This window comes from Brachybacterium sp. AOP43-C2-M15, assembly GCF_052446295.1.
Lineage (GTDB): Bacteria > Actinomycetota > Actinomycetes > Actinomycetales > Dermabacteraceae > Brachybacterium.
On the sequence record NZ_JBQSWB010000008.1, the window covers coordinates 114,219 to 171,889 of the forward strand.

The window sequence follows — 57,671 nt, forward strand, 5'->3', positions numbered from 1 at the left end:
GTTCAGGAACAGTGCGAGCAGGATCGGGGCGGGGAACGCGAAGGCGATCTGGAGGAACGAGATGATCAGCGTGTTGACCAGCGCCTGGATGACCTCGGGATCCTGGAAGATCGACGCGAAGTTGTCGAACCCGACGAACCTCGAACCGGTGACGCCCAGATAGGGCGAGTAGTCCTGGAACGCCACGATGTTCCCGAGCAGCGGGAGATAGGCGAAGATCAGGAAGAAGAGCAGGCCGGGGAGGATGAAGACATAGATCGAGCGCTCGCGATAGATCCTCCTCCACAGTGAGGCGCGGCGCCTCGTGGCGGTCGGCCGCAGCGCGGAGTCGCTCGCGGGAGCAGCAGATGCGCTGCTGCGCTCCTCGGTGTCGACGGAGCTGGTCATCACTCGGCGTCCTCGAGGAGGCGGCTGTACTCGTCGAGGATCTCCTGTCCGCCGTTGCTGAGGAGCGAGGAGCGGAGGTCCGCGATGTCGGAGACGGGGCGTCGACCCGACACGATTCCGTTGAAGTAGTCCTGTTGGATCTCGGTGAGCTTGGTCTGGTGCCGGGCGCGCGCCTCGCTGGGCAGCGTGATGAGCTCGTCCTTCACTCCCGCCGATGCCATTCCCTCGAGCGTCTGCCGGACATTGTCCGCGAGGTCCTCGTTCTTCGCGGGCAGCGAGTTGACCGGGTTCTGCAGGAGGCCGGAGTACGTCACGTGGCCCTCGTTGGGCGCGTCCTCGATCGGCTCGATCGCGTTGCCGTCGCCGACGGTGAAGTTCCGGCCCTCGATGCCGTACTGGAGGAACTTCGCCTCGTTCGATCCGAACGGCGCGCGGTAGTAGTTGCAGATGCGCAGCAGCTCCTCGACGCGCTCGGGAGAGTCTGCCTTGTCGCGGCTGAATCCGACGATCGCGCCGTATGCCTTGGACAGCACGAACTGTCCCGGGCCGCCCTCCATGGCGGGGACCACGAAGTGGGTGACCTCCGCGGTGGGCACTGCGCGCTTGACGAGGTTCACGCGTCCCAGGTCCGGGATCCAGTAGTAGCCCGCGAAGGACGCCGAGTAGTACAGCGTCTGTCCCTGTGCGAACAGCTCCGGATCGACCTGGCCGAGGGCGTCGGGATGGAAGACTCCCTCGGACCAGAGGTCGGCCATGTACTCCAGGAACTGCTCGTACTCGGGCAGGTGGTACTTGGTGGTGACCTCCCCGTCTCGGACCTGGTACTCGGGACCGAGCGCGAAGATCGGCTCGAAGATCGCCGCGTCCAGGGCGCCGACGCCCCAGACCTTGCGCCCCCCGAGTGTGCCGATCTTCCCGAACTCGACGAGCATCTCGCGGAGCTCGGATCCGTCCTGCGGAACGTCCGTGAGCCCGATCTGCTCCATCGCGTCCTTGCGGATCGCCGGGAACCAGTTGATCGCCGCTGCCGGCTGCGGGATGCCGTACAGGGTGCCGTTCTTGTGCGAGTCCTCCCAGGCCGACTGCGGTGTGGTGGCGAGGTTCGGATACTGCTCGATGAGATCGCCCTCGAGGTACTCGTTCAGCGCCACGAAGGCACCGTCCTGGATGGCGCGGGCCGCATTGGGGTTGTTGTCGTCGAGATGGACGAGGTCCGGCAGATCGCCGGAGGCCAGCGTGGTGGCGAGCTTGTCGCTGAACGAGGAGTCGGGGACCATCGTCGCGTTCAGCGTGTCGATCCCGAGCTCTTCCTCGAGCTTCTGCCACACCTGGTTGTCCTCGCGCTCGAGCACGGGGGCACCCCACAGGATCTGGAAGGTCGAGAGCGTCCCGCCGGCGGCGGGCTTCTCCTCGACGGAGGCGAAGTACTCCTTGGGGGAGCCGATCATCATGGGCGGGACGCCCTCGACGTCGCTGGAGATCAGGCCGTCCACGGCGGGGGCCTCGACGGTGTTCGGGGGGATGAACTCGGAGGCGTCGGACTTGGGCCGGGAGACCTCGTCGCCCGATGAGCAGGCGGCGAGGCCGAGCGCCCCGGCGCCGGCACCGGCGAGGGCAAGGGCCGAGCGGCGACTGACCGAAGGGGTCGGAAGGGAGCGGGGACGGGAGGGCATGGTCCACCTTCTGTCGGGAGAGACGTGCGGATGACTCAAAGCGCACATCGCTGTGCGGACCATGAGTCGCTGTAAGGGCCGCTAGCCCCGACGTCTCGGCGGCGGGTCGCGCCGTCCTTGCCGGGGTGAGTGAGTGACCCCGTCGTCGGGATCGTCCACACTGTGACCTATCTGTGCACGAAGTGTCAACAGATCTGACAGAGGTGGTGGCATGGGGTGGTCGCCCAGCGGGATCACGGTTGTTCTCCCGGGCCGCTCACACGTTGTGGACGAGCGGCCCGGCGGGCTCGCGCCACCCGGCGAGGACCTCGAGCATGCGCACCATGCGCACCGTGGCCCGCACGTCGTGCACCCGCAGGATCCGGGCACCGAGGCGCATCGCCCAGGCCGCCGCGGCGAGGGAGCCCTCGAGGCGCTCCTCCTTGGGCAGCCCGAGCGCCTCGCCCACGAAGTCCTTCCGGGACAGGGCCGCCAGCAGCGGCAGATCGAACGCGGTGTACTCGTCCCAGCCGCGCAGGACGTCGAGAGTCTGCTCGGTGCTCTTGTTGAGGTCGGGCCCGGGATCCAGGACGATCCGCTCCCGCGGGACCCCGGCCTCCAGGGCGCGCTCGAGGCGGGCGGCGAGGAAGTCCCGCACCTCCGTGACCACGTCGTCGTAGCGGGGACGGGGGCAGGGCTGTCGGGGTCGTGCCACCGAATGGGTGAGGACCAGCGAGGCGCCGGTCGCGGCGACCGCGGGGGCCATCTCGGGGTCGGAGAGCCCGGTGGTGTCGTTGATCAGGTCCGCACCGACGTCGACGGCCGCGCGCGCCACCGCGGCGTGGAAGGTGTCCACCGAGAGCAGCACGTGCGCCGGCAGCTCGCGGCGCAGGGCGGCGACCACGGGAACCACCCGCGCGATCTCCTCCGCGACGGGCAGCGGCTCCCCGGGCGCGAACTTCACCCCGCCCACGTCGATCAGGTCGGCGCCGTCCTCGGCGGCGGCGAGGCCGGCGGCGACCGCGGCCTCCAGTTCCCAGGTGCGGCCCTCGTCGAAGAAGGAGTCCCGGGTGCGGTTCACGATGCCCATCACGAGCACGCGGCGCGCGAGGTCCGGGAGCGGCCGCGGCGCGATCTCGAGCGCGGCCGCCGCGTCGGGACGGCACGACGCGGCTCCCGGCGCAGGGTCGGAGGGGCGGGATACAGTGGATCCGCTCAGGAGGGGACGGCCCGCAGCGCTCTCGTCGTCGACGTCGTTCATGGTCCGTTCCTCCGCAGTTCAGGCGGGCGTTCCGCACCATCGCGCGGCTCCCGATCCCGACTACGCTATGGGTGCGGGCGGGATCGCACAATCCACCGTGCACGCACCGGCGGCGGGATCCCCCGCGCACCGGCACCAGGACCTATGGAGGACTCACCAGATGAAGATCGTCGTCGCCGGCGGAGATGGCTTCTGCGGATGGCCCACTGCCCTGTACCTCTCGCAGAAGGGCCATGACGTCACGATCGTGGACAACCTGGTGCGCCGCGAGATCGACGTGGAGCTCGGCTCGAACTCCATGACCCCGATCCTCCCGCTCGAGGAGCGGGTGGCGGCGTGGCGAGAGATCTCCGGCAAGGACATCGCGGTGCGGATCGCGGATCTCACCGACTACGAGGACGTCACGGCGATCTTCCAGGAGGTCCGGCCGGAGTCCTTCGTGCACTTCGCCGAGCACCGCTCGGCGCCCTACTCGATGATCGACCGCGAGCACGCGATCGAGAACCATCGCAACAACGTCGAGGGCACCCTGAACGTGCTGTGGGCGATCAAGGACCTCGCCCCCGACTGCCACCTCGTCAAGCTCGGCACCATGGGCGAGTACGGCCAGCCGAACATCGACATCGAGGAGGGCTGGATCGAGATCGAGCACAAGGGCCGCACGGACCGCCTGCCGTTCCCGAAGGCCCCCGGCTCCTTCTACCACCTCACCAAGGTGCACGACAGCGACAACATCATGTTCGCCTGCCGCGTCTGGGGCGTGCGCGCCACCGACCTCAACCAGGGCGTGGTCTACGGTCTCGAGACCGACGAGACCCGCCTGGATCCCCGCCTGGTCAACCGCTTCGACTACGACGCCGTGTTCGGCACCGCCCTGAACCGGTTCCTCATCCAGGCCGCCATCGGCCACGACCTCACGGTCTACGGCAACGGCTCCCAGACCCGCGGCTACCTGGACATCCAGGACACCGTGCGCTGCATCGAGATCGCCTGCGAGAACCCCGCCGAGCGCGGCGAGTTCCGTGTGTACAACCAGTTCACCGAGCAGTTCTCCGTCAAGGAGCTCGCCGAGAAGGTGCAGTCCGTCGCCCGCGACCTCGGTCTCGAGGCGGAGATCGCCACCACCGAGAACCCGCGCGTGGAGAAGTACGACCACTACTACAACGCGGTCAACACCAACCTGCTGGACCTCGGCCTCGAGCCGCACCTGCTGACCGACGAGCACCTCACCGAGGTGCTGAAGGTGGCGCTGAACAACACCGACCGCGTCCGGCGCGAGCTGGTCATGCCCACCGTCACCTGGAAGTGAGCCCGCCCCCGTGAAGATCGCGATCGTCACGGAGACCTTCCTGCCCTCGGTCGACGGCGTGGTGACCCGTCTGCGCCACGCCGTCGAACGGTTCACGGACCTCGGCCACGAGGTGATGGTGATCGCCCCGGAGCTGGGCGTCACCGAGCACCACGGGGCCCGGGTCGTGGGCATCAAGCCGGTCACCCTGCCGTTCTACAAGCACCGACGCTTCACCCTCCCCAACCCCACCGTGGACGGCATCATCCGCGGCTTCCACCCGGACGTGGTCCACGCCGCGCAGCCGCTGCTGCTCGCCTCCTCGGGCGCCTACGCCGCCCATCGCCAGCGGATCCCCCTGGTCGCGAGCTACCACACGCACATCCCGCGCTATCTGGACCTGTACCGGGCCTACCGCTGGGGCAAGCCCGCGGTGTGGTGGCAGATCAAGCGCAACCACGCGCTCGCCGACGTCAACATCGCGACCTCCGAGTCGATGCGCGCCGAGCTCGCCGAGAAGGGCCTGCACAACCTGCACGTGGTCCGGCGCGGCGTGGACACGCGGACCTTCCACCCCCGTTTCGCCGACGACGCGATGCGCGAGCGCCTCACCCAGGGCCACCCGGACAAGACGCTGCTGGTGTTCGTGGGCCGACTGGCGGCGGAGAAGGAGATCCACATCCTGCGGCCGCTGATGGAGCGGCGCGACGACGTGGCCCTCGCGATCGTGGGCGACGGCCCGTACCGGCCCGAGCTCGAGCAGATCTTCGCCGGCACCGCGACCCTGTTCCCGGGCTTCATGGAGGGGGAGGAGCTCGCGAGCGCCTTCGCCAGCTCCGACGCGTTCGTCTTCCCCTCCGTCACCGAGACCCTGGGCCTGGTGATCCTCGAGGGCATGGCCTCCGGTCTCCCGGTGGTCGCCGCCCGCTCGGGGCCGACGCTCGAGCAGGTCACCGACGGGGTCGACGGGCTGCTGTTCGACTCCGGGGACGAGGCGAGCCTGGACGCCGCGCTCACCCGTCTCGGGGACGGCGAGCTGCGCGCACGCCTCCGCGAGGCGGCGCGGGCGGAGGCGGAGAGGTTCTCGTGGGACAGCGCCTCCGACGACCTCCTGCGCTACTACGAGATGGCGATCGAGCAGCACGGGGGTGCCCATGGCTGAGCTCCCGGTGGACGAGGGGAGCGGGTCGAGCACCCGCTCCGTCCCCACGACGCCGCTGCCCTCCCCGGTCCCGGTCGTGCTCCGCGGCCACGGCCTGCGGATGGAGCCGCTCGCCGAGCACCACGTGGCGCCGCTGCAGCAGGTCGTGGCCGACGGCGAGATCTGGCGCCTGCCCTACGCCCCGCACGTGCCCGCCCCCGAGGCCCTGCCCGCCGCGGTGCGTGGATTGCGGGAGGACGTCGCCGCGGGCACACGGATCGCCTGGGTGGTGGTGCGCGAGGCGGACGGGCGGGCGCTGGGGCTGACCACCTTCATGAACCTCGCCCTCGCCGACCGGGGCCTGGAGATCGGGAACACCTACCTCGCGGGCTCCGCCCAGCGCACCGGGGTCAACCCCGCGATGAAGCGCCTGCTGCTCGGGCACGCCTTCGACGAGCTCGGCTGTCTGCGGGTGGAGTTCCGGGTGCATCACCTGAACATCGCCTCGCGGCGGGCCGTCGAGCGCCTCGGCGCCCAGCAGGACGGCATCCTGCGCGCGCACCGGATCCTGCCCGACGGATCCGTGCGGCACACCGTGGTCTACTCGATCCTCGCCCCGGAGTGGCCGGGGATCCGGGCCGCGCTCGACCACCGCCTCGGGATCTGATCCCGGGACGCAGCATCGGAGCCCGGGGCGTGCTCCCGAGTCCGGGGCGTGCCCCCGGGTCCGGGGCGTGCCCCCGGGGCCGGGCCGGGCGCGGCGCCGACCGGCGACGGGAAGCGGCTGGACGACCGTCTCCGCGGGGTGGGTCGCGCGCTCGCGGCCGCGGCATCGGCCGGGCCCTGAAGCTCGCCAACCTCGAGAACCTCGCCGCGGTGCCCGAGTACGCCGCCGCCCGTTGGATCCAGACGTGCACCGCGCTCGACAACGCGCCGATGCTCGCGCTGAACCGGGCGCTCGGCCTCCGGGAGGCGGAGGTGCTGACCGTCCTCGAGGCCCCGCTGCGCTGAGCCCGTCGCTCCGCGGGAGGTCCCCGACGGCACGGACGAGGCCCGGCCCCGCTGCGTGCGGGACCGGGCCTCGGAGAGCCGGCGCGGGGCCGGGCGGGGGGGTCAGCGGAAGGTGACGAACCCGGTCGGGCTGCCCCAGATCCCGCGCTCGCCGACCACCTGCTGGGAGCCGGAGGCGTCGATGATCTGGCCGTCGCCGACGTAGATCGCGACGTGCCCGGGCCACACCACGAGATCGCCCGGCTGCGCCTCGGACTCGGAGATGCTGCGGCCCTGGGCGGCCATCTCGCCGCTGGTGCGCGGCACGTCGATGCCGGCGGCGTCGTAGGCGAAGGTCACCAGGCCCGAGCAGTCCATGCCGCTGAGCGAGGAACCGCCCCAGGAGTACGGGGTGCCGACGGCGGAGCGCGCGGCATCGACGATCGCGTCGCCGCTCGAGGACGAGGCGCTCGCCGGCACTGCGGCCTCTCCCGCGGAGGAGGAGCTGGCCGGGGCGGCCTCGGCGGACCCGCCGCCGAGCGCACCCTGGGTCTCGGGTCCCACGACGCCGTCGACCTGGAGGCCGTTCTCGGTCTGGAACGCGAGGACCGCGTCGGCGGTCATGGAGCCGAAGTAGCCGGTCTCGGGCAGATCGGCGCCCTGCGCGTTCAGCGCGGCCTGCAGGGTCTCGACGGCCTCGCCGGAGTCGCCCTGGCGCAGCGCCTCCTGGGAGGAGGACTGCGAGGCGGTCCCCTCCGAGTCGGACGGGGCCGAGGCGGACTGGGCGGGAGCGGACTGCGAGGTGCTGGTCCCCTCGTCGGCGCCGAGGAGCGCCTCGTCGTTGGCCATCGCGGCGGAGCCGCCCGTGAAGGCGGTGCCGACCAGGATCGTGCCGAGGACGGCGCTGCCGCCGAGGGCGCGGGCCGCGCGGTGGGTGCCGGTGAGCGGGGTGACGGCGCGGCCGGCCGCGCGGTGGGTGTTCTGATGCGTCATGGGTGTGGTCCTTCGTGCGAGCTGCTGGTGGTCCGTCGCATCCCGCGACGCGGATCTCGGCGGAGCGGTGGCGTCCTGTGAGGAGCCGGCCCGCATCCGGGGCGTCCGGGGATGCGACATCCACGCTAGGAGTCGCGCCCGCGCACCTGAAGCGAGTTGAAGGAGCCGCATCGAGGTGTTTGTCAGCCATTGACCCGCGGGCCGCCGAGATGCCCGGGACGTGGCGCGGCTTGACCTCCGGGCATGGCCCGTGCCACACGGAGCGCGCCCTCCCGGTCGTCGGCGGCGCCTCTGCGGGGTCGCCGGCGGTGACTCCGCCACATGCAGCCCGCATGTTGGGACCGCGACTATGACGGCTTATGACACGGCGCTGGCGTCGCGCGTGCATACGCCGTCATGATCGGACGCATGACCAGTACAGTCGCCGCACCCAGCGCCGCCCCGGGACGCCACGCCGCGGGCGGCCACGCCTCGCGCGACGCCGCCCCCGCCGGCACCCGCGCCCGCCCCGACGGGGTGCGCCTGGACGCGGTCGACCGCTCCTTCGCGACCGCGCAGGGACGCCACGACGTGCTGCGCGGACTCGACCTCGAGCTCGGCTCGGGGGAGATCGTCGCCGTGGTGGGCCCCTCGGGCTGCGGGAAGTCGACCCTGCTGCGCCTGATCGCGGGCCTGGACCGGCCCAGCGGCGGGGTGATCCGCATCGGGGGCAGCGCGCTCGCCGGCACCGACGAGCGCACCGCGGTCGCCTTCCAGGAGCCGCGCCTGCTGCCCTGGCGCAGCCTGGCCCAGAACGTCGCCCTCGGCCTGCCCCGCGGCACCGGGCGGCGCGAGGGCCGCGACCGGGTCCGCCACCTGCTGCAGCTGGTGGGCCTCGAGCATGCCGCGGACCTGCGCCCCCGCGAGGTCTCCGGCGGCATGGCCCAGCGCGCCTCCCTCGCCCGCGCCCTCGCCCGCAGCCCCCAGGTGCTGCTGCTCGACGAGCCCTTCGGAGCTCTCGATGCGCTGACTCGCCTGCGCATGCAGGACCTGCTGCTCGAGATCCACGCGGCCGAGCCCACCACCGTCCTCGTGGTCACCCACGACGTCGAGGAGGCGCTCTACCTCGCCGACCGGGTGCTGCTGCTGCGCACCCTGCGCGAGGCCGGGCCCGAGGTCGCCTCCCTCGCCCGCACCGTCGAGGTCCCCGGGCAGCGCCCCCGCGACCGCGCCGACGGCGACCTCGCGGAGCTGCGCGTCGAGCTCCTCGAGGGCCTCGGCGTCCACGCCCACCAGAGCGCCCCCGCGCACCCCGCCGCGCCCGGCACCCCCAGTCCTCCCAGCACCCCCAGCACCCCGGAGAACCTCTCATGACCCACCCCGCCCTCCAGCCCGCCGCCCGTCGGATCAGCCGCCGCGCCGCCACCGCCCTCGGCCTGACCGCCGTGGCCGGGACCGCCCTGTCCGCCTGCGTGGCCGGCGAGGGCTCGGACGCCGCCGCCGGTGGCGAGGGGGAGTGGAGCACCGACTCCCTCACCATCGACTGGGCCACCTACAACCCGCTCAGCCTCGTGGTGCGCGACCAGCGGCTGATCGAGGACGCCCTCGGCGAGTCCGTGACCGTCGAGTGGGTCCAGTCGGCCGGCTCCAACAAGGCCAACGAGTTCCTGCGCTCCGGATCGGCCGACGTCGCCTCCACCGCCGGCTCCGCGGCCCTGCTGGCCCGCGCCAACGGCTCGCCCATCAAGGTCATCGACATCTACTCCCAGCCCGAATGGGCGGCGCTCGTCGTCGGACCCGACAGCGACGTCACGGGCCCCGCGGACCTCGCGGGCCGCGCCGTCGCCGCCACCCCCGGCACCGACCCGTACTTCTTCCTGGTCCAGGCCCTGGCCGAGGCCGACCTCGGGATCGGCGACGTGGAGCTGCAGCCGCTCCAGCACGCCGACGGCCGCTCCGCCCTCGAGGGCGGCAGCGTCGAGGCGTGGTCCGGCCTGGACCCGATCATGGGGGCCGCCGAGGTCGAGTCCGACGCACAGCTGGTCTTCCGCAACGTCGACTTCAACACCTACGGCTTCCTCAACGCCACCGAGGAGTTCATCGACGAGCACGCCGACGTCGCCCAGGTGGTCGTCGACGCCTACGAGCAGGCCCGCGGCTGGGCGCTGGAGAACCTCGAGGAGACCGCGCAGCTGCTGGCCGACGCCGCCGGCATCGACCTCGAGGTCGCCACCACCGTCATCACCGAGCGCTCCAACCTCGACGTGCACGGCGTGCCGGGGGAGGACCAGCTCGCCGTGCTCGAGGCGATCTCCCCGATGCTCGCCGACTCGGGCGACGTCCAGGGCGGGGCCGACGCGGTCGAGAAGGCCCGCTCCGAGATCGTCCACGACGCCTTCGCGCTCGCCGCGGTCGAGTCGCAGTGAGCACCGCGACCGACGTCCCCCTGCCCCGCTCGACGGGCCCGGGGGCCGCGCAGACCACCCCGGGTCCGGAGCAGGCCGCCCCGGCCCCCGAGCAGAGCACCGGGCGCCGCACCCTCTGGGACCGCACCGGGGTGCGCCTGGTCGCGGGAGCGCTGCTGCCGCTGGCCGTCCTCGCCGCCTGGCAGCTCGCGACCGCCGCCGAGCTGGTCCCCGCCCACCGCCTGCCCGGTCCGCTCACCGTGCTGCAGGCCGGCGCCGAGCTCATCGAGCGCGGCGAGCTGGGCCTGCACATCGCGATCTCCGTGCAGCGCGTGCTGCTGGGCTTCGCCATCGGCTCCGTGATCGGCCTCGCCGTCGCCGCGGTGGTGGGCCTCTCCCGCGCCGGCGACGCCCTGCTCAGCCCCACCCTGGCCGCCCTGCGTGCCGTGCCCTCCCTGGCCTGGGTGCCGCTGCTGATCCTGTGGCTGCAGATCGGCGAGGAGTCCAAGGTGACGCTCATCGCGATCGGTGCCTTCTTCCCGGTGTTCACCACCGTCGCCGCCGCGCTGCGCCACATCGACCCGCACCTGGTCGAGGCAGGGCGCTGCTTCGGCCTGCGCGGCTGGTCCCTGTTCCGCACCGTCCAGCTGCCCGCCGTGGTCCCCTCGGTCGTCTCCGGGCTGCGCCTCGCCCTCGCCCAGGCCTGGCTGTTCCTGGTCGCCGCCGAGCTCATCGCCTCCTCGATGGGCCTGGGATTCATCCTCAACGACTCCCAGCAGAACGGTCGCGTGGACCGGATCCTGCTGGCCATCGTGCTGCTCGCGCTGCTGGGCAGCCTCACCAACGCCGTGCTGGGACTGGCCGAGAAGAAGCTGCTGAGGAGGTGGACATGAGCGCGACCACCACCGAGACCCGCCTGGTGGAGACCCGCACCTACCCGCCGGACCCCGCCCTCGCGGGCACCTGGAACGTCGGCCCCGGGATCCATGAGCGCGCCGCCGCCGATCCCCTCGCCTTCTGGGAGGGGGCCGCTCGCCGCCTGGACTGGGCCGAGCCCTGGCACACCGCGCTCGAGTGGGAGCCGCCCGTTCCGGACCCGGCCACCGGGGAGCTGAGCGTGCCGGCGGCCCGCTGGTTCGTCGGCGGCCGCCTCAACGTCGCCGAGAACTGCGTGGACCGCCACGTGCACGCCGGGAACGGCACCAAGGTCGCCCTGCACTTCGAGGGCGAGCCCGGGGACCGCGAGTCCGTCACCTACGAGGACCTCCAGCGCCGCGTGAGCCGGGCGGCGAACGCCCTGACCGACCTCGGCATCACCCCCGGGGACCGCGTGGTCGTCTACCTCCCCGTGCTGGTGGAGACCGTCGTCATCGCGCTGGCCTGCGCCCGCATCGGCGCCGTGCACTCGCTCGTCTTCGGCGGCTTCAGCGCCGAGGCGGTGCGCTTCCGCCTCCAGGACACCGGCGCGAAGCTGCTGGTCACCTCCGACGGGCAGTTCCGCCGGGGCACGGCCGTCGAGGTGAAGTCCGCGGCCGACGAGGCCGCCCGCGACCTGCCGCACCTCGAGCACGTGCTGGTGGTGCGCCGCACCGGCCAGGACATCGCCTGGACGCCGGGCCGCGACGTGTGGTGGCACGAGAACGTGGACGCGGCGAGCGAGCACCACGAGGCACCGAGCTTCGACGCGGAGCATCCGCTGTTCATCATCCACACCTCCGGCACCACCGGGAAGCCCAAGGGCCTGGTCCACACCTCCGGCGGCTACCTCACCCACGCCTCCTGGGCGCACTGGGCGCACTTCGACGCGAAGCCGTCGGACGTCCACTGGTGCACCGCGGATCTCGCCTGGGTCACCGCCCACACCTACGAGATCTACGGCCCGCTCTCCAACGGCCTCACCCAGGTGATCTACGAGGGCACCCCCGGCGAGCCCACCCGCGAGCGCCACCTCGAGATCATCGAGCGCCACGGCGTGACCGTCTATTACACGGCCCCCACCCTGATCCGCACCTTCATGTCCTGGTTCGGCGAGGAGCTGCCCGGCGGGCACGACCTGTCCTCGCTGCGCCTGCTCGGCACCGTCGGCGAGGCGATCAACCCCGAGGCCTGGGTGTGGTTCCGCCGCACCTTCGGCCGCGACGAGCTGCCGATCGTCGACACCTGGTGGCAGTCCGAGACCGGTGCGGCCATGCTCGTCCCGCTGCCCGGCGTGACCACGCTGAAGCCCGGCTCCGCGACCGGTCCGCTGCCCGGCATCGACATGGCCGTCGTCGACGCGGAGGGGAACGAGCAGCCCGCCGGCGTCGCCGGCACGCTGGTGGCCCGTCGGCCCTGGCCCGGCATGGCCCGCACCGTCTGGGGCGACGCCGCGCGCTACCGCGACTCGTACTGGCGGGACCATGCCGGCCGCGGCGAGCACGGCGGCTACTACGTCGCCGGGGACTCCGCGACCGTCGACGCCGACGGCTGCTTCTGGATCCTGGGCCGCCTCGACGACGTCGTGAACGTCTCCGGGCACCGCCTGTCCACCATCGAGGTCGAGTCCGCCCTGGTCGCGGACCCTGCGGTCGCCGAGGCCGGCGCCGCCGGCGTGGACGACGCCCTGACCGGGCAGGCCGTGGCCGTGTTCCTCATGCCCACCGGTGGCGACGCCGAGCTCGACGCGGAGGCGCTGCGCTCCCGGGTGGCCCGCGAGATCGGGCCGATCGCCAAGCCCCGGCACGTGATCGAGGTGCCCGACCTGCCCCGGACCCGCTCCGGCAAGATCATGCGCCGACTGCTCGCGCAGCTGGTGCACGCCGAGCGCGACCGCCGTGCCGGACGGACCCCGGCGCCGCTCGGGGACACCACCTCGCTGCAGAACCCGGAGGCGGTCGGGACCGTCGCCGCGGTGCTCGCATCCCTGCCCGTGGACGATCCTGCCGTCGCCCCGGACAGCTGACAGACTCCCCGCCGCACGGAACCGACCGTCGGCCCCGCCGACCCTGGAGGACCCATGACCACGACTGTTCCCGCCTCGACCTTCGAGACCCCGCTGAAGTTCGCCTACTGGGTGCCGAACGTCTCCGGAGGCCTCGTCGTCTCCACCATCGAGCAGCGCACCGACTGGCAGCTGCCGTACAACAAGAAGCTGGCCCGGATCGCCGAGGACTCCGGCTTCGAGTACGCGCTGACCCAGACCCGCTACGCCGCCAGCTACGGCGCGGACAAGCAGCACGAGGCCTCCGCGTTCTCGCTCGCCCTGCTCGGCGCGACCGAGCGCCTGCGCGTGATCGCGGCCTTCCACCCCGGCATGTGGCATCCGGGCGTGCTCGCCAAGTGGCTGATCACCGCGGACCACCTCTCCGAGGGCCGCGCCGCGGTGAACATCGTCTCCGGCTGGCTCAAGGACGAGTTCGTGAAGTTCGGGCTGCCCTGGCTCGAGCACGACGAGCGCTACGTGCGCACCGGGGAGTTCATCAGCGCCCTGCGCGGGCTGCTCACCGAGAACGGCTACTCCCAGGACGGCCAGTACTACTCGATCGACGACTTCACCCTGAACCCGAAGCCCGTCGACGTGCCCGGCCGCCCCCACCCCGAGATCTTCTTCGGCGGCAACTCCACCGCCGCGCAGGACACCGCCGGCCGCGTCGCCGACTGGTACTTCTCCAACGGCCGGACCCTCGAGGGCTACGAGGAGAACGTCGCCGGCGTGCAGGCCTCCGCCGCGAGGGCCGGGCGCTCGCCGCGCTTCGGCCTGAACGGCTTCGTCATCGCCCGCGACTCCCGCGCCGAGGCCGAGGAGACCCTGCGCGAGATCGTCGCCAAGGCGCACCGCCCCGCCGTCGAGGGCTTCCGCCAGTCCGTGCAGGAGGCCGGCGCCTCCACCAAGGACGGCAAGGGCATGTGGGCCGACTCCTCCTTCGAGGACCTCGTGCAGTACAACGACGGCTTCAAGACCCGCCTGATCGGCACCCCCGAGGAGATCGCCGACCGCATCGTCGAGTACAAGAAGGTGGGCGTGAACCTGCTGCTGACCTGCTACCTCCACTTCAGCGAGGAGGTCGCCGCCTTCGGCCGCGACGTGCTGCCCATCGTGCGCGAGAAGGAGAAGGACCTGGCCCGCGCCCGCGGCACCGAGCTGAACACCGACCTGCTGCCCGTCGTGCCCGGCGTGAGCGCCGAGGACGCCTCCGCCGCGGCCTTCGAGACCCTGCCGGCGGACCACCCGGCGAAGGCGGGGGTGGCCGCGTGAGCCCGCAGTCCCCGCAGAGCGCGGAGCGCACCTTCGGATTCCGCACCCGCGCCCTGCACGCGGGCGGCACGCCCGACGCCCAGCACGGCTCCCGCGCGGTGCCGATCTACCAGACCACGTCGTTCGTCTTCGACGACGCGGCCGACGCCGCGAACCTCTTCGCGCTGCAGAAGTACGGGAACATCTACTCCCGCATCGGCAACCCCACCGTGGCCGCCTTCGAGGAGCGCATCGCCTCGCTCGAGGGCGGGATCGGGGCGGTCGCGACCGCCTCGGGGATGAGCGCCGAGTTCATCACCTTCGCCGCCCTGGTGGGCGCCGGGGACCACGTGGTCTCCTCCGCCCAGCTGTACGGCGGCACCGTCACCCAGCTCGACGTCACCCTGCGCCGCTTCGGCGTGGAGACCACGTTCGTCCCCTCCGCCGACCCGGAGGACTACCGCGCCGCGTTCCGGCCGGAGACGAAGGTGCTCTACGTCGAGATCATCGGCAACCCCTCCGGCGAGATCGCCGACCTCGAGGGGCTCGCCGCCGTGGCGCACGAGCACGGCGTCCCGCTCGTGGTCGACGCGACCCTGGCCACGCCCTACCTGGTGCGTCCGATCGAGCACGGCGCGGACATCGTCCTCCACTCGGCCACCAAGTTCCTCGGCGGGCACGGCACGACGCTCGGCGGCGTGGTCGTCGAGTCCGGCCGCTTCGACTGGGGCAACGGGAACTTCCCGAGCATGACCGAGCCGGTGGACTCCTACGGCGGCATCAAGTGGTGGGACAACTTCGGCGAGTACGGCTTCCTCACCAAGCTGCGCTCCGAGCAGCTGCGAGACATCGGCCCCGCGCTCTCCGCGCAGTCGGCGTTCCAGCTGCTGCAGGGCGTCGAGACCCTCCCGCAGCGGATCGACGCCCACCTCTCCGGCGCCCGCGCGGTCGCCGAGTGGCTCGAGGAGGACCCTCGGGTCTCCTTCGTGACCTGGGCGGGCCTCGAGTCCCATCCGCATCACGAGCGGGCGGCGAAGTACCTGCCCCTCGGCCCCGGCTCGGTCTTCGCCTTCGGCGTGCGGCCGACGGGGACCTTCGACTCCGACGAGGAGCAGGCCACGGCGGCCCGTGCCACGGGCGAGCAGGTCATCGCCCACCTGCAGCTCGCCTCGCACCTCGCGAACATCGGCGATGCCCGCACCCTGGTCATCCACCCGGCCTCGACCACCCACCAGCAGCTCTCCGAGGAGCAGCTGGTCGCCGGCGGCGTGCGGCCGGACCTGATCCGGATCTCGGTGGGGCTCGAGGACGTCGAGGACATCCTGTGGGACCTGGACCAGGCGATCACGGCGGCGACGGGAGAGCAGCGATGAGCGATCAGACCCAGAACCGGCCGCAGCGCACCTGGCAGGGCCCGTCGGCCCCCGAGCGGCTCGCGATCCTGCGCCGTGCGCGCTCCATCGCGATCGTCGGCGCCTCGGCGAACCCGGCGCGGGCCAGCTACTTCGTGGGCACCTACCTGCTCTCGAGCTCGCCCTACGAGGTGTACTTCGTCAATCCGCGGGCGGAGACGATCCTCGGGCACCCGGCCTACGCCTCCCTCGCGGACCTGCCGGTCGCCCCGGACATCGTGGACGTCTTCCGCAAGGACGCCGACCTGCCGGGAGTGGCCCAGGAGGCGGTGGACGCGGGGGCGAAGGCGCTGTGGCTGCAGCTGGGCTCGTGGAACGAGGAGGCCGCCGCGATCGCGGAGGCCGGAGGGCTCGACGTGGTCATGGACCGCTGCGTGAAGATCGAGCACGCCCGCTTCCACGGCGGCCTGCACCTCGCCGGGTTCAACACCGGCGAGATCAGTTCCCGGAAGCAGCGCGTGAGCGGGCGCGGCTGAGCGTACGCTCGGCCTTCAGGCGCGGGCCGGGGATCACCCCGACCCGCGTTCTGCCGTCCGGGTGCTCGCGCCGTGCGCCTCAGCCGAGCGGGTGCTCGCGCCGTGCGCGTCAGCCGAGCGGGCGCGAGAAGTCGATCGTCACCCCGGCAGCGGCGGCGACGCGCACCCATGCGGAGCGCTCGCCGAAGTCCATGTCCGTCGGCTCCCGGACCGCCTCGGCGCCGTGGGAGACGGCGTGCTCGAACGCGGCGTCGACGTCCTCGCAGACCATGTGGAGGACGATCCCACGCGAGGGCTCCTCGCCCTCGGCCGGGGCGTTCAGCCACAGCGGGACGCTGCCCGGGGCGGTCAGGGAGGCGAAGCTGCCGTAGTCGGCCTCGATGCTCCAGCCCGCGGCGTCGCGCAGGGCGGTCGCCGCGGCCGAGGGATCCTCGAGGACGAGGGTGAGAGCGCGGATCCCGGTCATGGGGTGACTCCTTCGTCGGGGGTGGGTGTCGGGGTGCGGTGGTCAGGGCGTGGGGTCCACGGTAGCCGGGCGCTCATCCCTCCACGCGGATGTCGAGGTGGGCAGCGAAGGCGGGGGCCAGCGCAGTGACCTGCTGGGCGTCGAGCGTCGCTCCCGCCAGGCCCTCGAGGTTGCTGAGCGCGCCCATCTCGAGGCCGCGCAGGTCCACGTCCACCAGGCGGGTGTGGGGGAGGGCGAGCCGTCCCGTGCGGCAGCCGACGAAGGCGACCCGGGAGGCGGTGACGCCGCCGAGGTCCAGCTCGTCGATCGTGCAGTCCTCGAACAGGACGTCCTCGAGGGTCGAGGAGCGCAGGTTGATCCAGTCGACCTTGCAGCCGACGATCCGGGTGGAGCGGATCTCGGCGTCGTAGATGTCCAGCGCGCCGAGGCGGGAGCCGAGCAGCTCGACGTCCCGCCAGGTGGAGCGCGTGGCGTCGAGGACCGGGGCGTTCAGGCGCTCGATCCGGGTCTCGATCAGGCGCGCGTGCTGCAGGACCGTGGTGTGCGCGGTGACGCCCACGAGCTCGCACTCGGTGAGGACCGTGCCGGTGAGGTCGCGGCCGGAGAGGTCCTCGCCCTCGAGGCGGAGCCCGTCGGCGGCGCCGTGGGCCTCGAGGGCGTCGGCGTCGGCCGACTCGAGGTCGGGCAGGACGAGAGGCTCGAGGACGGGGCCGCGGGTGGTGGAGGCCCTCCTGGAGGTGGTGGATCGACGCACGGGACTCCTCGGGTCGGGGGCGAGGTGTCCGAGCCTACGGTCCGGGGGAGACGCTCCGGCGGGATTCGAACCTGCGACGGACTCCTTATGGGGGAGCTGCTCTACCGGGCTGAGCTACGGAGCGGGACGCCCGTCGGTCCGACGGGCGGGGGTGCCGGCGCACGAGGCGCCGACGGGCTGACGGGCTGACGGGCTGACGGGCTGACGGGCTGACGGGCTGACGGGCACCAGCCTGCCGGGTGCCCCCGGCGGCTGTCGAGCGTCTCGTCATCTGCTGTCGCACGGGGCCTCACGGGGTCGCGGAGGGTCACGGTTCCTCCCCAGCGGAAATCCGTCCACACTTCTTGTCGGAGCCTTGACGGGTTATCGCTTCCGTGTTTTCGGAGGCGGCCGTCCGCGAGGGGCCCGGCGAGGAGGGAAAGGCTCGTGGCCTGCGGGGAGAGGGGTCGTCGTGGGGTGGCGGCGCCGGGGGTGGTCGTGCCGGGACGGAGTTATCCACATTCTCGCGACGCTCTTTCTTCCGCGGGTCGCTCCCGGAATGATGGGGGTATGTCCTCCTCCGCGCAGAGCGTCACCCCGGCCGCTGGTGATCCCCACCAGCAGCTGCTCGACGCCGTGCACGCCGGGGGACCGCCCGCGCTCGCCGCCGCCCTCGGGGACCAGACCTTCCTGCTGGCGGAGCTCGCCCTGCGGCCCCTCGACCTGTTCACCCCGAAGGACGATGCCGTCTCGACCTTCACGGAGGTCGTCGGGCGGATCCACGAGCACCGCAGCGCCCTCGACGCGCTCGAGGCCCGGACCGTCGTGGCCCTCGCCGAATCCCTCACGATCGCGAAGCAGGCCGACGCCCGGGCACGCACCGCCCAGGAGGCGGACCAGGCTCCTCCCACCGAGAAGCTCCTGCGCGAGGCCTCGCGCGAGGCGGCGCGGGAGGTGTCGATGCTGGTCCACAGGTCTCCGGCCTCGGCCGCCCATTCCCTGGCCGCACAGCGCCGCCTGGTCGAGGACATGCCGGAGATGCTCACCGCTCTCGCCACCGCCCAGGTCACCAGCACCGTCGCCCACGCCACGGCACGCTCCTTCGCCCCGCTCTCGCCGACGCAGCGCGCCGAGGCGGACCGGCTGCTCGGCCGTCGCCTGCCGGATCTCGACGGAGCCGGCGGGGAGCAGTGGGACGCCGCGCGGGCGGCCGTCATCGCCCGGACGGACCCGTACGGCCAGAAGCGCCGCCACCTGCAGGCGAAGCAGGAGAGACACGTGACGGTGCGCCGCGCCGAGCACGGCATGGCCACCGTGTCCGCGCGGATCCCGGCGCTCGACGCCATGCGGATCCGCAAGCGGCTCTCCCTCGAGGCCGAGCGGCTGCGCGCCGCCGGGGACCGGCGCGGGCACCAGGCGATCGAGGCGGACTGCTTCGCGGACACGCTCATCGGCCGCGAGAACGGCATGGATCCCACCACCCTGGACATCGGGGTGATGATCACCGAACGCGCCCTCATCCACCCCGGCGCCGGCGACCTCGCGCAGATCGAGGGCTACGGCACGGCCCCGGCGGAGGTCCTGCTCGAGGAACTGCGCCCCCTGCTGGGCGTGGCGCTCACCGAGCAGGCCGAGGAGGCGATGGGGGCCGACGCCCCTGCCCTCCGTGCCGTGCTGCGCCGCCTGTTCACCCACCCGCGCAAGGGGGAGCTGGTCGCCGTCGAGTCGCAGGCCCGGGCCTTCCCCGCGGCGCTCGCTCGCTTCGTCCGCTGGCGTGACCAGGCCTGCCGCGGCCCCTACTGCGATGCCGCGATCCGTCAGAGCGACCACATCCATCCCCACGCCGCGGGCGGTCCCACCAGCCTCGACAACGGGCAGGGACTCTGCGCGCTGTGCAACGACAAGGAGCAGCAGTTCCTCAGCGTGGAACGCGTCGGGGATCCTGCGGTGGACGGCCATGTCGTGGAATGGACCAGTCGAGCCGGCACCCGTCGCACCACCCGCCCACCGCCCCTGAGGACACCCCGGCCATCGACCCGTCCCGGACCGGTCCCTCCGGCATCCGATCCTCGAGCGGCGTCGGCGCGACGGTCCCGTCGGCGGACCCGCACCAGGCGGCCACGGCGACGCCGGCCCCCGCCCTCTCCGGAGACCACTGCCTGAACGCCCCGGGATCGCCCCGATGTCGCCGTCCCCCGCTCGTCCACCGCCGGACCCGGCTGGCCCGCTCGCCTCTCAGGCTCCGGCGGCCGCCGCCTTCGCCGCGGCAGGCAGCACGGCCGCGATCCGGTCCAGCACCTCCGGGGTGTGCGCGGTCGAGACGAACCAGGCCTCGAAGGCTGACGGGGGCAGGTACACCCCGCGCTCCAGCATCGCGTGGAAGAAGCGGGTGAACGCCTCGGTGTCCTGGTCCTTCGCGTCCTGGTAGGTCTCCACCGGGGCCTCGCGGAAGAACACCGAGAACAGCGTCCCGGCCGTCTGGATCACGTGGGGCACGCCGGCGGTGGTGAGGGCGTCGGCCACCAGCTGCTGCAGGGTGCGCGAGGCGGTGCCGAGCACGTCGTAGGCCGCCTCGTCCAGGCCCGCGAAGGTCGCCAGGCCTGCCGCGGTCGCCAGCGGGTTCCCCGAGAGGGTCCCCGCCTGGTACACGGGGCCGGCGGGGGCGAGCAGGCCCATGAGGTCCTTCCGACCGCCGAAGGCGCCCACGGGCAGACCGCCGCCGATCACCTTCCCGAAGGTCATGAGGTCCGGTGCCCAGTCCTCGCCGGTCCCGGCGGGCCCGTCGATGCCGTAGTGCCCCTCACGGCTCGCCCGGAACCCGGTGAGGACCTCGTCGCTGATCAGCAGCGCTCCCGCGGAATGCGCGGTCTCGGACAGGAAGCGGTTGAAGCCCACCCCGTCCACCTCGCGCGGCGGCACCACGCCCATGTTCGCGGGCGCGGCCTCGGTGATCACCGCGGCGATCTCCCCGCCGCGCTCGGCGAACAGGGCCGCGACCGCGTCCCGGTCCCCGTAGGGCAGGACCACGGTGTCCCGCGCGGTCGCCGCGGTGACCCCCGCGGAGCCGGGCATCGCGAAGGTCGCGACCCCGCTGCCGGCCTCGGCCAGCAGCGCGTCCACGTGCCCGTGGTAGCAGCCGGCGAACTTCACGATCACGTCCCGGCCGGTCGCCGCGCGCGCCACCCGCAGCGCGCTCATCGTCGCCTCGGTGCCGGAGTTGACCAGCCGCAGCTGCTCGACGGGTCCGATCCTGTCCACGACCTCCTCGGCGAGGGTGACCTCGCCGGGCTGCGGCGCGCCGAAGGACAGGCCCCGGCCGGCCGCCTCGCGCACCGCCTCGACGACCTGCTCGTTCGCGTGACCGAGGATCATCGGGCCCCAGGAGCCGACGAGGTCCACGTACTCGTTCCCGTCGGCGTCCTGCAGCAGCGCGCCCTGCGCGGAGGTGAGGAACGGCGGTGTGCCGCCCACCGAGCCGAAGGCGCGCACGGGGGAGTTCACGCCCGAGGGGATCACCTGCTGGGCACGGGAGAAGAGAGCGGCGGAGGGGGTGGCGGCGGGGGTCATCGAGTGCTCCTCGGGATCGGGGGACGGACGGGCGGAGGATCGGCGATCGGGTCGCGGATCAGGCGAACTCGCGCAGGTGGGCGGGCAGGCCGTCGCGGAACCATCCGGCGACCTCGCTCGCGTAGTAGGTCAGCACGGTGGAGGCACCGGCGCGGCGGAAGGAGAGCAGGGACTCGAGCACCGTGCGGTCGCGGTCGACCCAGCCGTTCGCGGCGGCGGCCTCGATCATCGCGTACTCGCCGGAGACCTGGTAGGCGCCCACCGGCACCGGGGACGCCTCGGCCACCTTCTGGAGCACGTCGAGATAGGGCAGGCCGGGCTTGACCATCACCAGGTCCGCGCCCTCGGCGAGGTCGAGCTCGAGCTCGCGCAGCGCCTCGCGACCGTTGGCCGGGTCCTGCTGGTAGCTGCGGCGATCGCCCTGCAGCGAGGAGTCCACCGCCTCGCGGAACGGACCGTAGTAGGCCGAGGCGTACTTCGCGGTGTAGGCGTAGATCGCCGTCTCCGGGTGGTCGTTCGCATCCAGGGCGTCGCGGATCGCGGCGATCTGGCCGTCCATCATCCCCGAGGGGCCCAGCAGGTGGGCGCCGGCCTCGGCCTGGGCGAGCGCCATCTCCCGGTAGCGCTCGAGGGTGCCGTCGTTGTCGACGCGGCCCTCCGCATCCAGCACCCCGCAGTGGCCGTGGTCGGTGAACTCGTCCAGGCACAGGTCGGCCATGATCACGGTGGCGTCGCCGAGCTCGGAGCGCAGCCGGGCGAGGGCCCGGTTGAGGATCCCGTCGGGATCGGTCGCGCCGGAGCCGACGGCGTCCTTGTGCTCGGGAACGCCGAACAGCATCACGCCGCCCACGCCGCGCTCGACCGCCTCGGTCGCCGCGCGCGCCAGGGAGTCCATGGTGTGCTGCTCGACGCCGGGCATCGAGGTCACGGGCCGGTTCTCGGTCGCGCCCTCGCGCACGAACATCGGCAGCACGAGGTCCGCGGGCCGCAGGGTGCGCTCCCGCACCAGGGAGCGCATCGCTGCGCTGGTGCGCAGACGGCGCGGACGGTCGACCGGGCCGGGGAAGGGAGGAAGGGTCATCGGGGCTCCTTCGAGGTGGGCGGATCGGGAACGGTGAGAGGGTCCGTGCTGGTGGGGGCAGGGGTGCTGGCACCGGGGGCGCCGGGGGCTGCGGGCGCACCGGACGCCGCGGTCGCGGCGAGCACCTCGCGCACGGCGGCGAGGAGGGCCGCGTCGGTCGGCTCGTGCGCCTGTCGGCCGACCGCCAGGCCCGCCTCGCGCACCGCCGCGGACGTGGGCTCGCCGATGGTGACGATCGGGGTCGAGGCGTGGATCCCGAGCGCCGCGGCACGGCGGGCGATCATCGGGCTGGTGACCACCAGGGCGCCGTAGCCGCCGGTGGCCAGCCCGACCGTGACCGCGGGCGGCGGCTCGAGCCGCTCCGGACGGTACGCCGTGACCTCGTGGACCCGGTAGCCCTTGGCCCGCAGCCCCTCGGGCACCGTGCGGGAGGCGGCGGCGGAGGCGGGGAACAGCACCACCTCCTCGGGCGCGGCCTGCGGCATCTGCGCCACCAGCGCCGCCCCGGAGCCGTCGGCGATCCAGCTCGAGTCGATCCCGTGCTCCGCGAGCGTCTGTGCGGTGCCGCCGCCGACGGCCACGACCGTGCAGGCCGCCGGCACCGGCACCGCGCCGAGGGAGGTGGCCGCGGTGCGCGAGGTGACCACCAGGTGCGTGTAGGTGCCGCCCGCGAGCAGCTCCCGCGCGGTGTCGAGCTCCTCGCCCTCGGCGGCGACCAGGCGCGTCAGCGGCTGGTGCTCGGCCGTGATGCCCGCCTCGGCGAGCAGCGTCATCAGCGCCGCGCCGCGACCGGCCGGTCGGGTGACCAGCACGGGACGCGGAGCGGGCCTCGTGGGCGGCATCAGGCGCGGGCCTCCGCGAGGATCTCGCCCGCGCCGCGTGCGAGCAGGTCCGCCGCGAGCTCCTCCCCGAGCGCCGCCGGCACGGAGCCGGGACCGGCGATCGCGTCGTCGCCGAGGTCCAGCGCCACCCGGGCCTCGCCCTCGACGACCTCGCTGCCGTCGGTGCGGATCGCGAGCGCGCGCAGGTGCAGCACCCCGCCCTCCACGAGCTCGGCGTAGGCGGCGACCGGTGCCGAGCAGCCGGCCTCGAGCTCGCGCAGCAGCGTCCGCTCGGCGGTGACGGCGGCGCGGGTCGCCGGATCGTCGACCGCGTCCAGGCGCGGGGCGAACCAGGGCAGGTCCGTGAGCGCCGCGGTGGTCGCCTCGACCGCGAGCGCGCCCTGGGCGGGGGCCGGCAGCATCACCTCGACCGGCAGCAGCTCGCTGATCGCCGCCTCCCGGCCCACGCGCAGCAGGCCCGAGGCGGCCAGCACCACGGCGTCGAGGTCGGCGTCCGCGCCGAGCGCCCGGCCCAGGCGGGTCTCGACGTTGCCGCGGACCCCCACCACCTGCAGATCCGGCCGGGCGCGCAGCAGCTGGGCGGCGCGGCGCGGCGACCCGGTGCCCACCACCGCGCCGGCCGGCAGCTGCGCGAGGGTCAGCCCGTCCCGGGCGCACAGCGCGTCGCGGGGGTCCTCCCGCGGCGGCATGCAGGCCAGGGTGATCTCCTCGAGCGGCGCGGTGGGCAGGTCCTTGCAGGAGTGCACGACCACGTCGACCTTCGCATCCAGCAGCGCCTGGCGCACCGCGGTGACGAACACGCCGGTGCCGCCGATCTGCGCGAGAGGGCTGGTGCGGTCGCGGTCCCCGTGCGTGCTCACGTGCACCAGCTCGACGGGATGGTCGGTGCCCTGCACCAGGGCCTCGCCCACGTGACCGGACTGGGTCAGGGCGAGGTCGGAGGCGCGGGTGCCGATCCGGAGGGCGGAGGGCGTCATGACGTCGCGCCCGCGTCGGCCGCCGCGGGCTCCGTCTCCGTGCGCTCCTCCTCCGTGCGCTCCCGCTCCTCGCGCGCCCGCTCCACGTCGAGCTCCGAGTCGAGGGCGCTCGTGGTCGGGCGGCACAGCCGACCCACGCAGCAGTTCGTGCCGCACACGTCCGGGGTGCCGCCGAAATCGGTGACCACGCGCCGCGGGAAGCTCGGGTCCAGGCGCTCCTGGATCAGGTCGGCCAGGGCGGCGATGAAGCGAGGGTCCTCGCCGGAGGTGGCGACCCGGCGGAAGGCCAGGCCCGTCTCCTCGGCGGTCTCCTTCGCCTCGGTGTCGAGGTCCCAGACCACCTCGACGTGATCGGTGACGAAGCCGATCGGCACCACCACCACGGCGTCGGCCGCGTCCTCCTCGGCGAGCTGCGCGATGACGTCGTTGACGTCGGGCTCGAGCCAGGGGATGTGCGGGGCGCCGGAGCGCGACTGGTAGACCAGCTGCCAGTCCGGCAGGGCGGGGGAGTCGTCGTGCAGCTGGTCCATCACCCAGCGGCAGGCCGCGAGGTGCTGCTCGACGTACCAGCCGCCGGAGCCCTCGACACGGGTCTCCTCGGGGCCGGAGGCCTCGGCCATCGTGTGCGGGACGGAGTGGGTGGAGAACAGCACGGCGATCCGGTCGGTGTCGTGCCCCTCGGCGGCGAGGCTCGCCAGGGCGGCGTCGAGACCGTCGACCACGGGGGCGAGGAAGCCGGGGTGGTTGAAGTACACGCGCACCTTGTCGATGGTGACCTCGCCCGCCAGCGCGGTCTCCTCGAGCACCATCCCGAAGTCCTCGCGGTACTGCCGACAGGAGGAGTACGAGGAGTAGGCGCTGGTGACGAGCCCGAGGGCGTGGCGGTGGCCGTCGGCGTGCAGGGCGCGCACCGCCTCCGCGTTGTACGGGGCCCAGTTGCGGTTGCCGAAGTAGATCGGCAGGTCCACCTCACGACGGGCCAGCTCCTGCTCGAGCGCGGCGATCATCGCCTCGTTCTGCGCCGTGATCGGGCTGCGACCGCCGAGGGCGCGGTAGTGCCCCGCGACCTCCTCGAGCCGCTCGTCCGGGATCCCGCGCCCGCGGGTGACGTTGCGCAGGAACGGGATCACGTCCTCCTGGCCGTCGGGCCCGCCGAAGGACGAGAACAGGATCGCGTCGAAGGGGCGGGGCTCGCCCCGACGGGTGTGGGTGGCGGAGTCGGGGTCCACGGCACGGGGCTGGGGCATCGGCGCGGTGGCATCGGTCATGGTGGCGTCCTCGGTGAAGGTCTCGGTGAAGATATCGGGGAGAGGCTCGGTGAGCGTCTCGGTGGCGGGTCAGGCGAGCAGGGCGGCGACGTCGGCGAGGTCCTCGATCCGGCGGCCGGCGTGGAAGGGCAGTTCGTCGCGCACGTGCAGGCGGGCGTCCGAGTAGCGCAGGTGGCGCATCATGTCGACCAGGTCGTGGAGGTCGTCCGCCTCGAAGGACAGCAGCCACTCGTAGTCGCCGAGCGCGAAGGCGGCCACGGTGTTGGCGTTGACCTGAGGGTAGTCGCGGCCCAGCATGCCGTGCTCGCGCAGCATGCGGTTGCGCTCGTCCTCGGGCAGCAGGTACCAGTCGTAGCTGCGCACGAAGGGGTAGACGGTGATCCACTGCTTGCGCTCGAAGCCGGGGACCATGAACGAGGGCACGTGACCCTTGGCGAACTCGGCCATGCGGTGCACGCCGACGGCCGCCCACTCGCGGTGCAGCCAGGTGCCGGCCAGGGAGCGCTCGAACTCGCGCAGCGCGCGCTGCAGGGCCGCGGGCTCGTCCGCGGCGAGCCACAGCATCAGATCGGCCTCGGCGCGGAAGCCGGAGACGTCGTAGTAGCCCAGCAGCTCAGCGCCCTCGGCCTCGATGAGCCCGCTGACGTCCTCGAGCGCGGTGGTGATCTGCGCGGCGGTGACCTCGCCGTCGTCGGCGAGGCCCCCCAGACGGCGGAACACCGTGTAGCTGGTGTAGCGGGTGGTCCGCGCGATCTCCTCGGGCGACGACGACGACGAAGACGACGAAGAAGACGAGGACGAAGGCGAGGTCGGGGCCGGAGCGGGGGAGGCGTCGGTCATGAGGGGATTCCTTCCGTGGAGGCGTTGTCGGCGCGGACGATCGCGTCGATGCCGGTGCCGGCCCTCCAGGAGCCGACGAGGTCGAGGGTCGGCTGCTCGGCGAGCAGGGCGGTCAGGGCGTCGAGGGCGGCACGGTGGCCCGGCAGGGACTGCCGCATGGCACGGTCCCAGTCGATGACCTCCGAGGCCAGCAGGCTCTCGCGGTCCAGCGGCGTGCGCAGGATGCGGGAGGCGTCGGCGAGGGCGAGGTCGACGATCCCCGCGCGGTCCGGGAGCTGCTCGCCCGGGCGGCCGTAGGACAGTCGCACCAGGTGCGGGCTCGCGGCCGCGGGCAGGGCCTCGCGCAGCGCGGCCTGCACGTGCTCCCACTTCGCGCTCGCATGGGTCAGCGCCTTCGCGCGGAGCCCGGGGGTGCCGGGCGCGACGAGCGCGCCGGTGCCCGAGGGGAAGTCGTCGAGCGCGGGGGCGTCGAGCACCAGCACCACCAGCCGCACCGCGGCCGACGGAGCCTGCGGGACGGCGCGGGCGATCTCGGGCACGGCCTCGCACAGCAGGTCACGGCCGGTGTCGGGCGGGCCGGCGAGCACCAGGTGGTCCGCCTCGAGCGACTCCCCGCGCGCCGTGCGCGCGCGCCAGAGGGGGCCTGCGGCATCGTCCCGGTCCGCGCGCTCGATGCCGATCACCTCCACGCCGGTGCGCACGATCCCGCCGGCGCCGAGGATCCGCTCCTGCAGCGCCGCGGGCAGCGCGGCCATGGTGGGGGCGAGCGCGTGCACGCGGGTGCCGGCGCTGCGTGTGCTCCCGGTGCTGCCGCCGCGGATCCGGCGCACCGCCGCGGTGAGCGATCCGTGCTCGGCCAGCCCCCGGTGCAGCGGCGGGGAGGCGGCGGCGAACTCGAGGGTCGCCGGATCGGCCGAGTGGACGCCGCCGACCACCGGGGCGACCAGGCGCTCGAGCACCCGTGCGCCCAGGCGCCGGCGCACCACCTCGGCGACGGTCGCCCCGTCGGCGGTGGCGAAGGAGGCGGGCAGGAACCGCTCGAGGGCCGCCCGCAGCGCCCCGGAGAGGCCGAGCACCGCGCGCACGTCGGCCGCGAGCGGGTTCCCCGGGATCCCCAGCAGGGAGCCGCCCGGCGCCCGGTGCACGCCCGCGTCGGAGACCACCCGGCTGCCCAGGCCCTCGCGCGGGGAGACGATCCGCTCCTCGAGGCCCAGCTCGGCGACCAGCGCGTCGACCGCGCCGGAGCCGGTCGAGTACGCCTCGGCGCCGGCGTTCAGCGCCAGCTCCCCGGCCGCCGGGAGGACGCGCTCCGCGATCGCGCCGCCGAGTGTCGGTGCGGCCTCGAGCAGCACCACCCGGTGGCCGGCGCGCTGGTGGCGGCGCGCGGCGAGCAGCCCGGCCAGGCCGCCGCCGACGACGAGGGTGCGCGGGCTCATGCCGGGCGGGCGCCCTGCTCGTGGAGGAAGCTCACCAGGTCGGTGAGGACCTGCGGCTCCGTCTCGGGCGGGACGCCGTGTCCCAGGTTGACCACGTGGCCGCTCGCCGCGGCACCCGCCGCGAGCACGTCCCGGGCCTCGGCGAAGCGGGCCTGCTCGGAGGTGAACAGCACCGCGGGGTCGAGATTGCCCTGCACCGGGGTGCCGGCGGGGAGGATCTCGAGCGCCCGGTCCAGCCGCAGTCGGTGGTCGACGCCCATGACGGTCGCCCCGGCCTCGAGCATCGGGGTGAGCAGGTGGGAGGCGCCGACGCCGAAGTGGATGCGCGGCACGGGGAGGTCCGCGACGTGGGCGAGCGCCGCCGCGGAGTGGGGCTGGACGTGCGCGAGGTACTGCTCGGCGCTCAGCGCCCCCACCCAGGAGTCGAACAGCTGCACCGCGGAGGCACCGGCGAGCACCTGGGCGCGCAGGAAGCGGCCGGAGAGCTCGGAGACCCAGGTCGCCAGGCGCGCCCAGACCTCGGGGCGCGAGCGCATCAGCGCACGGGTGCGCAGGTGGTCGCGGCTGGGACCGCCCTCGACCATGTAGCTCGCGACGGTGAAGGGGGCGCCCGCGAAGCCGATCAGCGGCGTGGTGCCGAGCTCGGCGACGGTGAGCCGGACGGCCTCGCGGATCGGGTCGAGCGCCGCCTCGTAGTCCTCGCCCAGCGCCGGCAGGGCGTCGACGTCGGCCTCGGTGCGGATCGGGTGGTCGAAGACCGGACCCACGCCGGGCCTGATCTCCACGCCGAGGCCTGCCAGGCGCGCGGGGACCACGATGTCGGAGAAGAAGATCCCGGCGTCCACGCCGTGGCGGCGCACGGGCTGCACGGTGATCTCCGCGGCCATGTCGGGGCGCACGCACGAGTCGAGCATCGTGGTGCCCTCGCGCAGGGCGCGGTACTCGGGCAGGGAGCGTCCGGCCTGTCGCATGAACCACACGCTGGGAGTGGCGGCCCTCACCCCGCGCAGCTCCTGCAGCAGTGAGGCGTCGGCCACGCCGCCGGCGGCCGACGGTCGCCGGGCGGGATGCTCCGCAGGCAGCTGCGCGGGAGTCGAGGGGACCGGGAACGGGGTCCCGGAGGTCGGTGCGGCAGCGGTGGCGAGCCCGGGGCCTGCGGCGTTCCCGGAAGCTGACAGGTGTCGGGATCGATCTGACGCACTGTCGGCAAAAGTGGGCTCTGACATGGGGTTCTGTGACATGACGCCTCCATTGTGCACAGGAACCCCGAGAGGGGACCGAGGAAGGTCCCGGCGGGTGCGGCCGGGCCTAGACTGGCCCCCATGCTCGCCGCCCTCCGCGCCTCCCACGAGCACCTCGACCTCGAGGTGCTCGATGCGCTGACCCGAGGCGCGGACGCCCTCCCGGCCGTGATCGAGGAGCTCCAGGCCGAGCGCTCCGCGGCCGCCGGCGCGGTCCCCGTGGTCGCCGGCGAGGTCGTGGTCAGCACCTGCAACCGTCTCGAGGTCTACCTCGACACCGACCGCTTCCACGAGGGCGTGGACCTGGTGGTGGACGCGGTCGCCCGCACCAGCGGGCTGGACCGCGAGGTGGTCTCCCTCTGCTTCGACGCGGCGATGGACGCGCCCGTGCCCCAGCACCTCTACGAGGTCACCTCGGGGCTGCGGTCGCTGGTGCTCGGCGAGGCCGAGATCGCCGGGCAGGTGCGGCAGTCCTACGAGGCCGCCCGCCACCGGGGCCGCACCACCTCGATGCTCCACGACCTCTTCCAGCACGGGTTCCGCTGCGCGAAGTCCGTCGCCACCCGGGCCCCGGTGGGCGCCGCGGGACGCAGCGGCGCCGCGGTCGCCGTGGACCGGGCCGAGATCGAGCTGGGCGGCTTCGCGGGTCGCCGCGTGCTGATCGTCGGGACCGGGGCCTACGCCCGGCTGGGCCTCGCGGAGCTGACGCGGCGCGGGGTGCGGGACGTGCTCGTGCACTCGCCCTCGGGCCGCGCCTCGGGCTTCGCCGAGCGCCACGGCGCACGGGTGGTCGAGCCGGCCGAGCTCGAGCGCTCCCTGCGCGAGGCGGACCTGGTGCTGGCCTGCTCGGGCCGTGGCACCTCCCTGTTCCCCGAGCAGTTCCTCACCGCGGGCCGCACCGTGGTGCTGGACCTCGCCCTGCACTCGGATCTGCACCCGCTGGTGCGCCACCTCAAGGGCATCACCGTGCTGGGCCTGGCCGACCTCAAGCTCGACACCGCCGCCCAGGACGATCCCGCCCTGGTCACCGCTCGCGGCATCGTCGCCGAGAACGTCGAGGCGTTCCGCCTGCAGCAGGAGGTGCGCCGGATCGATCCGGCGATGGCCGCCCTGCGTCGCGAGGTCTTCGACGCGGCCGACGGGGAGATCGACCGCCTGCGCCGGGACGTCGCCGGGGAGACCGCGGACCAGCTCGAGCGCTCCGTGCGGCGGATCCTCGCCAAGGTCATGCACCAGCCCGCCGAGCGCGCCCGCCATCTCGCGGAGTCCGGCTACGCCGACGCCTACGTCGCGGCCTTCCACACCATCTTCGGGATCGACATCTCCGCCGGTCAGGAGCTCACCGAGGGAGCGTCCGCGGCGGCCCAGGGCGGTGGGGAGGCGGCGCCCGCCGGCTGGATGCGCGTCGACCGGACCGTGCCGCCGCGCGCTCCCGGGGCCGGGTCGGACGCCGCAGTGAACACGGAGGTCGCGGTGAGCTCGGAGGTCGCTGCGAGCTCGGGTGTCGCGGACGGGGCCGGGACCGCCGCCGTGCCGGAGCCGATCGGGGTGGGCGCGCTGTCCGCCTCCGACATCGCCCGCGTCGCGCTGCGCGGCGGGCAGTGCCCGGCCGGATTCGGCCCCGGGACCGGGGGCGGCGCCGGGCCGACGGGCTGAGCCGGGCCGACGGGCTGAGCCGGGCCGACGGGCTGAGCCGCGCGCCGGGCCTCGTGGGGGTCGGGCCGTTCAGCGAAGGGCCGTTCAGCGGCGGCCCGTTCAGCGGCGGCGACGCAGCAGCCGGCGCCAGAGGCCGGTCGCGGGCGGCTCCGGGGGAGCATCCGCGGTGGGGTCGTGCCGCTCGAGCCGCTCCGGATCGATCCGCAGCCCCTCCTCGTCCACCCAGACGTCGCTCCAGCCGATGTCGGACTCGTCGCGCGGGCTGTACTCCCGGCGCGGACCGAGCACCTCGCGGACGTCCTCCAGCTCGATCTCCTGCGGGGCCCGGACCTCCTCGCCGCGGTGCGGCACGGGGCAGGTCCAGAAGTACGGGCACCCCGGACAGCCGGCGGTCTCCTCGTCGGGAGCCGCCTCCCGCTGCATCTGGACGCCGTCCATCTGCTGCAGCATGCGCAGACGCGCCTCGAACGGATTGATCTCCATGGCCCGGCCAGACTACTGCGCCGACGGGGGTGCGGTCGCCGGGCGAGGCCGGGCCGATGCCCCGCGCGGCCCGTAGGATCACAGGGCACGACCCCGACCCAGGAGGACCCCGATGAGCACCCCGCAGCAGCGCATCCACGACGCCACCCGTCGCCTGCTCGACCTGCTCGAGCACGGGGAGTCCCTCACCCCCGAGGCCATCGAGCTGCGCTCCGAGCTCGCCGAGGCCACCGCCGAGGCAGGGCACCTCGACGACGCCTACTACCAGGTCGAGGAACTGCTCAAGGACGCACGGCGCGAGCACGGCCCCGAGCACGAGTCCGTCGCCCGGGCGCGGGCCGCGGTCGAGGCGGTGCGGGCGATCGGATTCCGCGCCCAGGGCTGAGCGCGTCCCCTCACCAGCGGAAGCCGGACTCCGCGAGCTGACGGGCCATCTCGTCCCCGGTGGTCTCCATGTACGCGGCCGTGATGTGGTCCTCGTCCTGGAACACGTGGACGTTCCCGATCAGCGGCCGGCACTCGTGCTCCGGGCAGAGCACGGGCAGCAGATCGACCGGATGGAGCGCGCCGCGTGCGCCGAGCTCCTCGAGGCGGGCGGCGTCGGTGCGCTCGGGCGGCATGTGCACGGGGTCCAGGGGCGTGGTGCAGTCCTCCACGCTCCCGCCGGCCTCCGTGCAGTCCACCGGGTTCTCGACGGCGCGCGGCGGGGTGCGCAGCGCGACCACCGGGATGCCGAGGTCCAGGAGCTCGGGCACCGCCTCGTCCAGCACCTCGCTCTCGACCTCAGGGTCCACGCCGCGGTAGACCGTGGTGCTCACCGCCACCGCGTCGGGCTGCAGCTCGCGCAGGAAGTCCATCACCGCCAGGTTGTGGTCGTAGCACTCCTGGCCGCTGTAGGTCATCACACCGGGCATGAACTGGCAGCTGTTGCGGTGGATCAGCACCAGGCGCCAGCCGTGCTCGGCGGCCGGGCCGATCAGCGACATCGCCGACTGGCGCATGCGCGAGTTGCCGACGGCGACGATCACCTTCGCGTCCTCGTCGGCCTCGGTGCTCTGGCATCCCTCGGCGACCGAGTCGACCTCCGGCTCGAGATCGCCCTCGCAGGGCCCGTCCAGCAGGCCCCAGTCGCTGCGCAGCTCGGCGGCCGCCGGCAGCGGCTCGGCGCCCGGGTCCGCGTCCGGATGCGGGGTGAAGCCGGGCTCGAGCACCCGCGCGCCGGGGTTGTCCGCGTGGGCCCGGCGCTCGGCCTCGTCGGCCGCCCTCTGCAGCAGCGTCTGCGCGCCGATGCTCGGGGCGAGCCCGATCGCCAGCACCGCGACGGCCACCGCGCCGGCCCGCCAGGGCCGCGCGTTCGCCCAGCGCCAGCGCCGGACCGGGGAATCCACCAGCAGGGTCAGCAGCCATGCGAGGACCAGGCTGACGGCGATGATCGCCGTGCCCCGCCACAGCCCCGCCGACGCGCGCCCGGTGGCGAGCAGGGTGAGGGTGAGGATCGGCCAGTGGACGAGGTAGAAGCCGTAGCTCACGTCCCCCAGGAAGGACAGCGGGCGCGAGGAGAGCAGACGGTCCGCGCCCCAGCGGGAGCCGGTGGTGCCGGCGAGGAACACCCCGGCGGCGCCCAGCAGGGGCACCGTCGCGATCCAGCCCGGGAACATCGAGCGTCCGTCGATGAGGGCCCCGGTCGAGATCAGCGCCGCGAGCCCGGCCCAGCCGAGCGCCGTCCGCACCCGTCGCGCCCGCTCGCCGGAGGGCTCGGCGGGGCTCGCGAGCGGCCACACGGCCAGCAGCGATCCGGCCGCGAACTCCCAGATCCGGGCGGTGGTGTCGAAGTAGGCGATCTCCTGCTGGGTGTGGGTCGAGAGCACCGACCAGACGAAGGAGGCCACCGCGATCACCGAGAACAGCACGAGCACCACGCGGCGCGGCGCGAGGCGGAACCGGCGCGAGACCACGGCGCAGAGCGCGAACAGCAGCGGCCACAGCAGGAACACCTGACCCTGGATGGACAGCGACCAGAAGTGCTGCAGCGCGGAGGTGGCGGTGGTCGCGGCCGCCTCGTAGTCGGCGCCGCGCCGGATCAGCATCCAGTTCTCCACCTGCAGCACCGAGGCGATCGCATCCTCGAGGGCGGGCGGCCAGGTGCTCGGCGGGAGGAGCAGCCGCACCCCGGCGAGGGTCGCCAGCACCACCAGCACCGCCGGCGGCAGCAGCCGTTTGAAGGTGCGGGCCCAGTACGCGAGCGGGGCCATTGGCCGGCCGTCCTCCATCCGGCGCACGAAGCTGCCGGTGAGGAAGAAGGCCGAGAGGAACAGGAACACGTCCACCCCGCCGGAGACCCGGTCGAAGAAGACGTGGTAGAGCACCACCAGCGCGATCGCGAGCCCGCGCAGACCGTGCAGCTCGGGGCGATGGCCGGGCGCCCCGGCGCGGTGCCCGGGCGATTCGGGGCGGCCGCCGGTGCGGGCGTCGGCGCGGACGCCCGCACCGGCCTCGGCGGGAGAGGTCATCGGTGGGTGCGGACGTCCCTCAGCCGCGGAGGAAGGCGGCGCAGGCACGCTGCAGCAGGAGCGGATCGGCCGTCGCGCACATCTCGCGCGCCGAGTGCATCGACAGCAGCGTGATGCCGACGTCGACCGTGGTGATCCCGAGCCGCGTGGCGGTGATCGGACCGATCGTGGAGCCGCAGGGCATGGCGTTGTGGGAGACGAAGTGCTGGTACGGCACGCTCGCGTCGTCGCACGCGGCGGTGAAGGCGGCGATCCCCACCGCATCGGTGGCGTAGCGCTGCTGGGCGTTGATCTTCAGCATCGGCCCGTCCCCCAGATGCGGGCGGGTGACCGGGTCGTGCCGCTCGGGGTAGTTCGGGTGGACGGCGTGGCCGGCGTCCGCCGAGACCACGAGCGAGGAGGCGAGGGCGCGACGCCGGGTCGCGTCGTCGCCGCCGAGCGCGGCGTGCATCCGCACCAGGACGTCCTCGAGGAAGGGACCCGCGGCGCCGGAACGGGTGGCGGAGCCGACCTCCTCGTGGTCGTTGGCCACCATCAGGGCGATCGGGTCGCCCTCCTGGCGGGGCCCGTCCGCGAGCGTGATGAGCGCCTCGACCTCGGCGTGGACGGAGGTGAGGTTGTCCAGGCGGGCGGAGGCGAGGTACTCCTCGTGCGCGCCGAAGAGCGCGGGAGCCTGGGTGTCCACGGTGACGACGTCGAAGCCCGCGATGTCCTCCGCCTCGACCCCGGCGTCGGCCGCGAGGATCTCCATGACGTCGATGCGGCCCTCGCCCAGGATCGGCTGCAGGTGCCGCTGCGGGTCCAGCACGAGGCCCTCCTTGTTCACCCCGCGGTCCAGGTGCACGGCCAGCTGCGGGATCCGCAGCAGCGGCCCCGTGGAGGTCAGCACCACGGTGCCGTCCCACAGCGAGAGCCGGCCGGCCAGGCGCAGCTCGCGGTCCAGCCACGAGTTCAGCAGCGGCCCCCCGTAGACCTCGACGCCCACCTGGGCGATGCCCTCGCCGCCGCCGTACCGGGGGGTGGGCTTGAGCTTGAGCGCGGGGGAGTCGGTGTGGGAGCCGACGATCCGCCAGGGGCTGCCGGTGTCGGCGCCGTCGGGGGCCGACCACGCGATGATCGAGCCGTCGCGCACGACGTAGCGGTCGCCGGAGACGTCCTCGGCGGACCAGTCCGCGGTCTCCACCAGGGGGCGGAACCCGGCGGCCTCGAGGCGGCGGGCGGCCTCCGCGGCGGCGTGGAAGCTCGAGGGGGAGGCGGTGACGAAGTCGCCGAGGTCCAGGGCGGTGGCGCGGGCCTCGGCGGAGGGGGCGGGGGACGGGACGGCAGGACGGGTCGGAGTGGTCACCGGGCCATTGAACCATCGCGGGCCGTGCACGGGCGGTCGTCCGCAGCGCAGGAGGGCCGCCGGACGGCGATCGGGTGCGGGTGCGGGTGCGGGTGCGGGTGAGAGGGCGCGGAGGCGCGGGTGCGGGGGATCAGGTGCCGGCCGCGGCGGCCTCGCGGATGCTGCGCGGGCCCGTCGGGCCCTCGAGAGCCTCGGTCACCGCGGGGGTCAGCGCCTGCTCGACGAAGCGGCGGGTGAGGTGGTCGTCGTCGAGGTAGACGTAGGTGTCGCCGAGCACGGGCGAGCAGCGGTCCTCGGGACAGATCCGGTCGCTGAGGTCCAGGAGCGTGAGGCTGCCGCCTCCCTCCGCGGGCACCAGATCCGCGGCGGGGCTCTCGGGGGCGAGCTTGTCCGCACGGTCCGCGCCGCAGGCCTCATCGGCGTCGGCCGGCGTGCCGCCGCCCTCGATGACGTCCTCCGCGCACGCGTACTGGTCCTGCTCCCACCGCGGATTGTCGCGCACGCTGATCACGTCGATCCCGCGCGCGGTGAGCTCCTCCACCGCGTTCACCATCCCCTCATGGGTGGTCTCCTCGGCGGAGTCCGCCGCGGTGCGGGTGGACGTCGTCAGCACCACGTCGGGCCGGACCGCGTCGACGTAGTCCAGGGCGTAGTCCTCGTAGCCGGCGCAGTACGAGCCCCGTTCGATGCCCGTCACGAAGTCGCAGCCGTCCATGTGCAGGTTGACCACCTGCAGCCCGTGCTCCTGCGCCCAGGGCAGGAGCGCCGGGATCCACTGGCGGGCGTGGGAGCTGCCCAGCACCACCACGAGCCCGTCCTCCTGCTCCCCGTCGGGCAGCAGCTGCTGGCAGGGGACGTGGCGGAACGTGCTGGCGGGCTCGAACCGTCCGGAGCACTCCTCCGGGAGGGTCGGCCACTGGGCGTCCAGGTCCCATCCTCGAGGCAGGAACTCGACCTCCCTCGGGGCGACGGTCGCGACCTCGTCCGTGGGGAGGACGGGAGAGGCGGAGGGGGAGGCGGCACCGGGGGAGGCGACGAGGGGCTCCTCCTCGCCGCCGTGACGCAGAGACCAGGACCAGACCCCCGCCGCGCCGGCCACCAGCGCGAAGCTCACCGCGACGGCGGTCAGCGCGCGCCAGGGACGCGCCTCGAGCCAGGTGGAGCGGCGGATCGGCGCGTCCACCGCGCGGGTCAGCACCCACGCCAGCAGCACGGAGGCGGTCAGGACCACGAGGCCGTCCAGCAGTCCTGCCCGTCCCTGGTCGCTCACGTGCAGCCACAGCACCAGCAGCGGCCAGTGCACCAGGTACAGGGCGTAGGAGATGTCGCCGAAGAACGCCGCGGGGCGGGTGGACAGCAGGCGGTCCACCCCGAGCCGGCTGCCCGAGTGCCCGGCCACCATCACCGCCCCCGCGGCGGCCAGCGGCGCGACCGCGATCCAGCCCGGGAACCGCGAGGACACGTCCAGCACGATGCCCACCGCGAGCAGCCCGCCGATCCCCGCCCAGCCCATGAGCACGCGCAGCGCCCGCAGCCGCGGCGCGCTCCCCGACTCCGGCCGGGCGGCGCCGGTGAGCCGGTCGATCGCCGGCAGGGCGAGGGCGAGCAGGGACCCGGCGGCGAACTCCCACAGCCGTGCGGCGGTGTCGAAGTAGGCGATCGGCTGCTGCACGGCGGTGGAGTGGATCGACCAGGCCAGCGAGGCCGCGCCGATCACCAGCATCAGGGCGAACAGCGGCCGGCGCACGGCCCGTCCGCGCCGCGCCAGCGGGAGCACGAGGGCGAACAGCAGCGGCCAGAGGACGAAGACCTGGCCCTGCACGCTCAGGGACCAGAAGTGCTGCAGAGGTGAGGACGCGCTCGCGTCCTGCGCCTGGTAGTCCACCTGCAGCCACACCAGCAGCGCGTTCTGCAGATAGGCGGCCGAGGCGACCGCCTGCTGCATGAGGGAGGGCCAGGCGGAGGGCGGCAGGAGCAGCCCCGCGCCGAGCAGCGTGAGCAGGATCGTGACGGTCGCGGGCGGCAGGAGCCGCTTGAAGGTGTGCAGCCAGTAGCGGGGGATGCCCAGCGCCCGTCCGCCCTCCAGGCGGCGCAGGAAGGTGCCGGTGAGGAAGAAGGCGGAGAGGAACAGGAAGACGTCCACCCCGCCCGAGACCCGGCCCAGCCAGATGTGGTAGACGGCCACCAGTCCGAGCGCGACGGCTCGCAGCCCGTGCAGCTCGGCCCGGAAGGCGGGTCGGGGCCGGTGGTCCGTCGCGGTGCCGTCGTCCGAGGGATCGGCGGAGCGGCGCGTCCCCCGGGTGCCGGAGACGGAGTCCCGGGTCGACCAGGCGTCCTCGGCCTCCTGCTCGGCGTGCTGCTCGTACGGGCCCTGCACCCAGTCGTCTAGGGTGGTGAGGGCTCGGGGCTGCGGCCCCGTCAGCCAGTCGCCGAGCTGCGAGCGGGCGGCAGGGGGCGCACCGACGGGGCGGGGGTCCTGGGTCCAGTCGGAGAGGTCGTCGGAGACCGTGCGGGGGGAGGGCCGCTGCCGCCCCGCGGACGGCCGCGGCTCATCGGGGGAGTGGATCCTCGCCTCCCGTGCGCATGCTCGGTGTGCTTCTCTCTCTGATCTCGACGTCCACGATCGCGACGTCCACGATCTCGACGTCGGCCCTGCGGTGCGGGGCCGACGTCGATGATAGGGCGTGCGGGCTCACTCCCTCAGGGGCGGCCCATCGACTGGTAGGTCCACCCGGCCTCTCGCCAGGCGGCGGGATCCAGGACGTTGCGGCCGTCGATCATGTGCGGGGTCCCGACCACCTCGCGGAGCGCGACGGGGTCCAGCTCCTTGAACTGCGCCCACTCGGTGAGCAGGAGGACCAGGTCCGCGCCGTCGGCGGCCGCGAACGCATCCTCGGCGATCGCGAGGTTGGGCCGCTCGGCGTGGACCCGCTGGTTCGCGGCGGGGTCCGTGACGACGACGTCCGCTCCCCGGCCGGAGATCTTGGAGGCGATGTAGAGGGCGGGGGACTGGCGGGTGTCGTCGGAGTCGGGCTTGAAGGCCGCGCCGAGCACCGCCACCCGCTTGCCGGTGAAGCTGCCTCCCAGCGCCTTGCGCGCCATGTTCACCACGTGGTCCCGCCGGCGGTTGTTGACGTTGTCGACCTCGCGGAGCAGACCGAGCGCCTCGGTGACGCCGAGCTCGCCGGCGCGGGCCATGAAGGCGCGGATGTCCTTGGGCAGGCAGCCGCCGCCGAAGCCGATGCCGGCGCGAAGGAACTTCGGCCCGATGCGGTCGTCCAGCCCGATCGCCTCGGCGATCACGGAGACGTCCGCGCCGGTGGCCTCGCACACCTCCGCCACGGCGTTGATGAACGAGATCTTCGTGGCCAGGAAGGCGTTGGCGGAGACCTTGACCAGCTCGGCGGTGGCGTAGTTCCCGACCACCACCGGGGTCTCGGCCTCCAGCATCGGGGCGTACATCTCGTCGAGCACCGCGCGGGCCCGGGCGGCCTGTGCGGGATCCTCGGGCAGGCCGTAGACGAGGCGGTCGGGGTGGAGCGTGTCCTTCACGGCGAAGCCCTCGCGGAGGAACTCGGGGTTCCAGGCCAGCGGGGACCGCGCCCCCGCGGCGCGGAGGCGCTCCTGCAGCGAGGCGGCGGTGCCGACGGGGACCGTGGAGCGGCCCAGGACCACCGCGTCGTCGTCGAGGTGGGGGAGGAGCGAGTCCACGGCGGCGCGGACGAAGGTGAGGTCCGCCCCGGCCGCATCGATCTGCTGGGGCGTGCCCACGCAGATCACGTGCGCCTCGCAGCGGGCGGCCTCGGCGTAGTCCGTCGAGAACCGCAGCCGCCCGGAGTCCAGGGACTCGGAGAGGACACGGTCGAACCCGGGCTCGTGGAACGGGGCGACGCCCTGGGCGAGATCGTCGATCCTCCGGCGGTCCACGTCCAGGCCGAGCACCTCGTGGCCGATCGAGGCCATCGAGACGGCGTAGACGGCACCCAGGTATCCGCATCCGATGACGCTGATTCTCATGGGGCGAGCCTACAAGCAGGGTCGGGGACGAAAGCACAGGTCTGGGCGGGCGAGAGGCCTCGTCAGAGGTGCCTGTCACACGGTTCGCGACGGGCGGGCGACGAGACGGTGACGGGCCGGTGAACCCCGGGGGACGCGGGGGTGGCGGGCGCTGTCACGGGGCCAGCAGCCCGGCCTCCTCGAGCTCGTCCTGGTCCTCGCCCGGCAGGACCCAGAGCGTGTACGTGTAGAAGCCGCTGTCCTCGACCCGGCGGGCTCCGTACTCCTCGGCCCGGTCCCAGTCGCCGCAGGAGACGACGTAGTCGGAGTCGAAGGGCACGCCGCCGGGAGGATCCGCGAGGTCCACGTCGCGGGGGGAGAGCCAGTACCCCAGCCAGTTCACCATCTGGTAACGGGTCAGGTCCGGGCCCCTGCACGAGTAGTCGAGGTCGATGTCGACGAGCTCGCCGCCGGTGGCCGCCTCGACCCGCTCGACCGCGCCCTCGAGATGCACGGGCTCGTCGCGCTTCTGGGACGGGTCCGCCTCGACCGAGAGGACGAAGGCCGTCACGAGCAGGACGGTCACGAGGACCCGTGGGCGTCGCCGCAGCACAAGGGCCAGGCAGAGCATCGCGACGCCGAAGAGCGAGGCCCAGAACCAGAACCGGTTCTCGTTGGTCGGGGTGGGCTGCTGCGGCAGTGCGTACGGCTCGTCGGGGAACATCTCCGTCCAGCTGAGCAGGGCCGCGGAGTTGGCCGGGCCGTCGAGCGCGCCCCACAGCGCCACGTCCTGCGCCACCCACAGCACGACCGCACCGGAGACGGCGGCGAAGAGCCCGAGCGCCGCGAGCAGCGGACCGCGGCCGACACCGCGGATGAGCACGACGAGGGCCACGAGCACCAGGAACACGGCCATGTGGTCGACGTAGCGGGTGTAGATCCACACGTCGAGGCGGAGGTACCCGTCCTGGGCCCACAGGAAGTCCGGGCGGGTCCACCACAGCACGCTGAGCAGGAGCGCGGACAGGCAGGCGCCGAAGAGGAAGACCCCGGGCCCGATCCGCCAGCGCCGGACCTCCCGCAGCGCCCAGACGGTGAGGACCACCGCGCCGAGGACGGCCAGGCCGGCGGTCCCCACCCCCTGCGCCCAGGACTGGTTCAGCAGGATGCGGACGTACAGCGACGGCGTCCCGGACTCCATCACGCGCCCGAGCAGCTCCTCCTTGCCGCCCCCGCCCCCGATCAGGATCTCGGAGTGCACCCGGTCCGAGAAGGTGCGGACCGCGACCGTGAGCACCGCGAGCAGCGGGAGGCCCACGGCGGTCACCTGCCACCGGCGGACCACCAGCAGCAGCAGCCACACCGCCGCCGTCGCGACCAGCGCGAGCTCCCGGGAGTGCATGAGATAGCAGGCGGCCACGGCGACGACGAACAGCACCGTCCGCCACCAGGTGGGGCGGGTCCACAGCGCGTGCATCGCCAGGACCGCCCAGGCGATCAGGAACAGCAGCGGCTGCTCGCTGAGGGCGTAGTCGGCGAGGACCGTCCGGCCCGGGAAGCACATCACCACCGCCGCCGCGGTCGTCGCCTGGGCGAGGGTGAGGCCCAGCCGGCGCCCCAGCAGGGCCAGCGGGACGATGGTGAGCACCGCCAGCACGTTGCTCGTGGTGACGGCGGCGTGGTAGACGGTCGCGGGGTCCTCCGTGAACCACCAGATCGGCGCCAGCAGGATCGACCACCCCGGGTAGTACCCGCTCCCGGAGAGCGGCGTGACGCCGTCCTGCCCGGCGAACAGCCGAGCGGTCTGGATCGGATGGATCTCGTCCCACGGCGTCCGCGGGGCGGTGGCGCTGCGTGCCACCAGCCAGTGCAGGTAGAGGCAGATCGTCACGGAGGCGGCGGCCGCGACCCACCACCAGGCGTCATGCGCGGGAACCCGCCGTGCGGGATCGGGCTGTGCGGGATCGGGCTCCGGAGCGCCGCCGTCCGCGGCGCCGCCGACCCCCAGGGTCGACGGGGGTGGGGCGACGGGCGTTGCCACGGAGGTCCTCCTGCTGTGCCTGGGGGCGCCCGGTCCGCGCGGGCGATCGCGCAGGGGCTCCGGGAAGTGTAGCGACGCGAGGAGCCGCGCCTCCCGGTGCGTGTCCAGCGGTGGGCCACGGGATGACAGGTCGGTGAACTCCTCGAGTCACGCCCCTCGGGGCACGTGTCCCCTGCGTACGAGCTCCGGGAGGAGCATGGTTAGACTGACCGGGCCGTGGCGGGGCCCCCCGGCCACGGCCACGAGCGCCCGATCGCGGCGCGGCCGACCGCGTCCCCGATCGACGACGCGCTCCGGACCCAGGACCGACCGGCACGGCGGCCCGCCCCACTCGTCGCTCATCGGGAGACCCTGTGCTCAACACGCTGAAGAGGATCGCGAAGGACCTCCTGGCGATTACCTGGATCCGTCGAGTCTACGAGGCCGTCAACCGCGGTTTCCTCGAGACCTTCGGCTCCAGCCGGCTCCTCACGCACCTCTTCTTCACCGGCAACGCCCTCCCCTTCAACCGCGAGCAGTCCGCGGTGCTGCGGGGCCGTCGCAACTACTACCGGAACAAGAGCGCCGCCCGCACCACGCACGTCGAGCTGCGCCGCAACGTCCACCGGCTCGAGAAGGGCCTCACGATGCGTCCGCGCCGCGACGTGTTCGCCCGCGACTACATCACCGAGACGATCGAGTTCTACGAGGTGGCGGTGCAGCAGAGCCGCACCGCGCCGGGCACGATGGACCAGGCCGAGCTGGACTGGGCCCATGACGTGCTCACCGAGTACTTCGCGGTCTCGGCGCGCACCGATCGGGTGGTGGAGACGGCGCGCGAGCGCTTCGCGGCGGCGCCCTACGCGGCGGAGCCGACGGGCAGGATCCCCCGGCCGAAGCAGACCCTCAGCGACCTCTCCTACGACGACCTGGACCAGCTGGTGCGGCAGCGCCGCAGCGTGCGCTGGTACCAGCAGCGGCCCGTCGAGCGGGAGCTCATCGACAAGGCGCTGCTGCTCGCCCGGCAGGCGCCCACGGCCTGCAACCGCATCCCCTACGAGTTCCGCATCTTCGACGACCCGGCGCTCGCGAAGGAGATCGCGCAGATCCCCTTCGGCACCGCCGGCTACGGCGACAACCTCCCCGCGGTCGCCGTGGTGGTCGGCAAGCTGGACTCCTACTTCAGCCCCCGCGACCGGCACGCGATCTACGTCGACGGCTCCCTCGCGTCGATGCAGTTCCTGCTCGCGCTGGAGACCCTCGGACTGAGCTCGACCGTCATCAACTGGCCGGACTTCGAGCCCCTCGAGGCCGCGATGCAGCGCCGGCTGGGACTCGACACGAGCGACCGGGTCGTCATGCTCATCGGCTTCGGGTACGCCCTCGACGAGGGCCTCGTGCCCCACTCGGCGAAGAAGGAGCTCGACACCTTCCGCCGCTACAACGAGTGACGAGGACGGGCCCCGCCATGGACGACGCGACGACGGCCCCGGTCGGGGGGACCCGGCGCGCAGGAGCCAAGCGCGCCCTGCGCTGGATCGCGACGCTCCTCGTCGTCGGCGTCGTGGGATGGCTGTTCTCCCGCTCGCTCGCCGAGAACTGGGACCAGGTCCGCGAGCAGGACCTCGCCTTCTCCTGGTGGTGGGTGCTCGCCACCGTCTGCTTCGCCGTCGCCGTCGCGACCACCGGCATCGCCTGGGGGCGGGTCGTCCGCTGGCTCGACCCCGCGGCCCGGATCCCCGCGCGCGAGGCGATCGCCGTGCAGTGCCTGTCCTGGGTGCTGAAGTACATCCCCGGCCAGGTCGGTTCGGTGGCCAACAAGGTGCTCTGGGCCGGGCGGAAGGGCATCAGCCGCACCCTCGTGCTGATCAGCTTCCTGTACGAGAACGTCTTCCTGCAGATCGCCTCGCTCGTCCCCGCCGCGGTGATCCTGCTGATCAGCCTCGGGCCCCAGGTCTTCGGGGCCAACGCCACCCTGCTGCTGGCGCCCCTGCTCGTGCTGGTCCCGGCAGCCGTGGTGCTCTACGCCCCCGCCTTCCACGCGCTGATCGCCCTCCCGGCGAAGAAGCTGCTCAAGGCCGAGGTGCCGCGCCAGTACTTCCTCAGCGGGCCGCGGGCGCTGCTCTCCTCGCTCGAGTTCCTGCTGCCCCGGGCGATCAACGGCGTCGGCTTCGTCCTCCTCGCCGCCACCATCAGCGACATCACCCCGGCCCAGTGGCTGCCCTTCGCCGCCACCTACGCCCTCGCCGGGGCGATCGGGATCCTCGCGATCCTGGTGCCCAGCGGGCTGGGCGTCCGCGAGGCCGTCATCGTCGTGGTCCTCAGCCAGTACGTGCCCGCCTCGGAAGCGATCATCATCAGCCTCCTCGCGCGCCTCCTGGCGACGGTCGGCGATGCCGTCGTCGCCCTCCTGTACCTCATCATCCGTCAGACCCTCCCGAAGGAGACCCGCCCATGACCCGTCCCCGGATCACGATCATCGGCTCCGCGCTGTCCGGCAACAAGGGCGCCGCGGCGATGCTCGAGAGCGCCGTCCAGACCCTCGACGAGCGGCTCGGAGAGGTGGACTACACGCTGCTGAGCATGTATCCGGACGAGGACCGGGCGCAGAACCATCATCCGCGCCTCGAGGTGCTCCGCGCCGATCCCCTCCGGCTGGGGGTGGTGATCAACTCGCTCGCCCTCGCCCACCGGGTGCTGCCCGTCGCGCGGCCCCTGCTGCGTCGCAGCGCCGCGGTGCGGGCGCTCGCGGACAGCGACGTGCTGCTGGACCAGGGGGGCATCACCTTCACCGACGGGCGGGAGAAGTTCCTGCTGTACAACGTGGCCTCGATCCTGCCGGCGCTGAACCTGCGCACCCCGGTGTTCAAGTGCGCGCAGGCCGTGGGCCCGTTCACGAACCCGATCAACCGCCTCGTCTCCAGGATCTTCCTGCCCAGGGCCAGCACGATCGTCACGCGGGGACGGATCACCCACGAGCACGCGGAGGGTCTGGGCCTGACGAACCTCTTCGCCGGCGCGGACTACGCGTTCTCCCTGGAGATGGACGGCACCGAGACCGAGGCGGTCTCCGGGACCGTGGACATGGACTTCTTCGCCTCCGGGGACGTCGTCGGGGTGTGCCCGAGCGTCGTGCTGCGCACGAAGGTCGACGCCCGCGAGGGCGACTACGTCGGACAGATGGTGGCGTTCATCGAGCGGCTGCGGGCGGACGGCAGGAAGGTCCTGCTGCTGCCGCACAGCGTCCGCACCGGCACGGACCGGACGCACAACAACGACCTGCCGCTGTGCCGGGAGATCAGCGCGCGCCTGCGGGACGGCGAGGACCTGCTGTTCATCGACCGGGAGCTCAGCTCCCAGCAGCTGCGCCTGCTGATCGGCCGCTGCTCCCTGTTCGTCGCCAGCCGCTTCCACGCGATGGTGTCGTCGCTCGCGATGGCGGTGCCCACGCTGGTGATCGGCTGGAGCCACAAGTACCGCGAGGTGCTGGAGATGTTCGAGCTGGAGGACTGGGCGTTCGGCCATGACCAGCTCACCCCGGACCACCTCTGGACCCGCTTCGCGGAGCTGGACGAGCGGCGCGACGAGGTGCAGGAGAAGCTGGACCGCCACCTGCCGGAGGTCAAGCGGACCTCCGCGGCGCAGGCCGATCTGATCGCCGAGCTGGTCACCGAGCGGGTCGCGGCGCGCAGCCGGTGATCCGGCTCCGTCGATGCGCTCCCGCCACCATGCCTTCCCGACTCCAGGCTCTCCGGTCACCATGCCCTCCCGACTCCACCCACTGTTCACCGACCGGCTACCCTGAGCGCCTAGGGTCGCATCGCTCGAATCCCTCCGGCGCGGGAGGGCGGATCGTCCCGACCGCGCCGCCGACACTGACAAGGTGCTCATGAAAGTCTTCGTCCAGATCCCGTGCCTGAACGAGGAGCACACGCTCCCGGCGGTGCTCGAGACGATCCCCGAGGAGCTGCCTGGCGTGGACTCCGTCGAGGTGCTGATCATCGACGACGGCTCCACGGACCGCACCGTCGAGGTCGCGAGATCCTACGGGGTGACGCACTTCGTGCGGCACGCACGGAACATGGGCCTGGCCCGGTCCTTCCGCGACGGCGTGGACTACGCCCTCGCGCACGGCGCGGACATCGTGGTGAACACCGACGGGGACAACCAGTACAAGCAGGAGCGGATCGCGGATCTCGTCGCCCCCGTGGTCGCCGGCGAGGCCGACATCGCCATCGCCGATCGCCAGACGCGCAAGATCGCCCACTTCTCCCCATTCAAGAAGGCCATGCAGACGGTCGGCTCGCACGTGGTGAACCTGGCGGCGGAGACCGAGCTGCCCGATGCCGCCTCCGGCTTCCGCGCCTACTCCAAGGCCTCCCTGATGCGGCTGAACGTGATCACGCAGTTCTCCTACTGCATGGAGACGATCATCCAGGCGGGCAACAAGCGCCTGCGGATCGCGTCCATCCCGATCGACACCAACCCCAAGACCCGTGAGTCGCGCCTGTTCGACAACATCTTCCAGCACATGGGGAAGTCGGGCTCGGCGATCGTGCGCGCCTACCTCATGTTCAAGCCGCACCACGTGCTGATCTGGCTGGCCGCGATCACCGGCGTGGCCGGGCTGGTTCCCTTCGTCCGCTTCCTGATCTTCGCGCTGATGGGGGACGGCAGCGGCCACATCCAGTCGCTGATCTTCGGACTGATGCTGCTGACCTGCTCGTTCCTGACGCTGGTGCTGATGATCATCGCGGATCTCCAGCGCACCAACCGGGTGCTGATGGAGGACGTCCTCGAGCGGGTCAAGCTCATCCAGTACGGCACCCCGAACCACCCCCTGGCCGGCAGCGGCGAGACGGTTCCCACCTCGACCGGTCCCATCGCGACCGGGTGGACCGACGGGAGCGAGCGGGAGTTCGCCCCCGAGGCTCCCGAGCAGCCGGTGGCCGGCCCGGTCGTCACGGACCGTCGCGAGCGCTGACCCGGGCCGTGCCGGGCGGCCGCCCGCCGCGCGCCATGACGCCGGGCGGCGCGCGCCGTGACGCCGGGCGGCGCGGCGGGGGCCGCCCGCAGGGCGCAGGGTGCAGGATGAGCCCATGAGAATCGCAGTGACAGGTGGCTCGGGAAAGCTCGGACGAACGGTGGTCAGGCAGCTGCGGGAGCACGGGCACCTGGTGGTCAACCTCGACCAGTCCGGGGAGCGGGGCCCGGGCTTCGTCCGCATCGACCTGCGCGATGCCGGTCAGGTCCTCGATGCGCTCACCGGGATCGACGAGCAGGCGCCCGACGGCTTCGACGCCGTCGTCCACCTCAGCGCGATCCCCGCTCCCGGCCTCGCGACCAACGCCGCGACCTTCCAGAACAACATCATCAGCACGTACAACGTGTTCACCGCCGCGATCAAGGCCGGCATCACGAACATCGTGACGGCGTCGAGCGAGACCGTCCTCGGCCTGCCGTTCGACACCCCGCCTCCCTACATCCCGGTCGACGAGGACTACGCCGCGCGCCCCGAGTCCACGTACTCGCTCTCGAAGCATCTCGAGGAGCAGATGGCGATCGAGCTGACGCGCTGGCACCCGGGGCTGAAGATCATCGCGCTGCGCTTCTCGAACGTGATGGACGAGGAGGACTACGAGCAGTTCCCGTCCTTCGACGCCGAGGCGACGCGGCGCAAGTGGAACCTCTGGGGCTACATCGACGGCCGCGACGGGGCCCAGGCCGTGCGGCTGGCGCTCGAGCACCGGGCCACGGGCTTCGACCGCTTCATCGTCGCCGCCGCCGACACGGTCATGTCCCGCGACAACGCCGAGCTCGTCGCGGAGGTGTTCCCCGACGTCCCCGTCCGCGGCGACATCTCCGGCCACGGGACGCTGCTGTCGATCGACCGGGCGCGTTCCGTGCTGGGCTTCGAGCCGCAGCACAGCTGGCGCCGCAGCGCTCGCTGAGGGCGGCCGGTCGCGAGCGGGTCCTCACGGGAGCTCGCGGCCGCCGGTGCCGGTGCAGGGCAGCATGCGCAGCAGCTTCGCATCCCCCACCTGCAGCACCACCTCGGCGGCACCGGTCTCGGAGATCTCGTTGAGCCCGGTGTAGGTGGCGTGCCCGCCCCCGATCTCCCGGGGGCCGAAGTCGAGCGCGTACTCGACCCCGAGCTCATGGACCGCATCGCAGACAGCGGGGTCCTCCTGGGCGTCGTCGAGCTTCGCGTTCAGCAGATGCACCTCGGGCACGGCACGGAAGGCCATATAGGTGTTCAGCACCTGTCGGTCGGAGATCGCGTAGGCGAGAGCGCTGCCGTTGAGCGCATTCGTCGCGATCACCGCGTCCTCGGGCACCACCTCGGGCAGGCGCTCGAGCACCTCGCGCTCGTCCTCGGTGAGCAGCCGCCCCGGGCGCCAGTCGGCCGCCATCAGCTCCGCGTGGGAGCGGGTGCCGGGAGCGGCGACGCCCAGCGTGAGCACGCCGAGGGCCATCGCGAGCGCGAGGACCGGACGGGCGTGCCCGCGCAGCGCCGGCAGCGCCTGTGCGGCCCGCCGGACCAGCACGTCGAGGCCGACGGCGAGCACGGGCACGGTGCTCACCGCGATGATCGCGGCGATGCGGTGGTTGTCGCTGTACCAGTTGCCGGTCAGGAGGTACCGGAGGGGGCCCTCCGGGACGCTGCGGGTGACCACGGACATCGCCACCGCCGCCGCCCACGGGGCCACGAGCCAGCGGGAGCGGGATCCCAGCAGGGTCGCCGTCGCGCATCCCATCACCACCAGCCCCATCGGGATCCAGGTGGGCGCCCCGTTCGGCGCGAGCGAGAGGGCCTGGCCCACCGCTTCCTTGGCCGAGGCCGTCGGGGTCCAGAACGCGGATTCGGGGGAGGGGCGGAATCGCTGCCAGGCGACGGCCGAGAGCACGGCGGCGCCCACCGTGACGGGCAGCAGGAACCGCAGGCTCCTGCCTCGCACGGGCCGCTGCGCGAACAGCTCGCGAGCTCGTGCCGCCGTCGCCCACACCAGGATCGGCACCCCGAGGACGATCCCGACGAACAGTCCCTGCGGATGCGCGAGGACGACCGCGAGGAGGACGACGGGCAGCAGGACCGCCAGCTGCACAGGACGCAGACGGCGGGGAGAGGGCGGGACGACCCCGGCCAGGTGCGCGATGACGATCACCGCCATCGGCATCATCGTCAGGCACAGGAAGTAGGGCAGCACCAGACCCCAGGACATCAGCGTCAGGGGGAACGCGCCGGTGACTCCGGCCAGGGCGCCGGCGGCCATCCAGCCGACGGGGCCGGCCGAGGTGCACAGGCGCACCAGGGCGACCAGCCCGACGGGCCACACCACAGCGGCGAGCAGCAGCATCGTCACGTTCGAGGCGAGGGGGATGTCCTGCCCGGAGAGCTACACGACGAGGCTGACCAGCTGGTGCCACAGCGAGGGGTAGTAGCTCTCCTGCCCGGGCAGGGAGGTCATCCCGCCCACCACCCAGGCCGACCCGTCCCCGAACCGGAGGATGCGACGTACGGCGTTGAGGTGGAAGACGCCGTCGTAGGTCTGCGTCACCGCGACGACGGAGCCCATGACGCTCAGGGCCTGCGCCAGGACCGAGCAGCCGCCGATCACCAGACCTGCGAGGATCGCGATCCGGTGGCCGCGGGGCGCCTCGATGCTCTGTGCGGGGCCCGGGGCGGGCTCGCCCTCTGCGGGGGCGGGCGCTGCGGCATCGGGCGCTGCGGAATCGGGCTCCGCCGCCGGGGCGGCGCGCCGGCGCAGGGGCCACAGCGCGCCCCCGGCCACCAGTCCGAGCACCAGCGGCGACAGGATCGTCCAGGGCAGCGCGAGCAGATGCCCGGCCTCTGCGGCGAGCGTGACCAGAAGCAGGGATGTCGGCACCAGTGCGGCCGGCACGGCTGGCCCGCGCAGCCTCAGCGCGAGCACCGTCGGCAGGCCGGGGAGCCCGAGCACGACGAGCGCCGCGAGCACCGTCGCGAGGACTCCCAGCACCGTCACTCGTGCCCCTGTTCGCTGTGGTCGTCCTGCCGTCGTCCCGCTGCGGTCAGCGCCCCGCTCGGAGACCGCCCCGCCGGAGGCCGCCCTGACGGGCCCGCCGCTCGCACTCATGCTAGATGCCGGGGGGCCGCTGCGACCCGTGACGTCCTCGGGAGTTCGGGCGACGTTCACGTTCCGTGCCCGTGCCGGTGCGGCGGAGTTCCCGCGGCGTTCCTCGGCCCCGCCCCCGTGGGATCATGGTCCGGTGACCGCTCCCAGTGCCGACCCCGCCGCCGCACCGTCCCCCGCCGACGTCGGCTTCGAGATCACCGCCCGCCACGGGGGCCGGGCCCGCGCCGGGGTGATCACCACGCCGCACGGGCCGATCGAGACCCCCGCCTTCATCCCCGTGGGCACCAAGGCCACCGTGAAGGCCGTGCTGCCCGAGTCGATGAGCGACCTCGGCACGCAGGCCCTGCTGGCCAACGCCTATCACCTCTATCTCCAGCCGGGTCACGACCTCGTGGACGAGGCCGGAGGACTGGGCGCCTTCATGAACTGGCCCGGCCCCACCTACACCGACTCCGGCGGCTTCCAGGTGATGAGCCTGGGGGCGGGCTTCAAGAAGGTGCTCTCGAGCGAGTTCTCCGGCGGGGAGAGGGCCCGCACCGCCTCGGGCGAGGACGACGACGTCGCCGCGGGCAAGGAGCGTCTCGCGGACGTCGACGACGACGGCGTCACCTTCCGGTCCTTCATCAACGGCGACGTGCACCGCTTCACCCCCGAGATCTCGATGCAGATCCAGCACGGGCTGGGGGCGGACATCATGTTCGCCTTCGACGAGCTGACCACCCTGATGAACTCCCGCCGTTACCAGGAGCAGGCGCTCGAGCGCACCCGGCTGTGGGCGATCCGCTGCCTGGCCGAGCACGCCCGCCTGACCGCCGAGCGCACGCACCGCCCCTACCAGCAGCTGTGGGGCGTCATCCAGGGCGCCCAGTACGAGGACCTGCGCCGGCAGGCCGCCCGCGACCTCGGCGCGATGGAGGTCGAGGGCTGGAGCTTCGACGGCTTCGGGATCGGCGGCGCGCTCGAGAAGGAGAACCTGGGCACCATCGTCGGCTGGGTCACCGAGGAGCTGCCCGAGGAGCGGCCCCGGCACCTGCTGGGCATCAGCGAGGTCGACGACCTGTTCGTCGCGATCGCCGCAGGGGCGGACACCTTCGACTGCGTCTCCCCCTCCCGGGTGGCCCGCAACAGCGCCGTGTACACCCGCACCGGTCGCGTGAACCTCACCGGCTCGCGGTATCGGCGCCAGTTCTCGCCGATCGACGAGAGCTGCGACTGCTACACCTGCACCCACTACACCGCGGCCTACGTCCACCACCTGTTCCGGGCCAAGGAGATGCTCTCCTCGACCCTGTGCACGATCCACAACGAGCGCTTCGTGGTGCGCCTGGTGGACCGGATCCGCGCCTCCCTGCGCAGCGGTGACTTCGAGGCCCTGCGGGAGGAGACCACCGGCGCCTACTACGGCTCCCCGCGGTGAGGACCGTGGTGAAGACCCAGGTGCGGACCCCGGTGAGGCAGCGGTGAGCACCCCTGAGCCCGTGGACCGGACCGTCTGGATCGGGGCGGCCATCACGCTGCTCGCGCTCTCCGGGGTCTGCGCACTGCTCGGGGAGCATCTCCTGCTCGGCGCCCTGCGCCTGCTCGGCGGCGCCCTCGCCGGCGCGGGTGCGGGAGCAGCGGTCCTCGCCCTGCTCGCCGGTCGTCTGCGTCTCCGCCCGCTCGGCCTTCTCGCCGGTCTGCTCGCGGTCGCGACGGCGCTCGCGCTGACGGTGCCCGCCGTGCTCGCCACGCGGGTGCCGCCGCTCGAGGACTCCGCCCGTGCCGAGATCGCACCGCTCGGCGAGGGGGACGTCGTGCACGCGCCGCAGGACCCTGCGGCCCCGGTGCTGGTGCGCCGTGCCGACGGCGGCGCGGAGCTGCTCGACGGCACCGGGGTCCGCGACATCGACGCCGCCCCCGAGGACGTGGTCGCCCTCTCCGCCGACGGCGCCCGCGCGGTCCGGGTCACCGAGGACGGCACCGAGGTGCTCGCCCTGGACCCCGGCCTCGCCGCTCCCGACGGCGAGCCGCGGACCACGGCCTTCGAGGGTGAACCGCTCGCGCTCGACGAGGAGCACATCGTGCTGCGCCACTGCGAGGACGGCACCTGCCGCCTGGCCGGCTACGGGCTCTCCGACCCCGAGGAGCCCCTGTGGGTGATCTCCGACGCCGAGGAGACCCGCGGCACCGACCCCATCGGTCTCGCGGTGCCCGCTCGGGCGGACAGCTCCCCGGACCTGCTGGACGCCGCCCGCGCCGCCGGCGTGCTGCCCGCCGTCCCGCTGCGCTTCGACGCCGCACAGGGATGGGTGCAGCTCGATCCCACGACCGGCTTCCCCGTCGGTCGCCTGCTGAGCGGGAAGGAGCAGGAGTGCCGCATCGCCGTCACCGCCCCGACCGCGACCGCGCAGGACCCGCTCCACGAGCGTCCCCTCGTGCTCACCGCCTGCTCGGACGAGGACGGCGCGCTCACCGCCACCGCCCACCGCGACGGGGAGGTGCTGTGGGAGTCGGCGCCCTCCCCGCCCGGGACCTGGACCGTCCTCATGGACCAGGGCCGCGTGCTGGCGACGGGCACCGAGGAGGGCACCGACGTCGAGGGCGAGATCGTCGCCGCCGAGGGGCAGGCCGACTGGATCGCCCCGGGCGGCGAGGGGGTGGCGCAGGCGGCGGCCTTCTCCTCCCGGATCGGGATCGACGGCGTCACCATGGTCGTCACGAACGAGAGCGGCCAGGTGGTCGCCTACGACACCGCCGACGGCACGAACACCTGGACGCTTCCGCTGTCCTCCCCGGCCGCCGAGGCGCGCGGCGCCCTGGCGGGCGGCACCGCGGCCGTGCTCGACCCGCTCGAGCGCACCGCGCCGCTCAGCCCGCGCGGTGCCCAGCGACTGCGGGTGGTCGACGCCCGCGGCGGCGAGGTGCTGCTCGACGCCGGGACGACGGCGGAGGTCGAGGCCCTGCACCCCGTCGGCGGAGGCCGCGTGCTCCTCACGCTCGAGGACCGGACCCTGCTGCTAGGGCGCTGACGTCGGGCCGATGCACGACGCCCCGCTCCTCGGCGAGGAGCGGGGCGCGCGCGAGGGGTGCCGAACAGTCTCAGGCGGCGAGCTTCTTCGCCGCCGTGCTGTGCACCAGGAAGGAGCCGACGCCGATGATCGCGACCATGAGCACGGTCCGCACCGTATCGATCCCGGTGCTGATCCGGTAGTCCGAGGCCGACAGCTCGGCCGTGGCGGGGTCGACCGCGCCGGTCACGGCGAGGACGATCCCCACGACGATGCTGAGGACCCAGTACAGGACCACGGCCAGCGGGATCGCGACCGCCACCACGATGCCTCCCACGCGGGCCCGTCCGCGACCCATCACGGCGGCGAGGATGCCGAGCACCAGCATCACGAGGCTCAGCAGCAGGTTCGCCAGGAACAGCGCCAGGGCCGCGAGCCCGGTGCCGATCCCCATGGCGCCCGGAGCGGCGTCGGAGTCGGCGGCGACGATCTCCTCCGCGCCGAGGAAGGTCGTCAGGTTGATCCCGAGACGGACCACGAGCAGCAGGGCGGTGCCGATCAGCAGGATCAGGCCCAGCAGCTTCACCCGGGACCAGTTGACGCCGTCCCCGGCGGGGGACTGCGCGGGGCCGCCCGCACCGGGGTAGCCGACTGCGCCCGGGTAGCCGCCGGGCGCGGGCGGCGGAGAGGTCTGGCCCCACTGGGGCTGTGAGGGGGCGCCCTGGCCCCATGAGGGCTGCGCGGGCGCGGCAGGCGGCGGGTTCTGCCCGCCCTGCCCCCACTGCGGCTGCTGCCCGTCCTGCGATCCGTACCCCTGGGTCATCCGTCTCCCTGCTTCCCGCCGGCCGGCGGCTGTGTGGCGTCCCGGCGTCCCGGCGACGCCTGCACCAGGCTATCGGGCGCCGCCGGGACGCGAGCTCCGCCGCGGTGACGGAGAGGTTGCGATCTCAGGGACGAGCGGTCGAGAGGCGGAATCGGAAGGTCTCCTCCCGCGCGGTCAGCACGTACTGCGGCAGCGGCTCCGGGCCGCAGGCCGCCGAGCCCACGCCCTGCAGCGCCGCGGAGAGCGTCACCCAGGTGCGGCCGTCGGGCCGCAGGGCGCCGTCGTGGTCCCGGGCATCGAGCTCCGCGCTCGACCACGGCCGCACCGCGAGGCCCAGTCCCTCGGGGGAGAGCAGCGAGAGGGCCCCGCCGGCGCCGCCGCGGAGCTCGGCCCGGACCACGCCGGCACGATTGCCGTTCTCCTGCGGGAACACGTACGGGACCTGCAGGTCCTCGAGTGTGGAGGCCCAGCTGGCGAAGGTGGTGCCGCCGCCGGTGTCCGGGTAGGACTCGTGCGGTCCGTAGCCGTCGTACCGGATGCGATCCGGGGCCGACGGGAGGGCGAAGGTCCAGCCGATCCGCGGCAGCGGCAGATCCTCGGGCCAGGCCGCGGCCGGAGTCACGGTCACCTGCACGTCCACGCCCTCGTCGTCGGCGCTCCAGCGCTCGGTGACGTCGGCCCCGAGGGCCGAGCCGTCCAGCCCCAGCCGGCTGCGCACCACCAGCGCCTCGCCCTCGGCGGTGATCTCCACCAGGCGGCGCCGGGCGACGTCCAGCCCGATCCGCTTCCAGCGCGCCTCGAGCGGGTATCGGGTGCGGGCGCGCTCGTTGTCCACCGGTGCGCGGTACAGGTCGACGCCCGCGCTCTCGATCTCCAGGTCGCCGAGGCCCACGAGCCGGCCCAGGTCGTCGAAGCGCGCCGCGCCGAGCGTCCAGGAGCGGTCCTCGCCCTGCTCCGGGGCGCTCCGCGTCCCGGCCGACGGGGTCGCCGCAGCGGTCGAGGCGCGCAGCCGCTCGGCGTCCACGTGGTCCGCGGTCACGACCAGGTGCCCGGCGGGGACCGGGCCCTGCTCCTCCCGGGTGGTCAGCCGCACCGTGGTGCTGGGCCCGTCGTGCACCGGCAGCGCCACCTCGGCGACCTCGCCCGGGGCGATCTGCGGCAGCTCGAGCTCCTGCCAGCTCCCCTGCGCGTCGACCGAGACCTCGGCCCGCAGGTGGGCGAGGTCGCGGAAGGAGTGGCGGTTGGTGATCCGCACGCTGCCGGTGGAGACCACGAGGCCGACGGGGGAGTAGTGGTGCTTGGCGTCGAGCAGCGCCGGCGAGGGGGTGCGGTCCGGGAGCACGAGCCCGTCGGCCACGAAGTTCGAGTCGTGCAGGCGCTCGCCGAAGTCGCCGCCGTAGCCGTAGATGCGGTTGCCCTCGGCGTCGGTGGTCTCCAGGCCGTGGTCGATCCACTCCCAGATGAAGCCGCCGTGCAGCGCCGGGTACTTCTCGGTCAGCTCCATGTATTCCTTCAGGGAGCCCGCGCCGTTGCCCATCGCGTGGGCGTACTCGATCCACAGGAACGGCTTCGTGAGCGCCGGCGGGTTCGCGAAGTGCCGCTCGGGCACGTCGAGCGCGAAGCTGCGCAGCATCCGGGTGAGCTTGTCCTGGTACTCGGGGGAGAGGTCGCGGCGGCCGATCTGCTCGGTCTCCTCGACGGTGGAGTACATCAGGGAGAACACGTCGACGTACTCGGCGGCGTAGTCCTGCTCGTAGATCACGGGGCGGGTGGCGTCCGTGGCCCGCACCCGCGCCACCATCGCCTCGGTCACCGGACCGCTCGCCGCCTCGTTCCCGATCGACCACAGCACGATCGAGGCGTGGTTGCGGTCCCGGCGCACGAAGCGCTCCGAGCGCTCCACGAGCGACTCCTCGAACAGCGGGTTCTGCGCCGGGCCCTCCGCGGCACCGGTGCCGTCCTCGCCCCAGGTGGAATCGGCGTGGAAGCCGTGGGTCTCGAAGTCCCCCTCGCAGATCACGTACAGGCCGGCCTCGTCGCACACCTCCAGGAAGCGCTGATGGGGCGGGTAGTGCGAGGTGCGCACCGCGTTGAGGTTGTGCTGCTTCATCAGCGCGACGTCGAGGTCCTGGTTCTCGAGCTGCTGGGCACGGCCCACCACTGGATCCGCCTCGTGGCGGTTCACGCCGCGGAACACGATCCGCTCGCCGTTGACGCGGAAGATCTCCCCGTCCACCTCGACGCGGCGGAAGCCGAGGCGCAGGCTGACGGTCTCGGCCTGCGTGCGCACGGTGGCGTCGTAGAGGTGCGGGTCCTCGGCGGACCACGGGCGCACCTCGCCCACCGCGAGCGCCTCGGCACCGGTGGCGGCGACGAGGTCCAGGCCGGGGATCTCGACGGTGGCGGGCAGCGCCGCGCCGTCCGCGTCGTAGGCGGTCGCGCGCAGGGAACCGGTGCCGGTGGCGGGATCGAAGTCCGCCACGGTGACCAGGTCATGGATGCCGCCGGCGGGGCGCAGCAGCAGGTCCACGCTGCGGAAGATGCCCGAGGCCCACCACATGTCCTGGTCCTCGACGTAGGTGTTCACCGACCACTGCACCACCCGCACGTCGAGGCGGTGCTCGCCGGGTGCCGAGAGCACGTCGGTGACGTCGAACTCCTGGGTGAGGCGGGACCCGGCGGTCACACCGATCTCCGCCCCGTCGATCCACACCTTCGCCGCGGAGTCCACGCCCTGGAAGCGCAGCAGCACACGGGCGCCGCCGGCGAGGTCCCCGGCCCAGTCGGCGGGCACGGTCACGGTGCGGGAGTAGTGCCCGGTGGGGTTCTCGTCCGGCACGTGCGGGACGTCGCGGGGGATCGGGTAGATGACGTTGGTGTACTGGGGGGCGCCGTAGCCCTGCAGCTGCCACAGGCCCGGGACCTCGATCTCGGCGCTCTCGCCGAGGTCCGAGCCGTCGGCCCGGGTGCCGTAGCGGAACTCCCAGGTCCCGTCGAGGCCGAGTGTCGGGGCGTCGCTGTGCAGGTGGGCGCGGCCGCGAAGTCGGTTCCTGCCCGCAGGCAGCTCTTCCCACCAGCGGTCGGTGCGCTCTGAGCTGTCGGTGGGCTGCAGCGGGGTGCTCATCGGTGAGGCGTCTCCTGGACTCGAGGCCGGTCGGGGCCGGTGTCGTGAACGTTCACGACGAAGTCTACGCCCTGCGAGTCCTCCTCGGGCGAGATCCCGGGAGGGGCAGGTGGCCCCGTCCTGCTGCAGCGTCGGCGCCCTCCGCGGCGCGCCCCGCGGCCGGGTGCGCCGGTAGACTCCCCTCTCGTGACCACGACCGAGCCGAACCGGTGGACCGACCGCCGCAGCGACGCCGTGTCCGCGCGCAAGGAGGCCTACGAGCAGCTGCGCCGGGCCAGCACCTGGCGCCTGCTCGCCGCGACCAAGGCGCCCGCGGTGCTCGCCATCCTGCAGGCGACCTTCCCGGCCGGGGACCGTCGACTGCCCCGCAGCGAGCTCGTCGCCCGCGTCGGCGCGCACCTGGACCTGCTGCACGACGACTCGTCCGAGGAGCACGAGTCCCGCGGCGAGGAGTCCCGGGACGAGGAGTCCCGTGGCGAGGCGCGGGGAGGCCGCACCGCCGCCGAGTACGTGGACGGCTGGGTGCGCGAGGGCTACCTCACCCGTCGCGATGATCCGCAGCGCACCGAGACCACCTTCGAGCCGTCCCCCGCGGCGATCGACGCGATCCAGTTCATCGCCTCCCTCGAGGACCATCGGCCCACGACCACCGAGTCGCGGCTGCAGCTGGTGGTCCAGCAGTTCGAGCGGCTCGCCCAGGAGACGGAGACCGACCGGGACGTGCGCCTGGCCGACCTCCAGAGGCGACGCGAGCGGATCGAGGCGGAGATCCGCGACCTCGCCGAGGGCGAGCTTATGCTCCCCAGCCCCGAGGCCTCCACCGACAGGCTGCGGGACATCCTGCAGATCGCGACCGAGCTCTCGGGCGACTTCCTCCAGTACCGGGAGGACCTGCGCGCCGTCGACCTGCACCTGCGCGAGCAGATCCTCTCGCCGGAGGGATCGCGCGGCGAGATCCTCGAGCAGCTGCTCGCGGGTGACGACCTGCTGGGGCAGTCCAGCGTGGGCCGCACCTTCACCGCCTTCTTCCGGATGCTCAACGACCCCGTGCAGACCCGGACCGCGCAGGAGCTGGTGGACCGGCTGCTCGAGCGCGACTTCTCCCGCAGCCTCGGCAGGGACGAGCGCGAGAAGCTCGCCAACGTCTTCAGCGACCTCTACGAGCCCGCGCAGGAGGTGCTGGACGTCAAGACGGAGCTGTACCGCTCGCTGGCCCGCTTCGTGCGCTCGCAGGACTTCCGCCAGCACCGGGTGCTGCTCGAGACCCTGCAGGAGGCGCAGGGGCTGGCCCTCGCCCAGAAGGACGAGGTCCCCACCCGCGAGCCCTTCGCGCTCGAGCTCGACCTGTCCCGGGTGCAGATGAGCTCGGTGGCCCAGCACCGGCTCAAGGACCCCACCGACCCCGGTGCCCCCGCCGAGGCGGAGGTGCACGACGCGACCTCGCTCAGCGTCGAGGTGCTGCAGGATCTGGTGCGCACCAACGACATCGACATCGTGGGCCTCACCGGGAGCGTCAACGAGGTGCGCGGCCGCAGCGGTCAGGCCTCGATCGGTGACGTGCTGCGCGAACGGCCGGCCGATCAGGGGCTGGCCAGCGTCATCGGCCTGATGTTCCTGGCCACCAGCCATGCGCAGGAGCGCGAGGGCTCCACCGAGATCGTCAGCTGGCGGGAGCTGGACGGCAACGACTACGCCGCGAAGGTCCCCTCGTACTACTTCCTCGAGGACGTCCCGGTCGAGTGAGCGGGGTGCGCGGTCCGATCACCCGCGCCGCCCGTCCTCCGACGCCGTCCCGTCCCGCTCGGCGTCCTCCCGCTCTGCATCGCGCTGCTCCGCGGCGGCGAGCTCCGCGAGGGCGGGACGGCTGTGGGCGCGGAGCTCCTCGAGATCGGCGCCGAAGTCCCTCATCCGGCAGCCCTTCCCGTTCGGCTTCACCACGATGCCCTCGGCCTCCCAGAAGGG

Annotated in this window: 45 protein-coding genes, 1 tRNA gene and 1 pseudogene (2 of these 47 cut by a window edge); 22 read left to right on the forward strand and 25 right to left on the reverse strand. The window is 73.2% G+C overall.

Annotated elements, in window-relative coordinates; genetic code table 11:
- From ACT3SP_RS10490 to folP, 3 genes are all read right to left on the reverse strand, one after another.
- On the reverse strand, positions 1-387 hold the beginning of the coding sequence (locus ACT3SP_RS10490; RefSeq protein ID WP_444587234.1) for an ABC transporter permease. It extends 606 nt beyond the left edge of the window; 387 of the gene's 993 nt are visible here — the first part of the coding sequence; its start codon is at positions 385-387; its stop codon lies off the left edge, out of view.
- Positions 387-2,060, reverse strand: a complete 1,674-nt coding sequence (locus ACT3SP_RS10495) for an extracellular solute-binding protein (RefSeq protein WP_444587235.1) — start codon at positions 2,058-2,060, stop codon at positions 387-389. The genes ACT3SP_RS10490 and ACT3SP_RS10495 overlap by 1 nt, the downstream gene beginning before the upstream one ends.
- 256 nt (positions 2,061-2,316) lie before the next feature.
- Positions 2,317-3,300: a dihydropteroate synthase gene (folP, locus tag ACT3SP_RS10500; protein WP_444587236.1), complete on the reverse strand. Its 984-nt coding sequence runs from the start codon at positions 3,298-3,300 to the stop codon at positions 2,317-2,319.
- A 160-nt stretch (positions 3,301-3,460) separates the two neighbouring features.
- Between folP and ACT3SP_RS10505 the strand changes: the two genes are divergently transcribed.
- The 4 genes from ACT3SP_RS10505 to ACT3SP_RS10520 all read left to right on the forward strand — a co-directional run bounded on the left by ACT3SP_RS10505 (position 3,461) and on the right by ACT3SP_RS10520 (position 6,740).
- Positions 3,461-4,609 carry an NAD-dependent epimerase/dehydratase family protein gene (locus ACT3SP_RS10505; RefSeq protein ID WP_444587237.1) on the forward strand — a complete coding sequence of 383 codons (1,149 nt, stop codon included), beginning with the start codon at positions 3,461-3,463 and terminating at the stop codon, positions 4,607-4,609.
- 10 nt (positions 4,610-4,619) lie between these two features.
- Positions 4,620-5,750, forward strand: a complete 1,131-nt coding sequence (locus tag ACT3SP_RS10510) for a glycosyltransferase family 4 protein (RefSeq protein ID WP_444587238.1) — start codon at positions 4,620-4,622, stop codon at positions 5,748-5,750.
- Positions 5,743-6,396 carry a GNAT family N-acetyltransferase gene (locus tag ACT3SP_RS10515; RefSeq protein WP_444587239.1) on the forward strand — a complete coding sequence of 218 codons (654 nt, stop codon included), beginning with the start codon at positions 5,743-5,745 and terminating at the stop codon, positions 6,394-6,396. Before ACT3SP_RS10510 ends, ACT3SP_RS10515 begins: the two co-directional genes overlap by 8 nt.
- Positions 6,397-6,605: 209 nt before the next feature.
- On the forward strand, positions 6,606-6,740 hold the full coding sequence (locus ACT3SP_RS10520; protein WP_444587240.1) for a hypothetical protein: 135 nt from the start codon (positions 6,606-6,608) through the stop codon (positions 6,738-6,740).
- A 102-nt stretch (positions 6,741-6,842) separates the two neighbouring features.
- Here the strand turns inward: ACT3SP_RS10520 and ACT3SP_RS10525 are convergent, their stop codons facing one another.
- The gene (locus ACT3SP_RS10525; RefSeq protein WP_444587241.1) at positions 6,843-7,712 is read right to left on the reverse strand and encodes a C40 family peptidase; all 870 of its coding nucleotides are present in this window, start codon (positions 7,710-7,712) and stop codon (positions 6,843-6,845) included.
- Positions 7,713-8,120: 408 nt separating this feature from the next.
- Between ACT3SP_RS10525 and ACT3SP_RS10530 the strand changes: the two genes are divergently transcribed.
- The 7 genes from ACT3SP_RS10530 to ACT3SP_RS10560 are packed head-to-tail and all read left to right on the forward strand — an operon-like array spanning position 8,121 to position 16,197.
- Positions 8,121-9,065, forward strand: a complete 945-nt coding sequence (locus tag ACT3SP_RS10530) for an ABC transporter ATP-binding protein (protein WP_444587242.1) — start codon at positions 8,121-8,123, stop codon at positions 9,063-9,065.
- Complete coding sequence (locus tag ACT3SP_RS10535) at positions 9,062-10,117, forward strand: aliphatic sulfonate ABC transporter substrate-binding protein (RefSeq protein ID WP_444587243.1); 1,056 nt, start codon at positions 9,062-9,064, stop codon at positions 10,115-10,117. The genes ACT3SP_RS10530 and ACT3SP_RS10535 overlap by 4 nt, the downstream gene beginning before the upstream one ends.
- Positions 10,114-10,989: an ABC transporter permease gene (locus ACT3SP_RS10540; RefSeq protein WP_444587244.1), complete on the forward strand. Its 876-nt coding sequence runs from the start codon at positions 10,114-10,116 to the stop codon at positions 10,987-10,989. Before ACT3SP_RS10535 ends, ACT3SP_RS10540 begins: the two co-directional genes overlap by 4 nt.
- Positions 10,986-13,037, forward strand: coding sequence for an acetate--CoA ligase (acs, locus tag ACT3SP_RS10545; RefSeq protein WP_444587245.1), 2,052 nt, complete (start codon positions 10,986-10,988; stop codon positions 13,035-13,037). The genes ACT3SP_RS10540 and acs overlap by 4 nt, the downstream gene beginning before the upstream one ends.
- 54 nt (positions 13,038-13,091) lie before the next feature.
- A complete protein-coding gene (gene sfnG, locus ACT3SP_RS10550) occupies positions 13,092-14,330 on the forward strand; it encodes a dimethylsulfone monooxygenase SfnG (protein ID WP_444587246.1) in 1,239 nt (412 codons plus the stop codon).
- The gene (locus ACT3SP_RS10555; RefSeq protein WP_444587247.1) at positions 14,327-15,682 is read left to right on the forward strand and encodes an O-acetylhomoserine aminocarboxypropyltransferase/cysteine synthase family protein; all 1,356 of its coding nucleotides are present in this window, start codon (positions 14,327-14,329) and stop codon (positions 15,680-15,682) included. The genes sfnG and ACT3SP_RS10555 overlap by 4 nt, the downstream gene beginning before the upstream one ends.
- The gene (locus tag ACT3SP_RS10560; protein WP_444587248.1) at positions 15,679-16,197 is read left to right on the forward strand and encodes a CoA-binding protein; all 519 of its coding nucleotides are present in this window, start codon (positions 15,679-15,681) and stop codon (positions 16,195-16,197) included. Before ACT3SP_RS10555 ends, ACT3SP_RS10560 begins: the two co-directional genes overlap by 4 nt.
- A 109-nt stretch (positions 16,198-16,306) precedes the next feature.
- On the opposite strand, the gene ACT3SP_RS10565 is transcribed toward ACT3SP_RS10560, so the two are convergent.
- The 3 genes from ACT3SP_RS10565 to ACT3SP_RS10575 form a co-directional block, all read right to left on the reverse strand.
- Entirely contained in the window at positions 16,307-16,663 is a 357-nt protein-coding gene (locus tag ACT3SP_RS10565; RefSeq protein ID WP_444587249.1) for a VOC family protein, read from the reverse strand.
- Between the two features lie 73 nt (positions 16,664-16,736).
- The gene (locus ACT3SP_RS10570; RefSeq protein ID WP_444587250.1) at positions 16,737-17,417 is read right to left on the reverse strand and encodes a pentapeptide repeat-containing protein; all 681 of its coding nucleotides are present in this window, start codon (positions 17,415-17,417) and stop codon (positions 16,737-16,739) included.
- A gap of 50 nt (positions 17,418-17,467) precedes the next feature.
- A tRNA-Met gene (locus tag ACT3SP_RS10575) sits at positions 17,468-17,541 on the reverse strand.
- A gap of 425 nt (positions 17,542-17,966) precedes the next feature.
- On the opposite strand from ACT3SP_RS10575, the gene ACT3SP_RS10580 reads away from it, so the two are divergent.
- Positions 17,967-19,559 carry an HNH endonuclease gene (locus ACT3SP_RS10580; protein WP_444587251.1) on the forward strand — a complete coding sequence of 531 codons (1,593 nt, stop codon included), beginning with the start codon at positions 17,967-17,969 and terminating at the stop codon, positions 19,557-19,559.
- A gap of 72 nt (positions 19,560-19,631) precedes the next feature.
- On the opposite strand, the gene hemL is transcribed toward ACT3SP_RS10580, so the two are convergent.
- The 8 genes from hemL to hemE all read right to left on the reverse strand — a co-directional run bounded on the left by hemL (position 19,632) and on the right by hemE (position 28,444).
- A complete protein-coding gene (gene hemL, locus ACT3SP_RS10585; RefSeq protein ID WP_444587252.1) occupies positions 19,632-20,963 on the reverse strand; it encodes a glutamate-1-semialdehyde 2,1-aminomutase in 1,332 nt (443 codons plus the stop codon).
- 58 nt (positions 20,964-21,021) lie between these two features.
- Positions 21,022-22,044, reverse strand: coding sequence for a porphobilinogen synthase (gene hemB / locus ACT3SP_RS10590; RefSeq protein ID WP_444587253.1), 1,023 nt, complete (start codon positions 22,042-22,044; stop codon positions 21,022-21,024).
- Positions 22,041-22,886: a uroporphyrinogen-III synthase gene (locus tag ACT3SP_RS10595; RefSeq protein WP_444587254.1), complete on the reverse strand. Its 846-nt coding sequence runs from the start codon at positions 22,884-22,886 to the stop codon at positions 22,041-22,043. The genes hemB and ACT3SP_RS10595 overlap by 4 nt, the downstream gene beginning before the upstream one ends.
- Entirely contained in the window at positions 22,886-23,863 is a 978-nt protein-coding gene (gene hemC, locus ACT3SP_RS10600) for a hydroxymethylbilane synthase (RefSeq protein WP_444587255.1), read from the reverse strand. Before hemC ends, ACT3SP_RS10595 begins: the two co-directional genes overlap by 1 nt.
- Complete coding sequence (locus tag ACT3SP_RS10605) at positions 23,860-25,131, reverse strand: ferrochelatase (RefSeq protein WP_444587256.1); 1,272 nt, start codon at positions 25,129-25,131, stop codon at positions 23,860-23,862. The genes hemC and ACT3SP_RS10605 overlap by 4 nt, the downstream gene beginning before the upstream one ends.
- Before the next feature lie 69 nt (positions 25,132-25,200).
- Positions 25,201-25,971 (reverse strand): hydrogen peroxide-dependent heme synthase, encoded by a 771-nt coding sequence (gene hemQ, locus ACT3SP_RS10610; protein ID WP_444587257.1) that lies wholly within the window; start codon positions 25,969-25,971, stop codon positions 25,201-25,203.
- Positions 25,968-27,407, reverse strand: a complete 1,440-nt coding sequence (hemG, locus tag ACT3SP_RS10615) for a protoporphyrinogen oxidase (RefSeq protein ID WP_444587258.1) — start codon at positions 27,405-27,407, stop codon at positions 25,968-25,970. The genes hemQ and hemG overlap by 4 nt, the downstream gene beginning before the upstream one ends.
- Positions 27,404-28,444, reverse strand: a complete 1,041-nt coding sequence (gene hemE / locus ACT3SP_RS10620; protein ID WP_444587259.1) for a uroporphyrinogen decarboxylase — start codon at positions 28,442-28,444, stop codon at positions 27,404-27,406. Before hemE ends, hemG begins: the two co-directional genes overlap by 4 nt.
- Before the next feature lie 285 nt (positions 28,445-28,729).
- Here hemE and ACT3SP_RS10625 point away from each other — a divergent pair, with 285 nt between their 5' ends.
- On the forward strand, positions 28,730-30,304 hold the full coding sequence (locus ACT3SP_RS10625; protein WP_444587260.1) for a glutamyl-tRNA reductase: 1,575 nt from the start codon (positions 28,730-28,732) through the stop codon (positions 30,302-30,304).
- 99 nt (positions 30,305-30,403) lie between these two features.
- Here ACT3SP_RS10625 and ACT3SP_RS10630 read toward each other — a convergent pair whose 3' ends face one another.
- Complete coding sequence (locus ACT3SP_RS10630; protein WP_444587261.1) at positions 30,404-30,787, reverse strand: hypothetical protein; 384 nt, start codon at positions 30,785-30,787, stop codon at positions 30,404-30,406.
- 112 nt (positions 30,788-30,899) lie between these two features.
- Between ACT3SP_RS10630 and ACT3SP_RS10635 the strand changes: the two genes are divergently transcribed.
- Entirely contained in the window at positions 30,900-31,172 is a 273-nt protein-coding gene (locus ACT3SP_RS10635) for a hypothetical protein (protein WP_444587262.1), read from the forward strand.
- A gap of 10 nt (positions 31,173-31,182) precedes the next feature.
- Here ACT3SP_RS10635 and ACT3SP_RS10640 read toward each other — a convergent pair whose 3' ends face one another.
- From ACT3SP_RS10640 to ACT3SP_RS10660, 5 genes are all read right to left on the reverse strand, one after another.
- Entirely contained in the window at positions 31,183-33,297 is a 2,115-nt protein-coding gene (locus ACT3SP_RS10640; RefSeq protein WP_444587263.1) for an acyltransferase family protein, read from the reverse strand.
- A gap of 19 nt (positions 33,298-33,316) precedes the next feature.
- Positions 33,317-34,642, reverse strand: coding sequence for a M18 family aminopeptidase (locus ACT3SP_RS10645; protein WP_444587264.1), 1,326 nt, complete (start codon positions 34,640-34,642; stop codon positions 33,317-33,319).
- Between the two features lie 130 nt (positions 34,643-34,772).
- Positions 34,773-37,019, reverse strand: a complete 2,247-nt coding sequence (locus ACT3SP_RS10650) for an acyltransferase family protein (RefSeq protein ID WP_444587265.1) — start codon at positions 37,017-37,019, stop codon at positions 34,773-34,775.
- Positions 37,020-37,342: 323 nt separating this feature from the next.
- Entirely contained in the window at positions 37,343-38,659 is a 1,317-nt protein-coding gene (locus tag ACT3SP_RS10655; protein ID WP_444587266.1) for a UDP-glucose dehydrogenase family protein, read from the reverse strand.
- A 154-nt stretch (positions 38,660-38,813) separates the two neighbouring features.
- Positions 38,814-40,679 (reverse strand): hypothetical protein, encoded by a 1,866-nt coding sequence (locus tag ACT3SP_RS10660; protein WP_444587267.1) that lies wholly within the window; start codon positions 40,677-40,679, stop codon positions 38,814-38,816.
- 353 nt (positions 40,680-41,032) lie between these two features.
- Between ACT3SP_RS10660 and ACT3SP_RS10665 the strand changes: the two genes are divergently transcribed.
- The 5 genes from ACT3SP_RS10665 (at position 41,033) to ACT3SP_RS10685 (ending at position 46,609) form a co-directional block, all read left to right on the forward strand.
- A complete protein-coding gene (locus tag ACT3SP_RS10665; RefSeq protein WP_444587268.1) occupies positions 41,033-42,109 on the forward strand; it encodes a nitroreductase family protein in 1,077 nt (358 codons plus the stop codon).
- A 17-nt stretch (positions 42,110-42,126) separates the two neighbouring features.
- Positions 42,127-43,116, forward strand: coding sequence for a lysylphosphatidylglycerol synthase domain-containing protein (locus ACT3SP_RS10670; protein ID WP_444587269.1), 990 nt, complete (start codon positions 42,127-42,129; stop codon positions 43,114-43,116).
- Positions 43,113-44,357, forward strand: coding sequence for a polysaccharide pyruvyl transferase family protein (locus tag ACT3SP_RS10675; RefSeq protein WP_444587270.1), 1,245 nt, complete (start codon positions 43,113-43,115; stop codon positions 44,355-44,357). The genes ACT3SP_RS10670 and ACT3SP_RS10675 overlap by 4 nt, the downstream gene beginning before the upstream one ends.
- A gap of 190 nt (positions 44,358-44,547) precedes the next feature.
- Positions 44,548-45,642: a glycosyltransferase family 2 protein gene (locus ACT3SP_RS10680; protein ID WP_444587271.1), complete on the forward strand. Its 1,095-nt coding sequence runs from the start codon at positions 44,548-44,550 to the stop codon at positions 45,640-45,642.
- 115 nt (positions 45,643-45,757) lie between these two features.
- Positions 45,758-46,609 (forward strand): NAD-dependent epimerase/dehydratase family protein, encoded by an 852-nt coding sequence (locus tag ACT3SP_RS10685; RefSeq protein ID WP_444587272.1) that lies wholly within the window; start codon positions 45,758-45,760, stop codon positions 46,607-46,609.
- Between the two features lie 24 nt (positions 46,610-46,633).
- On the opposite strand, the pseudogene ACT3SP_RS10690 reads toward ACT3SP_RS10685, so the two are convergent.
- Positions 46,634-48,775 (reverse strand): annotated as a pseudogene (locus ACT3SP_RS10690) (DUF6541 family protein).
- A 133-nt stretch (positions 48,776-48,908) separates the two neighbouring features.
- Here ACT3SP_RS10690 and tgt point away from each other — a divergent pair.
- Together tgt and ACT3SP_RS10700 are read left to right on the forward strand one after the other, a co-directional pair.
- Positions 48,909-50,192 carry a tRNA guanosine(34) transglycosylase Tgt gene (gene tgt / locus ACT3SP_RS10695; RefSeq protein ID WP_444587273.1) on the forward strand — a complete coding sequence of 428 codons (1,284 nt, stop codon included), beginning with the start codon at positions 48,909-48,911 and terminating at the stop codon, positions 50,190-50,192.
- Between the two features lie 43 nt (positions 50,193-50,235).
- The gene (locus ACT3SP_RS10700; protein WP_444587274.1) at positions 50,236-51,783 is read left to right on the forward strand and encodes an outer membrane protein assembly factor BamB family protein; all 1,548 of its coding nucleotides are present in this window, start codon (positions 50,236-50,238) and stop codon (positions 51,781-51,783) included.
- A gap of 70 nt (positions 51,784-51,853) precedes the next feature.
- On the opposite strand, the gene ACT3SP_RS10705 is transcribed toward ACT3SP_RS10700, so the two are convergent.
- Both ACT3SP_RS10705 and ACT3SP_RS10710 read right to left on the reverse strand, forming a co-directional pair.
- Positions 51,854-52,585, reverse strand: coding sequence for a hypothetical protein (locus ACT3SP_RS10705; protein ID WP_444587275.1), 732 nt, complete (start codon positions 52,583-52,585; stop codon positions 51,854-51,856).
- Between the two features lie 124 nt (positions 52,586-52,709).
- Complete coding sequence (locus ACT3SP_RS10710; RefSeq protein ID WP_444587276.1) at positions 52,710-55,709, reverse strand: glycoside hydrolase family 2 TIM barrel-domain containing protein; 3,000 nt, start codon at positions 55,707-55,709, stop codon at positions 52,710-52,712.
- A gap of 186 nt (positions 55,710-55,895) precedes the next feature.
- Here ACT3SP_RS10710 and ACT3SP_RS10715 point away from each other — a divergent pair, with 186 nt between their 5' ends.
- Positions 55,896-57,452: a DUF3375 domain-containing protein gene (locus ACT3SP_RS10715; protein WP_444587277.1), complete on the forward strand. Its 1,557-nt coding sequence runs from the start codon at positions 55,896-55,898 to the stop codon at positions 57,450-57,452.
- An 18-nt stretch (positions 57,453-57,470) separates the two neighbouring features.
- Here the strand turns inward: ACT3SP_RS10715 and ACT3SP_RS10720 are convergent, their stop codons facing one another.
- A protein-coding gene (locus tag ACT3SP_RS10720; protein ID WP_444587278.1) for an MGMT family protein crosses the window boundary here: on the reverse strand, positions 57,471-57,671 show its final stretch. It continues 231 nt past the right edge of the window; the window shows 201 of its 432 coding nt (coding positions 232-432); its start codon lies off the right edge, out of view — the gene reads right to left on this strand; the stop codon is at positions 57,471-57,473.

Excerpts from the sequence above, each read along its gene's own strand:
- ACT3SP_RS10625 (WP_444587260.1), top strand. The coding sequence starts at position 28,730 with ATGCTCGCCGCCCTCCGCGCCTCCCACGAGCACCTCGACCTCGAGGTG.
- ACT3SP_RS10680 (WP_444587271.1), top strand. The coding sequence starts at position 44,548 with ATGAAAGTCTTCGTCCAGATCCCGTGCCTGAACGAGGAGCACACGCTC.
- ACT3SP_RS10530 (WP_444587242.1), top strand. The coding sequence starts at position 8,121 with ATGACCAGTACAGTCGCCGCACCCAGCGCCGCCCCGGGACGCCACGCC.
- ACT3SP_RS10505 (WP_444587237.1), top strand. The coding sequence starts at position 3,461 with ATGAAGATCGTCGTCGCCGGCGGAGATGGCTTCTGCGGATGGCCCACT.
- ACT3SP_RS10630 (WP_444587261.1), bottom strand. The coding sequence starts at position 30,787 with ATGGAGATCAATCCGTTCGAGGCGCGTCTGCGCATGCTGCAGCAGATG.
- folP (WP_444587236.1), bottom strand. The coding sequence starts at position 3,300 with ATGAACGACGTCGACGACGAGAGCGCTGCGGGCCGTCCCCTCCTGAGC.
- sfnG (WP_444587246.1), top strand. The coding sequence starts at position 13,092 with ATGACCACGACTGTTCCCGCCTCGACCTTCGAGACCCCGCTGAAGTTC.
- hemC (WP_444587255.1), bottom strand. The coding sequence starts at position 23,863 with ATGACGCCCTCCGCCCTCCGGATCGGCACCCGCGCCTCCGACCTCGCC.
- ACT3SP_RS10635 (WP_444587262.1), top strand. The coding sequence starts at position 30,900 with ATGAGCACCCCGCAGCAGCGCATCCACGACGCCACCCGTCGCCTGCTC.
- hemQ (WP_444587257.1), bottom strand. The coding sequence starts at position 25,971 with ATGACCGACGCCTCCCCCGCTCCGGCCCCGACCTCGCCTTCGTCCTCG.
- ACT3SP_RS10675 (WP_444587270.1), top strand. The coding sequence starts at position 43,113 with ATGACCCGTCCCCGGATCACGATCATCGGCTCCGCGCTGTCCGGCAAC.
- ACT3SP_RS10595 (WP_444587254.1), bottom strand. The coding sequence starts at position 22,886 with ATGCCGCCCACGAGGCCCGCTCCGCGTCCCGTGCTGGTCACCCGACCG.
- ACT3SP_RS10560 (WP_444587248.1), top strand. The coding sequence starts at position 15,679 with ATGAGCGATCAGACCCAGAACCGGCCGCAGCGCACCTGGCAGGGCCCG.
- ACT3SP_RS10580 (WP_444587251.1), top strand. The coding sequence starts at position 17,967 with ATGTCCTCCTCCGCGCAGAGCGTCACCCCGGCCGCTGGTGATCCCCAC.
- ACT3SP_RS10655 (WP_444587266.1), bottom strand. The coding sequence starts at position 38,659 with ATGAGAATCAGCGTCATCGGATGCGGATACCTGGGTGCCGTCTACGCC.
- ACT3SP_RS10525 (WP_444587241.1), bottom strand. The coding sequence starts at position 7,712 with ATGACGCATCAGAACACCCACCGCGCGGCCGGCCGCGCCGTCACCCCG.
- ACT3SP_RS10640 (WP_444587263.1), bottom strand. The coding sequence starts at position 33,297 with ATGACCTCTCCCGCCGAGGCCGGTGCGGGCGTCCGCGCCGACGCCCGC.
- hemL (WP_444587252.1), bottom strand. The coding sequence starts at position 20,963 with ATGACCCCCGCCGCCACCCCCTCCGCCGCTCTCTTCTCCCGTGCCCAG.
- ACT3SP_RS10565 (WP_444587249.1), bottom strand. The coding sequence starts at position 16,663 with ATGACCGGGATCCGCGCTCTCACCCTCGTCCTCGAGGATCCCTCGGCC.
- ACT3SP_RS10495 (WP_444587235.1), bottom strand. The coding sequence starts at position 2,060 with ATGCCCTCCCGTCCCCGCTCCCTTCCGACCCCTTCGGTCAGTCGCCGC.
- acs (WP_444587245.1), top strand. The coding sequence starts at position 10,986 with ATGAGCGCGACCACCACCGAGACCCGCCTGGTGGAGACCCGCACCTAC.
- ACT3SP_RS10670 (WP_444587269.1), top strand. The coding sequence starts at position 42,127 with ATGGACGACGCGACGACGGCCCCGGTCGGGGGGACCCGGCGCGCAGGA.
- ACT3SP_RS10705 (WP_444587275.1), bottom strand. The coding sequence starts at position 52,585 with ATGACCCAGGGGTACGGATCGCAGGACGGGCAGCAGCCGCAGTGGGGG.
- hemB (WP_444587253.1), bottom strand. The coding sequence starts at position 22,044 with ATGACCCTTCCTCCCTTCCCCGGCCCGGTCGACCGTCCGCGCCGTCTG.
- ACT3SP_RS10710 (WP_444587276.1), bottom strand. The coding sequence starts at position 55,709 with ATGAGCACCCCGCTGCAGCCCACCGACAGCTCAGAGCGCACCGACCGC.
- ACT3SP_RS10605 (WP_444587256.1), bottom strand. The coding sequence starts at position 25,131 with ATGACCGATGCCACCGCGCCGATGCCCCAGCCCCGTGCCGTGGACCCC.
- ACT3SP_RS10685 (WP_444587272.1), top strand. The coding sequence starts at position 45,758 with ATGAGAATCGCAGTGACAGGTGGCTCGGGAAAGCTCGGACGAACGGTG.
- ACT3SP_RS10515 (WP_444587239.1), top strand. The coding sequence starts at position 5,743 with ATGGCTGAGCTCCCGGTGGACGAGGGGAGCGGGTCGAGCACCCGCTCC.
- hemG (WP_444587258.1), bottom strand. The coding sequence starts at position 27,407 with ATGAGCCCGCGCACCCTCGTCGTCGGCGGCGGCCTGGCCGGGCTGCTC.
- ACT3SP_RS10535 (WP_444587243.1), top strand. The coding sequence starts at position 9,062 with ATGACCCACCCCGCCCTCCAGCCCGCCGCCCGTCGGATCAGCCGCCGC.